General features: G+C 60.4%; 52 protein-coding genes (2 of these 52 running past the window's edge). 25 read left to right on the forward strand and 27 right to left on the reverse strand.

All coding sequences use genetic code 11. The annotated features are described in order from the left end of the window. Both JK208_RS02640 and JK208_RS02645 read left to right on the forward strand, forming a co-directional pair. Window positions 1-804, forward strand: partial view of a ribonucleoside-diphosphate reductase subunit alpha gene (locus JK208_RS02640; protein WP_211574217.1) — the end only. The gene continues 1,173 nt to the left of window position 1, outside the view; the window shows 804 of its 1,977 coding nt (coding positions 1,174-1,977); its start codon lies beyond the left edge, outside the window; the stop codon is at window positions 802-804. Window positions 805-829: 25 nt separating this feature from the next. Then, entirely contained in the window at window positions 830-1,849 is a 1,020-nt protein-coding gene (locus JK208_RS02645) for a ribonucleotide-diphosphate reductase subunit beta (RefSeq protein ID WP_211574218.1), read from the forward strand. Here the strand turns inward: JK208_RS02645 and JK208_RS02650 are convergent. Further along, window positions 1,846-2,712: a tRNA1(Val) (adenine(37)-N6)-methyltransferase gene (locus JK208_RS02650; protein WP_211574219.1), complete on the reverse strand. Its 867-nt coding sequence runs from the start codon at window positions 2,710-2,712 to the stop codon at window positions 1,846-1,848. The genes JK208_RS02645 and JK208_RS02650 overlap by 4 nt on opposite strands. Before the next feature lie 149 nt (window positions 2,713-2,861). Between JK208_RS02650 and JK208_RS02655 the strand changes: the two genes are divergently transcribed. Beyond that, window positions 2,862-3,917, forward strand: a complete 1,056-nt coding sequence (locus tag JK208_RS02655) for a polyprenyl synthetase family protein (protein WP_241009276.1) — start codon at window positions 2,862-2,864, stop codon at window positions 3,915-3,917. A 36-nt stretch (window positions 3,918-3,953) separates the two neighbouring features. Here JK208_RS02655 and murI read toward each other — a convergent pair whose 3' ends face one another. Both murI and JK208_RS02665 read right to left on the reverse strand, forming a co-directional pair. Continuing rightward, window positions 3,954-4,805, reverse strand: coding sequence for a glutamate racemase (gene murI, locus JK208_RS02660; protein WP_211574220.1), 852 nt, complete (start codon window positions 4,803-4,805; stop codon window positions 3,954-3,956). Further along, window positions 4,805-5,551 carry an orotate phosphoribosyltransferase gene (locus JK208_RS02665; protein WP_194261437.1) on the reverse strand — a complete coding sequence of 249 codons (747 nt, stop codon included), beginning with the start codon at window positions 5,549-5,551 and terminating at the stop codon, window positions 4,805-4,807. Before JK208_RS02665 ends, murI begins: the two co-directional genes overlap by 1 nt. A gap of 208 nt (window positions 5,552-5,759) precedes the next feature. Here JK208_RS02665 and JK208_RS02670 point away from each other — a divergent pair, with 208 nt between their 5' ends. Then, window positions 5,760-5,996: a hypothetical protein gene (locus JK208_RS02670; protein WP_024716776.1), complete on the forward strand. Its 237-nt coding sequence runs from the start codon at window positions 5,760-5,762 to the stop codon at window positions 5,994-5,996. A gap of 16 nt (window positions 5,997-6,012) precedes the next feature. On the opposite strand, the gene JK208_RS02675 is transcribed toward JK208_RS02670, so the two are convergent. The 12 genes from JK208_RS02675 to JK208_RS02730 form a co-directional block, all read right to left on the reverse strand. Beyond that, window positions 6,013-7,308, reverse strand: coding sequence for a citrate synthase (locus JK208_RS02675; protein ID WP_194261436.1), 1,296 nt, complete (start codon window positions 7,306-7,308; stop codon window positions 6,013-6,015). A gap of 92 nt (window positions 7,309-7,400) precedes the next feature. Next, a complete protein-coding gene (locus tag JK208_RS02680; protein ID WP_211574221.1) occupies window positions 7,401-7,916 on the reverse strand; it encodes a histidine phosphatase family protein in 516 nt (171 codons plus the stop codon). Continuing rightward, a complete protein-coding gene (locus JK208_RS02685; protein WP_211574222.1) occupies window positions 7,916-8,260 on the reverse strand; it encodes a chorismate mutase in 345 nt (114 codons plus the stop codon). Before JK208_RS02685 ends, JK208_RS02680 begins: the two co-directional genes overlap by 1 nt. Then, window positions 8,250-8,936 (reverse strand): metallophosphoesterase, encoded by a 687-nt coding sequence (locus JK208_RS02690; protein ID WP_211574223.1) that lies wholly within the window; start codon window positions 8,934-8,936, stop codon window positions 8,250-8,252. The genes JK208_RS02685 and JK208_RS02690 overlap by 11 nt, the downstream gene beginning before the upstream one ends. A gap of 112 nt (window positions 8,937-9,048) precedes the next feature. Further along, window positions 9,049-13,584 carry an AAA family ATPase gene (locus tag JK208_RS02695; protein WP_211574224.1) on the reverse strand — a complete coding sequence of 1,512 codons (4,536 nt, stop codon included), beginning with the start codon at window positions 13,582-13,584 and terminating at the stop codon, window positions 9,049-9,051. Window positions 13,585-13,618: 34 nt separating this feature from the next. Continuing rightward, window positions 13,619-14,254 (reverse strand): thioredoxin domain-containing protein, encoded by a 636-nt coding sequence (locus JK208_RS02700; RefSeq protein WP_211574225.1) that lies wholly within the window; start codon window positions 14,252-14,254, stop codon window positions 13,619-13,621. Then, complete coding sequence (locus JK208_RS02705) at window positions 14,255-14,890, reverse strand: thioredoxin domain-containing protein (RefSeq protein WP_211574337.1); 636 nt, start codon at window positions 14,888-14,890, stop codon at window positions 14,255-14,257. It abuts the gene before it with no gap. Window positions 14,891-14,946: 56 nt separating this feature from the next. Continuing rightward, a complete protein-coding gene (locus tag JK208_RS02710) occupies window positions 14,947-15,894 on the reverse strand; it encodes a hemolysin family protein (protein WP_211574226.1) in 948 nt (315 codons plus the stop codon). Continuing rightward, window positions 15,891-16,397, reverse strand: coding sequence for an rRNA maturation RNase YbeY (gene ybeY / locus JK208_RS02715; RefSeq protein WP_211574227.1), 507 nt, complete (start codon window positions 16,395-16,397; stop codon window positions 15,891-15,893). The genes JK208_RS02710 and ybeY overlap by 4 nt, the downstream gene beginning before the upstream one ends. Continuing rightward, a complete protein-coding gene (locus JK208_RS02720) occupies window positions 16,366-17,550 on the reverse strand; it encodes a PhoH family protein (RefSeq protein ID WP_211574228.1) in 1,185 nt (394 codons plus the stop codon). The genes ybeY and JK208_RS02720 overlap by 32 nt, the downstream gene beginning before the upstream one ends. Continuing rightward, complete coding sequence (gene miaB, locus JK208_RS02725; RefSeq protein WP_211574229.1) at window positions 17,544-18,944, reverse strand: tRNA (N6-isopentenyl adenosine(37)-C2)-methylthiotransferase MiaB; 1,401 nt, start codon at window positions 18,942-18,944, stop codon at window positions 17,544-17,546. Before miaB ends, JK208_RS02720 begins: the two co-directional genes overlap by 7 nt. Before the next feature lie 272 nt (window positions 18,945-19,216). Next, on the reverse strand, window positions 19,217-20,173 hold the full coding sequence (locus tag JK208_RS02730) for a 1-acyl-sn-glycerol-3-phosphate acyltransferase (RefSeq protein ID WP_211574230.1): 957 nt from the start codon (window positions 20,171-20,173) through the stop codon (window positions 19,217-19,219). A gap of 267 nt (window positions 20,174-20,440) precedes the next feature. Between JK208_RS02730 and JK208_RS02735 the strand changes: the two genes are divergently transcribed. After that, window positions 20,441-22,543 carry an autotransporter assembly complex family protein gene (locus JK208_RS02735; protein ID WP_211574231.1) on the forward strand — a complete coding sequence of 701 codons (2,103 nt, stop codon included), beginning with the start codon at window positions 20,441-20,443 and terminating at the stop codon, window positions 22,541-22,543. Continuing rightward, a complete protein-coding gene (locus tag JK208_RS02740; RefSeq protein ID WP_211574232.1) occupies window positions 22,543-26,688 on the forward strand; it encodes a translocation/assembly module TamB domain-containing protein in 4,146 nt (1,381 codons plus the stop codon). Before JK208_RS02735 ends, JK208_RS02740 begins: the two co-directional genes overlap by 1 nt. Here the strand turns inward: JK208_RS02740 and JK208_RS02745 are convergent. The 5 genes from JK208_RS02745 to JK208_RS02765 all read right to left on the reverse strand — a co-directional run bounded on the left by JK208_RS02745 (window position 26,682) and on the right by JK208_RS02765 (window position 31,245). Next, window positions 26,682-28,325: a tetratricopeptide repeat protein gene (locus tag JK208_RS02745; RefSeq protein WP_211574233.1), complete on the reverse strand. Its 1,644-nt coding sequence runs from the start codon at window positions 28,323-28,325 to the stop codon at window positions 26,682-26,684. The two genes, JK208_RS02740 and JK208_RS02745, sit on opposite strands and share 7 nt — an antisense overlap. Before the next feature lie 9 nt (window positions 28,326-28,334). Next, window positions 28,335-28,715 (reverse strand): response regulator, encoded by a 381-nt coding sequence (locus JK208_RS02750; protein WP_194261425.1) that lies wholly within the window; start codon window positions 28,713-28,715, stop codon window positions 28,335-28,337. Between the two features lie 5 nt (window positions 28,716-28,720). Beyond that, window positions 28,721-29,521, reverse strand: coding sequence for an SDR family NAD(P)-dependent oxidoreductase (locus JK208_RS02755; RefSeq protein WP_194261424.1), 801 nt, complete (start codon window positions 29,519-29,521; stop codon window positions 28,721-28,723). A 173-nt stretch (window positions 29,522-29,694) separates the two neighbouring features. Then, entirely contained in the window at window positions 29,695-30,282 is a 588-nt protein-coding gene (locus JK208_RS02760) for a CarD family transcriptional regulator (protein WP_194261423.1), read from the reverse strand. Between the two features lie 87 nt (window positions 30,283-30,369). Then, window positions 30,370-31,245 (reverse strand): bestrophin family protein, encoded by an 876-nt coding sequence (locus tag JK208_RS02765; RefSeq protein WP_211574234.1) that lies wholly within the window; start codon window positions 31,243-31,245, stop codon window positions 30,370-30,372. Window positions 31,246-31,428: 183 nt separating this feature from the next. On the opposite strand from JK208_RS02765, the gene JK208_RS02770 reads away from it, so the two are divergent. From JK208_RS02770 to JK208_RS02780, 3 genes are read left to right on the forward strand one after another with little or no spacing between them, the layout of a single operon-like run. Continuing rightward, window positions 31,429-32,544, forward strand: coding sequence for an S-(hydroxymethyl)glutathione dehydrogenase/class III alcohol dehydrogenase (locus tag JK208_RS02770; protein ID WP_194261421.1), 1,116 nt, complete (start codon window positions 31,429-31,431; stop codon window positions 32,542-32,544). A gap of 2 nt (window positions 32,545-32,546) precedes the next feature. Further along, window positions 32,547-33,395 carry an S-formylglutathione hydrolase gene (fghA, locus tag JK208_RS02775; protein ID WP_211574235.1) on the forward strand — a complete coding sequence of 283 codons (849 nt, stop codon included), beginning with the start codon at window positions 32,547-32,549 and terminating at the stop codon, window positions 33,393-33,395. Then, window positions 33,392-34,156, forward strand: a complete 765-nt coding sequence (locus JK208_RS02780) for a ribonuclease T2 family protein (RefSeq protein ID WP_211574236.1) — start codon at window positions 33,392-33,394, stop codon at window positions 34,154-34,156. The genes fghA and JK208_RS02780 overlap by 4 nt, the downstream gene beginning before the upstream one ends. Here the strand turns inward: JK208_RS02780 and hisI are convergent. Together hisI and JK208_RS02790 are read right to left on the reverse strand one after the other, a co-directional pair. Further along, window positions 34,144-34,554, reverse strand: coding sequence for a phosphoribosyl-AMP cyclohydrolase (hisI, locus tag JK208_RS02785; RefSeq protein WP_194266440.1), 411 nt, complete (start codon window positions 34,552-34,554; stop codon window positions 34,144-34,146). The genes JK208_RS02780 and hisI overlap by 13 nt on opposite strands. A 12-nt stretch (window positions 34,555-34,566) precedes the next feature. Then, on the reverse strand, window positions 34,567-35,376 hold the full coding sequence (locus tag JK208_RS02790) for a folate-binding protein YgfZ (RefSeq protein ID WP_211574237.1): 810 nt from the start codon (window positions 35,374-35,376) through the stop codon (window positions 34,567-34,569). Window positions 35,377-35,610: 234 nt separating this feature from the next. Between JK208_RS02790 and JK208_RS02795 the strand changes: the two genes are divergently transcribed. Genes JK208_RS02795 through JK208_RS02815 form a run of 5 tightly spaced genes read left to right on the forward strand, consistent with a single transcriptional unit; the run spans window position 35,611 to window position 41,218 of the window. Then, window positions 35,611-37,926, forward strand: a complete 2,316-nt coding sequence (locus tag JK208_RS02795) for a cache domain-containing protein (protein WP_211574238.1) — start codon at window positions 35,611-35,613, stop codon at window positions 37,924-37,926. After that, window positions 37,923-38,747 (forward strand): ABC transporter permease, encoded by an 825-nt coding sequence (locus tag JK208_RS02800; RefSeq protein ID WP_099285103.1) that lies wholly within the window; start codon window positions 37,923-37,925, stop codon window positions 38,745-38,747. Before JK208_RS02795 ends, JK208_RS02800 begins: the two co-directional genes overlap by 4 nt. Then, window positions 38,740-39,459 carry an ABC transporter ATP-binding protein gene (locus JK208_RS02805; RefSeq protein WP_194261415.1) on the forward strand — a complete coding sequence of 240 codons (720 nt, stop codon included), beginning with the start codon at window positions 38,740-38,742 and terminating at the stop codon, window positions 39,457-39,459. The genes JK208_RS02800 and JK208_RS02805 overlap by 8 nt, the downstream gene beginning before the upstream one ends. Further along, window positions 39,459-40,415, forward strand: a complete 957-nt coding sequence (locus JK208_RS02810; protein WP_211574239.1) for an MlaD family protein — start codon at window positions 39,459-39,461, stop codon at window positions 40,413-40,415. The genes JK208_RS02805 and JK208_RS02810 overlap by 1 nt, the downstream gene beginning before the upstream one ends. Beyond that, entirely contained in the window at window positions 40,412-41,218 is an 807-nt protein-coding gene (locus tag JK208_RS02815; protein WP_211574240.1) for a hypothetical protein, read from the forward strand. The genes JK208_RS02810 and JK208_RS02815 overlap by 4 nt, the downstream gene beginning before the upstream one ends. Window positions 41,219-41,223: 5 nt before the next feature. Here JK208_RS02815 and JK208_RS02820 read toward each other — a convergent pair whose 3' ends face one another. The 4 genes from JK208_RS02820 to bioB all read right to left on the reverse strand — a co-directional run bounded on the left by JK208_RS02820 (window position 41,224) and on the right by bioB (window position 45,937). Then, entirely contained in the window at window positions 41,224-41,514 is a 291-nt protein-coding gene (locus tag JK208_RS02820) for a hypothetical protein (RefSeq protein WP_211574241.1), read from the reverse strand. Window positions 41,515-41,662: 148 nt separating this feature from the next. Then, window positions 41,663-43,213, reverse strand: a complete 1,551-nt coding sequence (locus tag JK208_RS02825; RefSeq protein WP_235993227.1) for a carbohydrate porin — start codon at window positions 43,211-43,213, stop codon at window positions 41,663-41,665. A gap of 259 nt (window positions 43,214-43,472) precedes the next feature. Next, on the reverse strand, window positions 43,473-44,774 hold the full coding sequence (locus tag JK208_RS02830) for an Hsp70 family protein (RefSeq protein WP_211574242.1): 1,302 nt from the start codon (window positions 44,772-44,774) through the stop codon (window positions 43,473-43,475). 122 nt (window positions 44,775-44,896) lie between these two features. Beyond that, a complete protein-coding gene (gene bioB / locus JK208_RS02835) occupies window positions 44,897-45,937 on the reverse strand; it encodes a biotin synthase BioB (protein ID WP_211569637.1) in 1,041 nt (346 codons plus the stop codon). Window positions 45,938-46,040: 103 nt separating this feature from the next. Between bioB and JK208_RS02840 the strand changes: the two genes are divergently transcribed. From JK208_RS02840 to JK208_RS02855, 4 genes are all read left to right on the forward strand, one after another. Further along, window positions 46,041-46,862, forward strand: coding sequence for an acyl-ACP desaturase (locus tag JK208_RS02840; protein ID WP_099285091.1), 822 nt, complete (start codon window positions 46,041-46,043; stop codon window positions 46,860-46,862). A gap of 101 nt (window positions 46,863-46,963) precedes the next feature. After that, window positions 46,964-47,599: a Dabb family protein gene (locus tag JK208_RS02845; protein ID WP_211574243.1), complete on the forward strand. Its 636-nt coding sequence runs from the start codon at window positions 46,964-46,966 to the stop codon at window positions 47,597-47,599. Window positions 47,600-47,670: 71 nt separating this feature from the next. After that, window positions 47,671-49,767, forward strand: a complete 2,097-nt coding sequence (locus JK208_RS02850; RefSeq protein WP_211574244.1) for a M13 family metallopeptidase — start codon at window positions 47,671-47,673, stop codon at window positions 49,765-49,767. A 74-nt stretch (window positions 49,768-49,841) separates the two neighbouring features. Continuing rightward, window positions 49,842-50,567 carry a glycine betaine ABC transporter substrate-binding protein gene (locus JK208_RS02855; RefSeq protein WP_211574245.1) on the forward strand — a complete coding sequence of 242 codons (726 nt, stop codon included), beginning with the start codon at window positions 49,842-49,844 and terminating at the stop codon, window positions 50,565-50,567. A 42-nt stretch (window positions 50,568-50,609) separates the two neighbouring features. Here the strand turns inward: JK208_RS02855 and JK208_RS02860 are convergent, their stop codons facing one another. Continuing rightward, a complete protein-coding gene (locus JK208_RS02860) occupies window positions 50,610-51,389 on the reverse strand; it encodes an acetoin reductase (protein ID WP_194261406.1) in 780 nt (259 codons plus the stop codon). A 255-nt stretch (window positions 51,390-51,644) separates the two neighbouring features. On the opposite strand from JK208_RS02860, the gene JK208_RS02865 reads away from it, so the two are divergent. From JK208_RS02865 to mltG, 7 genes are all read left to right on the forward strand, one after another. Continuing rightward, window positions 51,645-52,523, forward strand: coding sequence for a bifunctional 2-polyprenyl-6-hydroxyphenol methylase/3-demethylubiquinol 3-O-methyltransferase UbiG (locus JK208_RS02865; RefSeq protein ID WP_211574246.1), 879 nt, complete (start codon window positions 51,645-51,647; stop codon window positions 52,521-52,523). Between the two features lie 44 nt (window positions 52,524-52,567). Next, window positions 52,568-53,314, forward strand: coding sequence for a hypothetical protein (locus tag JK208_RS02870; protein ID WP_211574247.1), 747 nt, complete (start codon window positions 52,568-52,570; stop codon window positions 53,312-53,314). A gap of 72 nt (window positions 53,315-53,386) precedes the next feature. After that, window positions 53,387-54,331, forward strand: a complete 945-nt coding sequence (gene fabD, locus JK208_RS02875; RefSeq protein WP_211574248.1) for an ACP S-malonyltransferase — start codon at window positions 53,387-53,389, stop codon at window positions 54,329-54,331. Window positions 54,332-54,343: 12 nt separating this feature from the next. Beyond that, window positions 54,344-55,084 (forward strand): 3-oxoacyl-[acyl-carrier-protein] reductase, encoded by a 741-nt coding sequence (gene fabG, locus JK208_RS02880; RefSeq protein WP_062030220.1) that lies wholly within the window; start codon window positions 54,344-54,346, stop codon window positions 55,082-55,084. 222 nt (window positions 55,085-55,306) lie between these two features. Continuing rightward, entirely contained in the window at window positions 55,307-55,546 is a 240-nt protein-coding gene (locus JK208_RS02885) for an acyl carrier protein (RefSeq protein WP_011253554.1), read from the forward strand. A gap of 134 nt (window positions 55,547-55,680) precedes the next feature. Further along, a complete protein-coding gene (fabF, locus tag JK208_RS02890) occupies window positions 55,681-56,967 on the forward strand; it encodes a beta-ketoacyl-ACP synthase II (protein ID WP_211574249.1) in 1,287 nt (428 codons plus the stop codon). A 17-nt stretch (window positions 56,968-56,984) separates the two neighbouring features. Then, window positions 56,985-57,671, forward strand: the 5' portion of a protein-coding gene (gene mltG / locus JK208_RS02895) for an endolytic transglycosylase MltG (RefSeq protein ID WP_211574250.1). The gene runs 363 nt beyond the window's last position; 687 of the gene's 1,050 nt are visible here — the first part of the coding sequence; it begins with the start codon at window positions 56,985-56,987; its stop codon lies beyond the right edge, outside the window.

Genomic DNA, 57,671 nt, shown 5'->3' on the forward strand with positions numbered 1-57,671 from the left:
GCGGCTGCCCGTGAGCGTTCGGTCGGTCTGGGGGTGATGGGGTTCCATTCCTTCTTGCAGGCCCGGATGATCCCGTTCGAGTCCGTGATGGCGAAGGTCTGGAACCGGAAGATTTTCGAATATATTCGCAAGCAGGCCGATGCTGCGTCCAAGCACCTGGCGGAAGTGCGTGGCCCGTGCCCGGATGCCGAGGAATACGGCTTTATGGAGCGCTTCTCGCACAAGCTCGCCATCGCGCCGACGGCCTCGATTTCGATCATCACGGGCAATGCCAGCCCCGGCATTGAGCCGATCAGCGCCAATGTGTTCCTGCAGAAAACGCTTTCGGGCTCGTTCTCGGTGCGCAACCGCCACCTGAAGAAAATTCTGGAAGAGCGTGGGCAGGATACGGATGAAGTCTGGTCGGCGATCACGCTGAACAAGGGCTCGGTGCAAAACCTCGACTTCCTGACGCAGGACGAGAAAGACGTGTTCAAAACGGCGTTCGAGCTCGACCAGCGCTGGGTCGTGGAACATGCCGCAGACCGTGCACCGTTCATCTGTCAGGCGCAGTCGGTCAATCTGTTCTTGCCCGCTGACGTGCACAAGCGTGACCTGCATCAGATCCATTTCCAAGCTTGGAAAAAGGGCCTGAAGTCTCTCTATTACTGCCGTTCCCTGTCCGTGCAGCGCGCCGATGCGGTGTCCACGCTGGCGGTAAAGAGCGACATTCTGGAAGACGAAAAATACGAAGCCACGGCTCAGGCCGCCCCGCGCGGCGAGATGAGCAGCGGCGATTACGAAGAGTGCCTGTCCTGCCAGTAATGGCGGGATGTGAAAGGACGCGATCATGAGCGACACCACCCCGATCTCCGGCACGCCGGACGAGCAGCATTTCGACCTGATGACCGCCAACCCGGTCTACAAGCCTTTCCGCTACCCTTGGGCCTATGACGCCTGGCTGACCCAGCAGCGCGTTCACTGGCTGCCCGAGGAAGTGCCGCTGGCTGATGACGTGAAGGACTGGCACCGGACGTTGACGGCGGCCGAGCAGCATCTCGTCACGCAGATTTTCCGCTTCTTCACGCAGGCGGACGTGGAAGTGAATTCCGCGTACATGAAGTATTACAGTCAGGTTTTCAAACCGACTGAAGTGCTGATGATGCTGTCGTCGTTCTCGAATATCGAGACGATCCACATCGCCGCGTATTCCCATCTTCTTGATACCATCGGGATGCCCGAGACCGAGTATTCGGCTTTCCTGAAATACAAGGAGATGAAGGACAAATACGATTTCATGCAGTCGTTCAACATCGACAGCAAGCGTGAAATCGCCAAGACCATGGCGGCGTTCGGGGCGTTTATGGAAGGCCTCCAGCTTTTCGCGTCCTTCGCGATCCTGCTGAACTTCCCGCGTTTCAACAAGCTCAAGGGCATGGGGCAGATCGTGTCCTGGTCGGTGCGTGACGAGACGCTGCACTGCCTGTCCATGATCCGCCTGTTTCGCACATTCATACGCGAGAACCCGGAACTGTGGACAGCCGATTTCCGCGAGGAACTCACGCAGGTCTGCCGCACGACGGTCGAGCATGAGGATGCGTTCATCGATCTGGCGTTCGAAATGGGCCCGGTCGAGGGCATGTCGTCCGATGACGTGAAGGCCTATATCCGATTCATCGCTGATCGCCGCCTGACGCAGCTTGGTCTGGATCCGGTCTATGGGCAGGAAAGCAATCCGCTGCCGTGGATCGACGACATGCTGAACGCCGTTGAACACGCCAATTTCTTCGAGAACCGTTCGACCGAATATTCCCGTGCCTCCACCTCCGGCACATGGGAAGAAGCGTTTGAAGGCAACGTTTTTAGCTAAAAACAGGGTCTGGAGAGGTCCTGACTTTCAGGCAGGGCTTCTCCGTCTCTCAGAACACGCTCTGCGGCGGCGGTGAAACGCCCGTCCGCTTCATGCAGAACCAGTCCGGCCCGAAGCCGGAAAATTCCCCGTCCGCCATAGACGGCGCGGACCAGAACCAGCTTTGCTTCGCGGCCCGCTCGTGGCCAGAAGGGATAGAACTGGATCGAACCACACCCATTTTCCAGTAAAGTCCGGCAGATCCTGTCCGCGCTGGCGGCTGACAGGACGAATGTCAGCGTTCCGCCCGGCAGAACCCATTTTGTCAGGGCGCGCGCCCAGTCTTCCGGTGCGGTCGTCTCCGCACTCAGGGCGAGGCGGCGTCGGCTGTCGGGAGAGGGCGTGCCGTGCGGGCTGTGCCAAGGTGGGTTGGCCATCACATGATGAAAACGACCATTGGCGGTTGGTGTGAGGGCGCGCAGGTTTTTGGGGATGTCGGGCAGATGGGCGTGGACCACCTGAATCCGCGTTTTACCGTCGGGATCAGCATTGGCGCGGATATTGCGCTCGGCCAGTGCCAGAGTTTCCGGATCGGCTTCCAGCCCGACTCCACGAACCCCCGGAAGGCGTGCGGTGAGGCACAGCAGGGCTGCTCCAGCCCCGCAACCGGCTTCCAGAACCGTTTCGCCAGTTTTTGTAGGAATGGAAGCTGCCATGAGAACAGGTTCCAGACCCGTCCTGTAACCTTCGGTGAACTGATCGTAGCGCACGCGCCCTCCCAACAGCGATCCTTCTTCGCGGGTGGGGCCGGGAGCGGAAAATGCATGGCCGGAGAAGATGTTCGGAGGGGGCAATGGGTTGACCGTCTTCCTGCTGCCGCTCATATGGTCTTTCCAACCTGTCGTCCGGCGTTACATGGTCCGTTCGTTCTTGTCGCGACAGGAGAGAAAGAACGGGCTACGCCACATCATATCGTGCCCGTGCGCTCCTGGGCCAGCCCCCGGAGCCGTTGCGGGAACTGGAGTAATGACCCTTGGATTCTGCCGCACCGGACGTTTCTGCGACCGTTGATAAAGCTGTGCTCAGGGATGCAGGGAGCGAGAGCGCCCTTTCCGCTCTGTCCGCCTATCTGGAACAGGACATGCAGGCCTGCAACCGCGCCATTATCGCGCGGATGGAGAGCCCGGTTCCGCTTATTCCGCAGCTTGGCGCCCATCTTGTTGCAGCGGGTGGCAAGCGCCTGCGGCCACTGCTGACGCTCGCCGCCTCCCGCCTGTGTGGCTATCAGTCGACTCCTGAAAATCAGCGTCATGTCGGACTGGCAGCCTGTGTGGAGTTCATCCACACCGCAACGCTGCTTCACGATGACGTGGTCGATGAAAGCAATCTGCGTCGTGGGCTGGCGTCGGCCAATGCGGTTTTTGGCAACAAGGCGTCCGTTCTGGTGGGCGACTTCCTGTTCGCACGCTCCTTCCAGCTGATGACGGCCGATGGCTCGCTCAAGGTCATGGCGATCCTGTCCGATGCTTCGGCGACGATTGCCGAGGGCGAAGTCCTTCAGATGGTGACGCAGAACGATCTCTCCACACCGGTTGAGCGTTATCTGGAAGTCATTCACGGCAAAACGGCGGCTCTGTTCGCGGCAGCCTGCCGCGTCGGGGCAGTCGTGGCTGATCGCCCCGAAGCGGAAGAAGTGGCGCTGGACCGTTTCGGGACCAATCTGGGCATGGCGTTCCAGTTGGTGGACGATGCGCTCGACTATGCTGCCGATCAGCAGGTTCTGGGCAAGACCGTTGGCGACGACATGCGCGAGGGCAAAATCACGCTGCCGGTTCTGGCCGCCTACGAAGCGGGTTCGCCCGAAGACCGTGCCTTCTGGGAGCGTGTCATTGAAAAGGGCGAGCAGACGGACGCTGACCTGCCACATGCGCTGGCCCTGATCGAGAAGACAGGTGCCATTGCCACGACTATTGCCCGTGCACGGGTTTACGCCGCCGAAGCCGTCGAAGCGCTGTCCATTTTCCCGGACAGTGAACTGCGGCGTCTGATGGCAGAGACGGTCCAGTATACCGTTGATCGCGCCCGCTGAGGGGTGTTGGCCCCTGCCTGATCGGGCGGGGGCTTTTCAGCTTTCCGTTATTGTCATGAGCGGAGCGGGGACGGTGAGCAGCTCCCACCTCTTGAAGCCGAGCCTTGCGGCGGCGGCTTCAAGCCCCGGCGCTGTATGTGGCAGCCGGGTCATCAGGAAACGGCCTTTCTGCGCTGCTTCTGCGCCGTAGGACACTGTCTGAAGGACGGTTCCGACCTGTCGCGCGACGGCGGAAGCAGGGTCCAGCCAGCGGACGTCCTTCGGTGAGAGACGCTGGAAAGCATCCATCAGAAAGGTGTAGTGGGTACAGCCCAGCCCGACCGTATCAAGTTCGCTGCCATAAGGCTGCCCGAACAGGCAGTCCAGTTCGTGCTGAATGTCCGCATCCGCAATAACCTCACCCAGAAAAGCACGTTCCGCCAGATCAGCCAGCCTGCGCGCGCCATGAGTAATCAGACGGCAATCCGCAGCAAATTCCTGATGGAGCCGAAGGGTGTAGGGGCGTCGTGCAGTGGCGGAGGTCGAAAGCAAGCCGATCACGCGGGTTTCCGAAACCCGCCCGGCCCAGCGGATGGGAGGGACGCATCCGACCACCGGGATGCTGAGACGTTCACGCAATGCAGGGAGGGCGATCGTGCTGGCGGTATTGCACGCAATAACCAGCACATCGGGCTGGAGATCGTCACAGGCCGCGACCAGCAGGTTGACGATACGCGCTGTCAGCAGGTCATCCGGCTGTTCGCCGTAGGGAAAGAGCGCTGTATCGGCGAGGTAGTCGATATGAAGAGCGGGAAGTAGATCGCGCAGGGCCTGCACGACGCCCATCCCCCCAATGCCGGAGTCAAAAACCAGACTCCGGCCTGCCGGCACGGATGCGCCAGTCTCCATCAGGCTTCAGCTTTGGCCTTGAGAGCCAGTGCCTCTTCCGCGCTGCTCACGCCGCCATGCTTCTTCGACCAGCCACACGGATCTTCGAGGAAGCGGCGGACCTCGGCGCTGTCTTTTTCAGAGAAGTAGTTCGCCCCCGCACAAGCTTCCAGCACGTCCCACCAGGTGCACAGCGCATGGAGCGAAATGTCCATGTCCGCCAGCGTTTTGTGAGCGCCGGGGAAGACGCCGTAGAAGAAGACAACGAAGGTGTGGTTCACGATGGCGCCCGCATCACGCAGGGCATTTGCGAATCGGATCTTGGACGCGCCGTCCGTCGTCAGGTCTTCGACCAGCAGGGTGCGCATGCCTTCGGGCACATCGCCTTCGATCTGTGCGTTGCGGCCAAAACCCTTGGGCTTTTTGCGGACATAGGCCATCGGCGTCATCATCCGGTCCGCGATCCAGGCGGCGAACGGAATACCAGCGGTTTCGCCACCCACGACGGCGTCAATGCTTTCATAGCCGATATGGCGGCCGATCTTTTCAACGGCCAGTTCCATGATCTTCGTACGCGCACGCGGAAAGAAAATGATCTTGCGGCAGTCAATATAGACCGGGGACTTCCAGCCTGACGTCAGGGTGTAGGGGTCTTCCGGGCGGAAGTTGATGGCCTTGATCTCAAGCAGGATACGGGCCGTGGTGAGGGCCGCGTCGCGGTCCCACTGGGTGCGGCCCGCCATCGGGCTCTCGGCGAACTGGGTCATGCTTGTCTCCGCTGACGTCGTTTTCTCGTGGTTTACCGGGCTGTCGCCGGGAAGGGTAGGGGCAATATCGCCCCCTTTTGGACTGTGTGAATTTTATCCGCTGCCTGTCAGTGTCACAGGCTGTTCCGATCTTCCTGCTTGCATGGGAGGCCGGGGAGTTCTAGGGAGGGGATATCGATATTCATTCTCATTTACGGCAGGATCAGAAGTGAGCATAGAGACCAGCCGGATCGGCCGGAAATGCGAACGCGCTGTTGTCACGGCCTATCAGGAACTGCGAGAGGTCGGCCAGCCGGACATGCAGGCCTTCGCCGCATGCACGACGCTGTACCGCATCCATCACCCCGAATCATCCGTTAAGGAAGCCCGCCGCCTTGTCGCGGAGTGGATCGACCATCACGTCGTCCGTCAGGCCAGAGGCCAGACGCCGGGCTGCGACTGCTGAATTTTGGAGAGGAGCCTCAGCTCCTCTCGCTCATCGGGACGAAACTCCGCTCCGCCGCACCGATATAGAGCTGTCGGGGGCGGCTGATTCGGACGGACGGTTCCTCGATCATTTCCTTCCACTGACTGACCCAGCCGACCGTCCGCGCGACAGCGAACAGGACGGTGAACATGCTTTTGGGAATGCCCAGAGCCTTGAGGATCAGTCCGGAATAGAAATCCACATTCGGATAGAGACGGCGGCTGACGAAATAGTCGTCCTCGGTTGCTACGCGCTCCAGCTCCATCGCCAGATCCAGCAGCGGGTCGCGCTTGAGGCCCAGCTCTTCAATGACTTCATGGCAAGTCGCCTGAAGGATTTTCGCCCGCGGGTCGAAATTCTTGTAGACGCGATGGCCGAAGCCCATCAGGCGTACCCCGGAATTGCGGTTCTTGACTTCATTGAGGAAGGCCGGAATACCATCGCGGCTTCCAATGGATTCCAGCATACCCAGAGCCGCCTCATTGGCCCCTCCGTGCGCAGGGCCCCAGAGGGCTGCAATACCTGCCGCGATGCAGGCATAGGGGTTCGCCCCGGTGGAACCGACGAGCCGCACAGTGGTGGTGGAGGCGTTCTGCTCATGATCGGCATGCAGGAGCAGAATGCGATCCATCGCGCGCGCCAGAACCGGATTGACGCGGTAATGGTTACCGGGCCGGGCAAACAGCATGTGCAGGAAGTTCTCAGAGAAGGACATCTCCTCATCGGGATAGATGAACGGCTCGCCGATGGAGTATTTATAGGCCCAGGCTGCGATGGTCGGAACTTTGGCGATCAGACGCCGGGCGGAAAGATCCCGCGCCTCGGGCTGGGAGATGTCCAGTCCGTCATGATGAAATGCGGATAGAGCGCCGACGGTCCCGCACAGGATCGCCATGGGATGCGCGTCGCGGCGGAAGCCGTTGAAGAAGTTCCGGATCTGCTCGTTCAGCAGCCGGTGGGTGTTCATGTCCTTACTGAAAGCCTGATACTGCGCGGCCGTCGGCAGTTCGCCGTAAAGCAGCAGATAGGCCGTTTCCGTGAAGCTCGCATTCAGGGCCAGATCTTCGATCGGATAGCCACGATGCAGCAGAACGCCCTTGTCGCCGTCAATATAGCTGATGGCGCTGGTGCAGGTGGCGGTGCTGCCTAGCCCGGGGTCGAAGGAAAACACCCCCGTTTTCTGGGACAGGGCACGCATGTCCATGACGTCCGGGCCGATCGTTCCTTCCAGCAGCGGAAACTGGCGGCTGAGGCCATCGAGGCAAAGGGTCGCGGAACGATTTTCGGACATGCAGAAGATAACCCGCCTAAGATGTAAGAATGTTATTCCATTTTATCTCTGAAAGGTTTTTTGTGTCTAGAGAGCCTCTCTGAACAGACCTTTCAGGGCAAAAGAAGGGTGGCCGGCTGGATGGTCGACGGACGGACATCCAGCCAGTTTCCCGGAACGTCAAGAATCGTCAGTCCCGCAAGCGGATACCCCCGGGAGAGAGCCGAGAAACGCATATTCTGAAGCGCCGGGCCAAGGAGGTCGCAGGCAAACTCACCGATGGTCGGATTATGCCCGACGATCAAAAGCGTTCGTACAGTCTCGGATGTGGCGTGTACGAGGCCGTAGAGGGTATCCGGAGTTGCGGAATAGAGACTGTCTTCGATTGAGACTGAAGCCGCCTGATCCAGCGCGTCCAGTACGCCCTGAGCCGTTTGTCGGGTGCGGATGGCAGGGCTGCACAGAATTTGTATTGGATCGAGCAGATTGAGTGCGTCAAGCTGTCTGCCGATGCTTACGGCCTGTTCGCGCCCTCTGGACGTCAGCACGCGACTGCGGTCGCCGTCTTCCGTCAGGACGTGCGGGATGGCCTCCGCATGGCGCAGCAGCAGGAGGCGGTGCAGGGACATCAGGTTTCCGAAGCCTTGCGCGCATTGGCGGCGATGGCTTCGTGATGGCGGATGACTTCGTGAATGACGAAGGCCAGAAACTTTTCGGCGAAATCCGGATCGAGATGCGCATCGCGGGCGAGCTGGCGCAGGCGTTCGATCTGCCGTGTTTCGCGAGACGGGTCCGCAGGGGGAAGATGGGCGCGGGCCTTGAGCTGTCCGACTTCCTGCGTACAGCGGAACCGTTCCGCAAGCATGTGGATCAGGGCGGCATCAATATTGTCGATGCTGCCGCGCAGGCGTTCGAGTTCAGCTAGAGCGGGATCGGGAGTGCGGGAAGGAGAAGACACAGGCTCAGGGCTCATTCAGATCAATCCATGCAAGATGGCCGCCTTTTCCGGCACCAAGATCGGTAAAGACGGCCGTGCCCCCCAGACGTCCCGTCCGGCGCCAAGGGCGTCCGTCGGTCGAACGGCGGTCATGGCCGACATAGACCGTCATCCCTTCGGGGATGCGGTTGATCCAGGTCAGGCGGCGTTCGGGATAGCCATCCGACTGCATACGGCCGGTGGTTTCTCCAAAAAGAGCACGGGACAGGGGTGCGGACATCTCGCCCAGACCCGGCACGGGGGAGTGGGACAGCATGGCGGTATGAAACCCTCCATGCACGAACAGCGAGCGCCCGATCCGCAGCCATGTCGGCGCCTGATCGATCGCCCGGTAGATTCGTTCGGGAAGGCCGTCATATTCCGGCAGCGAGATCTGACGCAGCGTTTCCTCAAGCGGAGGATCGCGTCTCAAGCGGCGGCCTTCAAGGGCGCGACCGAGTTTGCGGTCATGATTGCCCAGAATGAAAAGTCCGCGTTGCTGCTCCAGAAGATCGAGCATCAGCTCCATCACGCCCGCGCTATCCGGCCCGTGATCGACGAGGTCTCCGAGCTGGATAACGAAGCGTTCCGTCGCCGTTGCATGCCGAAAAGCATTCAGATCGCCATGCACGTCCCCCACCACGCGAATGCCGTGTTCACGGATTCGCGTCATGACAGGGTCGGGAAGGGGAGGATCAACGAAGATGGCGCGTGCTTTCTGATTTTCCTTCTATCAAAGGGCCAGAACGGTCCAAGGTCAATTTATCTGTTTGAGAAAATTGACCTTAGCCGTCCATCAACGCAGCTGCGCGCCCCAGATCGACTGACAGAACCCGGCTTACACCACGCTCCTGCATCGTGACACCATAAAGACGATCCATATGCGCCATCGTCAGTTGATGATGCGTCACGACCAGAAACCGCGTTCCGGCTTCCTTGGTCATGTCGGACAGGAGCGAACAGAACCGCTCCACATTGGCGTCATCGAGCGGCGCGTCCACTTCATCGAGCACGCAGATCGGGGCCGGATTGCAGCGGAAGGTCGCAAAGATCAGCGACAGTGCGGTCAGGGCCTGTTCGCCACCCGATAGCAGGGACAGCGTGGAGAGCTTCTTGCCCGGAGGCTGCGCGAAGATTTCCAACCCGGCTTCCAGCGGGTCATCGCTTCCGACCATACCCAGATGGGCGCGTCCGCCGCCAAACATCCGGGCGAACAGGGACTGGAAATGCCGGTCCACTTCCGAAAAGACGGCCAGAAGGCGCTCACGTCCTTCGCGGTTGATCGTGCCAATCCCGCCGCGCAGCCTGTTGATGGCAGCCGTCAGTTCAGCGTGCTCGCGGGCGATGGTTTCCGCCGTCTCGCGGGCTTCCTCGAATTCGGCTTCGGCGCGCAGATTGACCGCACCAAGGTCTTCGCGCTCGCGTGTCAGGCGGGAGAGGCGCCGGCGGGTCGCGGTCTCGGCCTGTTCGGAGAGGTCGGACGGATAGGCCGCCCCCTGAGCGCCGCCTTCCGGGGGTTCGCTGTCGGCCAGCAGGCGCTCTCGGGCGGCAACAGCCTGTTCCGCGCGTTCCGTCAGACGTGCGATCGCCTCACGCCCCGCCGCCAGCGCCAGATCGGCGTTGCGGCGCTGTTCCTGTGCTTCAAGCCCGGCTGCGCCCGCTGCCTCATCAGCAGCCCGTGCCGCATCGTAAGCGCTCTGGGCGTCCATCAGAATCTGGTCGTGTCCGGAGAGTTTGCGCTCCAGTTCGGCAGGAACTGCGCTGACTGTCTGGAAGCTGGTGTGCAGTTCGTCCCGTCGCTCCCGCAGATGCGTAAGGCTGGCTTCTCCGGCGGCGATCTGGCTGCCCAGCACCTCAAGTCTGGCACGGATCGCAGTCAAGGCGCCCGTCAGGCGAACATCTTCAAGGGAAAGACGCGCGCTTTCGGTGCGGGCCGCTTCCAGAAGATACCGCGTTTCATGGAGCGGGGCCGTGGCGTCCTGAACCGCCTGTTCCAGCAGCGTGGGTTCGGGACGCTCCGCCAGTTCGCCCATACGTTTCGCATGCTCGTCCCGCAGGCGGGTGACGAGCGCCTGAAGCTCCGTCTGGCGCGGTTGCAGTGCGGAGCGGCGGGCGAGTGCGGTTGCGGCGCTCTGGTTCAGAGTCTGGAGTTCGCGCGTCAGGCGCTGGGTTTCTTCACGGCTGTTTCGTGCGGTTTGTGTCGCCGCATCCGCCACAGATCGTGCCAGATCGAAAACCTGCTGCGAGGTTTCGGCGGCGGTCCTCAGGGCGGAAATGTCAGGACGGTTTTCCTGCTGTTGAAGAGAGGCACGCTGTTCTGCAAGACGGGCCTGTTCCAATTCCAGCCGCGCTACGGCTTCATCCAGATCCCGCAGACGCGCCAGCGTGGTGTCGTGGCGCAGAAGAGCCTGATCCAGAGTCCGGGCGGCGGTATCGGCGGCATTTCGGGCGTCCTGAAGTCTCGTTCCCGCCACCCGGAGCGTTTCGCGGGCGGCTTCGGCATCCTTTGTGCTGTTTCGGGCCTGCGCCTGAAGGTTCTCGGGATCGGGATGGGCGGCCAGTTCGGCTTCTGCCTGTGCGACGCTGGTCTGCGCGGCTGTCAGCGCGCCTTCCGCGTCTTTCAGCCGTTCGCTGGCCTGCTCCCAATGCGTGAGAGCAAGCGCCGCTTTCTGCTCCATCCGGGACGAGACGGTCCGCGCTTCGGCCAGTTGGGGTTCGAGTGCCGCGCGTTCCTGTCGTAGAGTGGTCAGGGCAGCTTCGGCCTGCTCGCGGGCCTGCAAGGCTGCGGCACAACTTTCTTCCAGTGCGGGCTGTGAGGCAAGATGGGACTGAAGAAGCGCGCGGGCGTCCGTCAGACGGCGACGCTGCTCCAGTCGGGCCGCACCGGCATCCGGCGCGTCTGCCGAGCGCGTAAAGCCGTCCCAGCGCCAGAGCGCCCCGCTGCGGCAGACCAGAACCTGTCCCGGCTGGAGAGTTTTTTGCAGATCAGGCCCTGCCGCGTCGTCATCCAGCAGGAATGCGGCGTCCAGACAGCGTTGCAATGCTTCAGGAGCCTGAACCAATATCGAAAGCCGGACGCAATTCTGCAGTTCCGCAGGCGCAAGCCGCTCCAGCGGCCGCCAACGCCGATCGGCAGGAACATGGTCCGGAGCGAGAGAGGCATCCAGCCCGTCCGCCAGAACTGCCGCGACAGCCCGCGCCATGTCTGCGGGAAGGTCCAGCACATCTTCGAGCGGGTCGGGCTGTGCGGCCACGGCATTGAGGCTCTGCTCCAGCCCTTCACATTCGCCCTGCGCGCGCAGGAGCAGCGTCTCCAGTGCGGAAAGTGCCTGCCGGGCCTGTGCTTCCCGCTCACGGGCGGTCGTGAGGGTGGCGTCCGCGTCCGCAAGAGACTGCTGAAGGGTTGTCAGGCGGTCTTCAGCCTGCGTCACGGTATCGCGGACGTCCTGAACCTTCTGTTCGGGGATGAGAGCGGTTCGGGCCGTAGCCTCCGCCGTTGCGGCGATCTGCACTTTCTGGCGCGCCTGATCGCGTGTCTGGCGGCTCTGTTCGACGACCCGCAGCAGCGTTTTATGACGCTGCATGCCTTCCTCGGCTGCCGCACGGGCTTCCAGCCAGATTGTGCCGAGGCGTTCCTGCTCCTGCCTTGCCTGCGTTTCCTGAGCGTGGGCGTCGCTCTGGGCCTGTGTCGTGACGTCGCGGGTTTTTTCAAGATCCGTTCGGGCTACTTCGGTCAGGAGCCCGGCCTGAGCAGTCTCACGCGTTGTCCGATCCTGCGTGATCTGGGTCTGCGTCGTCTGCAAACGTTTGTCCAGATCGGCTTCCGTGGCTTCCAGCGCCTGAAGGCGATTTTTGCCGTCTGTCAGCGCCCGTCCGTCCAGTTCGGCTTTTAAACGCGCGTCCTGCAAAGCCGTTATACAGTTCTGCTCTTTGCGGCTGTCGGCTTCGGAGTGTTCCTGCATCGAGGCGGCATTCCGGCGCAGCGCGTTCAGCGTTGCATCATCGGGCGTGGTTGCGTCCAGCGCAGCGATTTCCACCTGAATTGCGTCGAGTGCGGTGGCTTCCGTATCGAGCCGCAGCGTCAGGGCCTCAAGTCCTTCCACCATCACATCCCTGCGAATGGCTTCGGCGTCCCGCAAACGGGTTGCGTCTTCCAGCGTGAGTGCCTGCTCCTTTTCGAGCGCATCAAGGCGCTCGCATTCGGCGCTGCAGGCCGAGCGGAGTTGCGGGAGCGCATCCATTTCGGCTTCAAGCGCCTCACAGTCTGCGGCAGTCGTTTCCTGTGTCGCCCGGTCCGCCGTCAGACTGGCATGGCTTCGGGCCAGATCCCCCTCCGCCTGTTCAAGGCGCAGGCGTATTTCGGATTCAGCCTGTCGGGCGCGGTCGAGATCCTGTTTCAGGGTCTCAGATTGTACTTTCAGCCGTTCAAGCGTGCTGCGGAGGCGGTCGGTTTCTTCGCGCGCCTGTGGGGCGGCCTTGCGGGCTTCGAACTCGGCGATGGCAGCGGTTTCAGCAGCCAGTTCGGCTTTCTTTAGGGCCTCGCGTGCCTTGGCCAGATCGTCCCGGCTGCGCTGTACGGCCAGATTGGCGCGGGCATGAAGCAGGGCATGAAGCGCGGTTTCCGTTTCGCGGATCTTTTCGGAAAGCTCACGGTATTTCCGGGCCTGAACAGTCTGGCCTTCGAGGCTCGCAAGCCGCTCCTCAAGTTGAAGACGCAGGTCTTCGGCGCGGGAGAGATTGGTTTCGGTCTGGCGGAGTTTGAGTTCGGCGTCGTGGCGTCTGGCGTGCAGACCTGTGATGCCGGCGGCTTCCTCCAGCAGCAGGCGCCGTTCCTCGGGCTTGGCAGCGATGAGCTGGCCGACGCGATTCTGGCTTATGATGGCGGAACTGCGTGCGCCGGACGCCAGATCGGCGAACAGGGTCTGAACGTCACGCGCGCGCATGACGCGGCCGTTGATGCGGTATTCGCTACCCGATCCGCGTTCGGCCCGGCGGCTGATTTCCAGCTCCTCCGCGTCCTGAAACGGCGAGGGCGCCAGTCCTGCCGCATTGCTGAGATGCAGCGTGACCTGTGCGATGTTTCGGGCCGAGCGGGCGCCCGTCCCCGCGAAAATCAGATCATCAAGCTCTCCACCCCGCAGCGCACGGGCGGAGGTTTCGCCCATCGCCCATCGCAGACCTTCGACGACATTGGATTTGCCGCAGCCGTTCGGCCCGATAATCCCCGTCAGGCCCGGAAGGATATCGAGACGCACCTCATCGGCGAAACTCTTGAAACCGCCGATGCTCAGGCGGTCGATCGTCGTGGTACGGCTCGACATCAGGGGAGGGAAATACCGGTCCTAGAGAGGTGGATTAGGACGCCTTGGCGACAAGATCGGCGAATTTTTCGTAGGTTTCCGGGTCCTGGTCGTAATGCGTATTGTTGAAGCGGAAATACGGCGTACCCTGGATGTTGTAGGTGTCCGCGTCCTTCTTGACCTGATCGAACAGCGCCTCGGCGAAGGCATTGTCCTTGCTGATGGCGTCGAACTGGGCTGCCGAGACGCCGGCGAGGGCAGACATCTGCTGAAGGCGCTGCATCGGGTCGCCACCTGCGGCGAAAGCCCACTGCATCTGGCTGGAGAACAGGGCCTCAATGAACGGAACGTAGCGTTCTTCCGGCAGAGAGCGGGCCACCATGGCCGCTGTCAGGCCAACACGATCACCGCAGAAATCATGAAACTGATAGCGGATCTTTCCCGTATCGATCAGCTTTTCCTTAATTTTGGGGAACTCTTCCGTCGCGAAATGCGCACAATGCGTGCAGGTCAGCGAGAACCATTCCTGCACCAGAACCTTGGCATTCGGGTTGCCGAGAATGCGCGGGCTCAGCCGGGCGTCAGTGGAGCTTGCATCGGCGGCGTGGGCCGTACCAACAGCGGTCCCCGCAACAGCAAGAACCGGAGCGGCGGACACGAAAAAGCGGCGGGAAAGGGAAAGACGGGTCATTCAGGAAGCCTTTGCGACTGCTTTTGCGAAATCATCATAGCTCCCGACCACGTCGGGCGCGGGAACATCATTGATGCGGAAATATGGCGTGCCCTGGATCTGGAGGAAAGCGCCGTCGTGATCCTGCTTGTTGATAATGGCCTCGCGCAGGGCATTATCTGCGTTGATCCGGTCAAATTCCGCAGAATTCACCCCGAACAGGGCAGTGCGTTTCTTCAGTTCGGCAACTGGATCGATATTCTGTGCGAACGCCCATTCGTCCAGATGGTCCAGCAGATCCGTCACAAAGGCTTCGTAGCGGTCCGCTGGCAGGGAGCGGGCTACCATGGCAGCCAGCAGGGCGACCTGATCGATCGGGAAATCATGAAAGCGGTAACGGATCTTTCCTGTGTCGATCAGGTTCTTGCGGATCTGCGGAAAGATCTCTTTCGAAAAATGGGCGCAGTGCGAGCATGTCAGGGAGAACCACTCGTCCACGATGATCTTCGCATCCGGCGAGCCGATAACGCGCGGTCCCATGCGCGGGTCGCTGGCGGGCACATCGTCCGCCCGTGCGAACGGTGCCGCCGCAATGGCCGCGAGAGCCATTCCGGAGGCGAGGAGGGTACGGCGGCCGAGAAGCTGGGCGGCAGGCATGAACGGGGCTCCGCTGGAATCGATGGAAATACTCGAACGACGAACACGCGGCTCCGTCAAGAGCCCCGGTCGTCTTCCTGTGTCTTGATGGTAGGAAGAGGTTTGTTCTCCCAGCCTTCCGGAACCCGCATCCGCAGGGCACGGATATGCCGGGCATCCGCATCCAGAACGCGGAATTCGAGGCCGCTTTCATGGGTCAGAACCTCGTCCCGGGCCGGGACATGTTCGGCCAGACGGAACACCAGCCCGCCAACCGTCTCGATTTCGGCTTCGCGTTCGGCATCCGTCAGGACAGCGCCGAGCCGCTCCTCAAGCTGCCGGACGGGAAGGCGGGCGTCGATATCGAAGGACCCGTCCGGACGCTCAACCCACATTGTCGTCACCGGGTCATCATGTTCGTCCGAAATGTCGCCAACGATGGTTTCGATCAGATCCTCGATCGTCACGAGTCCGTCGATGCTGCCATATTCGTCAATGACGAGGGCCATGTGCATCTGGCGCTGGCGCATCTGGAGCAGCAGGTCCAGCACCGGGATCGTGGGTGCAATCATCAATGGTTGACGCAGAAGCGGGCGGATGTCGAAGGCGTCCGGCTCGCCCACATAGGCGATCAGGTCCTTCACATGGATCATGCCCGCAATGTCGTCGAGCTGGTCGCGATAGACTGGAAGGCGGGAGTGGTTTTCCCGGCGCATCAGGTCCAGAGCTTCTTGAAACGGCAGGGCCTCGGGCATGGCAATGATGTCTGCGCGCGGGATCATGACGTCATCCGCGGTGATGTCGCGCAGACGTAGCACGTTCATGATGAGGGAACGTTCCTGCCGGTCGAGTTCCGGCTCGTCACTGGCGTCCTCAGTCGGCTGGCTGGCTTCATGAACAAGCGTCGCGATGGATTCGCGCAGGCCCTGATCGCGGTTGCGACGGTTGAAAAGTCCAAAAAGCCCGCGCGAAGAGCGGCTTTTTCCCGACTCTTCCGATGAGCGGTCGTTTGTATCGTCACTCATATCCGGACACTCCCCGCCATCTGCCCGTTGCCCTGCTGCCATGGATCGCCAAAGCCGAGGGACCGAAGCGTCCGGGTCTCGATCCCCTCCATTTCCCTAGCTTCACCGGGGTGGTGATGATCATAACCGGCAAGATGCAGCGCGCCATGCACTACAAGATGCGACAGATGCGCCTTCAGTGAGCGTCGTGCGGCATCTGCTTCCCTGCGGACAGTTTCGTAGCCCAGAACGATATCTCCGCCATGCTCCGGCGAAAGTGGCTCGAACGTCAGGACGTTCGTGGGCTTGTTCTTGTCCCGGAAGCGCGCATTGAAGCGCTTGACGACCCTGTCCGTTGCCAGAAGGATCGAAGGGGCCGGAGACTGTGTGAAATCGGGGCCACCCTGACGGGCGACCGCGACGAGAGCGCGCCGGATTGCGCGCTCCGTTCCCGGCACCGAGGCGCGCCAGCGCGCGTCCTCGATGATGATGTCAGTGCCGGCGTGTCGACTTGGAGGTTCCATTGTTTTCCCGGCGCAGCCTGTTCCGGAAGACGTCCCGGGGGGCTGGCGCTTTCTGTTCATAGGCATCGACGATACGGGCAACCAGCGGATGGCGCACCACATCTTCGGAAGAAAAACGCGTTATGCCGATTCCCTTGATGCCTTCGAGGGTCTCGACCGCTTCGCGCAGACCGGATGATACACCATTTGGCAGGTCGATCTGACTCAGATCGCCCGTAATGGCCATGCGTGTGCCTTCGCCCATGCGGGTGAGGAACATCTTCATCTGGGCTGCAGTCGTATTCTGGGCTTCGTCCAGAATGACGTAGGAATGAGCAAGCGTGCGTCCGCGCATGAAAGCGAGCGGCGCCACTTCGATCTCACCCGTCCCCATACGGCGCACCACCTGATCGCCCGGCATCATGTCATGCAGGGCGTCATAGAGCGGGCGCAGATAGGGATCGATCTTTTCGCGCATATCGCCGGGCAGGAAGCCGAGGCGCTCACCGGCTTCCACGGCCGGGCGTGACAGCACGATCCGGTCCACCTGTCCGGCGAGCAGCATGCCGACGGCCTGTGCGACTGCGAGATAGGTCTTGCCCGTGCCAGCCGGACCGATACCGAACACCATGTCGGTATTGGCCAGCATTTCCATATAGGCGGCCTGACCGTGCGAGCGCGGCGCGATGACGCCGCGTTTGGTCCGGATGGCGGGCAGATCCCCGAACGGAGTGGCGGGCAGGGGCTGCGGTTTGCCATGGCCCTTTTCCGGACGGCGCTGGCCATTGCCGCGCGGAGGAGGCTCCTGCGCAGCAGCCGGGCGGGCCTGTCGTGTATCGACTGAACGCTCCGGACGGCTGGGGAGGGCCGTCAGACGAATGACGCCATCGACCTGCGAGGCATCGATCGTACCGCCTTGTTCGAGCTGGTTGTACAGCGCGATGATGGCCGCCTGTGCGCGCCCGACCGTGTCCGTTTCGCCAGAGATGGCAATCTTGTTGCCCCGACAGGACAGCTTGACGTTGAATCCTTCCTCCAGACGGACAAGATGCCGGTCATGGTCTCCCAGCAGGCGCTGGAGCAGGATGTTGTCGTTAAAACGCAGGGCAACGGTGCGGTTGCCTTCGGAGCCACTGCTGGTGGCGACGGGACGGGTCGGGTGCGTTGTCAGCAAGCGGAGGCTGTCTCCCGGATCAGGGTACCGCCCAGGGAATTGGTGCGGCGTGTGGTGATGGCGACCTTCACGGTGGAGCCGATCAGATGGTCGGGGCCGTCGAAGTGAACGGGTTGCAGATAAGGCGAACGCCCGGCGATCTGCCCGGGCTTGCGGCCCCGGTTCGTCACCAGGATTTCCTGCACCGTCCCGACCATGTCGGCATTGAAAGCGTCCTGCTGTTCGCGCAGAAGCGCCTGCAACTCGGCCAGACGGCGATCCTTCACGTCCTCGGGCACCTGCATCGGCTGACCGGCGGCGGGTGTGCCCGGACGGGGAGAATATTTGAAGCTGTAGGCCATGGCGAAACCGATATCGCGCACGAGCTGCATGGTTGCTTCGAAATCCTCTTCCGTCTCGCCGGGATGACCGACGATGAAATCGGACGACAGGGCCAGATCCGGGCGGGCTTCGCGCAGCTTGCGGACGCTCTCGCGGTATTCGTCTGCCGTGTGGCCACGGTTCATGGCCTTGAGAATGCGGTCCGAACCGCTCTGCACCGGCAGATGCAGGAACGGCATCAGTGCCGGATTGTCCCGATGCGCGTCGATCAGGCTCTGATCCACGTCGCGCGGATGGGACGTCATGTAGCGGATACGGCCCAGACCGGGAATCTGTGCTAGCTGCTCGACCAGCCCGGCCAGCGTTGCACTTCCGCCGTTGCCGTCATCGCCGTGATAGGCGTTCACGTTCTGCCCGAGCAGCGTGATTTCACGAACGCCACTTTCGGCCATCCGCCGCGCTTCCGCCAGAACTGAAGCAACCGGACGGCTCGTCTCCGCGCCACGGGTATAGGGCACCACGCAGAAGGAGCAGAACTTGTCGCAGCCTTCCTGAATGGTGAGGAACGCCGTGAGATTGCCCTGTGTCTGTGGGGCGGCATCCGTGGGCAGGAAATCGAATTTCTGCTCGACCGGAAAGTCCGTCTCGATCACGGCGCCACCGGCACGGGCGGCGCGGGCCACCATTTCGGGCAGCTTGTGATAGGTCTGCGGACCGAGCACCAGATCCACGTAAGGCGCGCGGGAGAGGATGACCTCTCCCTCGGCTTGCGCCACGCACCCGGCAACAGCGATGATGGTGCGATCCTGACCGTTTCCGATGCGCTCGTCGCGGATCTTGCGAAGGCGTCCGAGTTCGGAAAAAACCTTCTCCGTCGCCCGCTCGCGGATGTGACAGGTGTTGAGAATGACCATGTCCGCGTCTTCGGGACGCTCGACCGGACTGTATCCCAGCGGACGCAGGACATCGGCCATGCGCGCGCTGTCATACACATTCATCTGGCAGCCCCATGTGATGACATGAAGGCCGCGCGGAGGCTGCACGGCAGACGCGGGATCGGAAGAAGCGGGCATGGCTGGGGAAGTCGGCGTGGCGGTCAAGGTCTCGGTCCGGGAATGGCAGAATCAGGCACACACATCGGGGCAGACATCCTCGGGGTCAAGCCTGTTCCGGAGAACGGCTGGCCGAGCGCAACGGGCCGACGGATGATCAGACGGGCCTGAATGGGTAATACCACCTCCGGACACGAAAGCCGGGTTGCCGCCGTGTCATAATCCGAAAGTGGCGTGGAGGCAGGCTTCAAGTCAAGATAAACCTGATGGCAGACCGGATTGCAGCCTGCATTTCAGGCTCCGGCCGCTTTGGGCTGGCCGCGGCGGAGGTCTGCTGCGCCGGTATTGACGGCCTCGTACGTCGCGCGGGACAGGTCCTTGCGGGAGAGGAACTCATCCGGCGTGATCGGTTCATGTAGCATCAGAGATGCTCCCATGGTCCGCCATTGGCCGAAAGACCAGAGATGCGGCGCAAGGTCCATGTCGCCATACCATGAAAACACATTCCGGCGGCTTCGTCCGACCGGCAGGCCTTCCAGACTGTCATAAACGACGGAAACAGGCTGGATCAGCACGGGCGGGGCCTTGGGCAGGCCAACTTTTTCCAGACGTCCGGGTTTCGCGACCGCGAAAAACGACGACAGGAAAGGCAGAACGCGCGAGCCGTCCGAGGACGTGCCTTCGGGGAACAGGACAATATCGTCCCCGTCCCACAGATGTGCGGCCATTTCCTGAAGCTCGCGGCCGGTATCCTGACGGTTGCGGCTGACGAAAATCGTGCGGCCCAGACGGGATGCCGTGCCGATGAGGGGCCATTTGCCGACCTCACCCTTGGCGACGAACACGACAGGAAGCTCGCTGCCGATAATGGCGATATCCAACCAAGAGCAGTGATTGGCCACGAAGACCACCGGGCGCTTGCCGTTACGGACGTCCTTTGCAGTCCGCACGCCGCCCGCGCTGCTGCCGATGACTTTTGTTTTGATGCCCAGAATCCGACACACGCCTCTCCAGTAAATGCGCGGCATCATGATTTTTAACCGCCCGGGCAGACGTACCAGAACGGCCTGAAGACTGCATGTCCAGAACGTCCAGATCAGGACAAGGGACAGGCGCAGCGTACAGCGCAGACGGCTGTAGAGCGATGTGGATGTTGTCGGCTGAAAAGCCGGAAAGGCGGCATTTTCATCCACGACGGGACGGTTGTGACCGCGTCGGCTCTTCGGGGTCTTGGCATCACGATGGGACATGGGTGCTGAGTGATACGGTTTTCGCAGGGACGACACAATCTTGTTTGTTTCCATGCCTTCAAACAGAGCATTTTTCCGGGCTGTCTCCGTCGTGAAGGGCTTGACAGGGAGCGCCGTGCAAGGTTCCTCGGATTATGCAGTCCTGTCGTTCGGTCTGCGCGCCCGTATCCGGCTTTTACAGGCCGGAAATACCCTCAAGACAGATTTTCAGGACGCACGGTGAAGTCAGGCCGCCGCTCAGTTTCTTATTCTGTATCAGTCGTTTCGATGTCCTGCATGCTGGGTGTCGTAACGGTGTTCTGTGCGCCGTTGCCCCTGTATGCGAAGGCACCCAAAACGGCTGCGACCGCTCAGCCGGTTTCAGATGGCACTTCCGAGCCCGCCATCCCTTACACCGTGACACTGACCCCCACGAAGCATCCGGAACTGGATGCCGCGATCAGCGCATCATCCCAGCTTGAGTCCCTTCAAGCATCCCATGCCGTCGGGGCCTATGCGCTCGCCGGGCGGATCCGCAGCGATTATGACCGGGTGAATATCGCGCTGGAATCGCAAGGCTATTATGCGGGTTCCGTGCAGATCAGCGTCAAGGTCGGGACGCGGGTCGTGGACGGCAAGGACCCGTCTTTGCCGGACATTCTCAAGGCACTGGAAAAAAACCAGAAAGTCGCCATCACGATTTCCAGCACGCTCGGACCACGTTTCAGTCTTGGAAGCATCGCGCTCCTTGCGCCCCTCGAAAAGGTTGCCGCACCGGCACCCGTAGCAGGGTCTCAAACCGTGAAAACGCCCGTCGCGAAGGCGCCTGCGTCCAAAGCCAAAACCCCGCCGGAAGCAGCCCCTGCCGACGCAGCTCCGGTGACCTTCGCGCAGGCCGTTGCACAGTCTCAGTCCGTCACGCTCGCACCAGATGAGCGTAAGGCATTCAACCTGTCCTCCGGCCAGCCCGCAGTGGCCGAGACCGTTTTGGCCGCTCAGAACACCCTGCTCAACCAGCTCCAGGAAGACGGCTACGCGACCGCAAGTGTCTCGACGCCCGTGGCCTATCTGGAGCCTCAGACCCAAAAGCTCGACATCGTGTTCCGCGTCCAGCGCGGGCCAAGGGTGGTGATTGGTCCCATAGGAATGGAGGGGCTGGTCCATACCAACCAGAGTTTCCTGCGTAACCGGCTGGAGTTGAAGGAGGGCGAACTGTATCGCCCCTCCCGGATCGAGGCCGCGCGTCAGGATCTGGTGAGTACGGGTGTGTTCGCGTCCGTGCAGGTTCGCAATGCCCCGCCCATCATTACCCTGCCGCCCAGCCGCACCCTGATGCCGGGAATTCTTCAGGCTATGCCCATAGAATTCAGCTTCAAGGAAGCCAAGCGGCGTACGCTGTCCGCTGAAGTTGGCTATTCGACCGATCTCGGTGGCCGTCTGGGCGCAAGCTGGACGCATCACAATCTGTTCGGCAATGCCGAGCAGCTAAAACTGACAGCTCTGGTCACGGGGCTTGGCGGCTCCGCACAGCAGGGGCTGGGCTATGATGTCTATGCAGATTTCATGAAGCCGGACTTCCTGTCTAAAGGACAGAATCTCAGCGTGCGCCTCGAAGGCGTCCGCCAGCTTCTTTATTCCTATCATCAGACCGCCATCATCGCCCGTGCAGGGCTGAACCGTCATGTGGGGAAATACTGGAATCTCTCGGGCAGCCTGATGGGCGAGCAGGAGCAGATCAAGCAGTTCGGCGACACACGGAGCTATTTCATCGTCGCAGCCCCCCTGAATGCGACATTCGACAACACGCGTCTGACCAACCCGATTGACCCGGCCACCCATGGCGTGCGGGCATCACTGTCCATCACGCCATCGGAATCGCTGGAAAGCGGCTCGACGTTCTTCACGCTTCTCTCTGCACAAGCCTCGACCTATTTCGATCTGCACCATCTCGGGATTTCTAGGCCCGGTCGCAGTGTGATCGCGGTCAGAGGCATCGTCGGCTCCGTGCAGGGCGCGTCGACCTATCAGATCCCGCCCGATCAGCGGCTTTATGCCGGTGGTCCGGCAACAGTGCGCGGCTTCCGCTATCAGGGCGTGGGGCCGCAATACGGCCGCACAAAATATGCGATCGGCGGGACGTCCATGGATGCGGGGAGTGTCGAGTTTCGCCAGCGTCTGCCAATGAATCTGGGTGTTGCCGGGTTCGTGGATGCCGGGCAGGTCGGGACAGGATCAAGGCCGGGGCAGGGAACGCTCCGGGTCGGATATGGCGGTGGGGTGCGATATTTCACGCCGATCGGCCCGATCCGTGTGGACGTGGCGCTCCCGATGAACCGGCCGCCGCAGGGCGATAAATGGGAATTGTATTTCGGCCTTGGGGAGACGTTCTGATGCGGGTTCGCAAGGTTCTTCTCCGTGTCGCGGCCGGTCTGGTCATCGTCCCTGCGGGGCTGGTTGCCGTGGCAGTCACGGGCGTTCTGGTCGGGATCAACCTGTCTGCTGGCCAGCGGCTGATCGAGCGGAAGATTGGCCCGCTGACAGGCGGTATGGTCGAGATTTCGGGGCTTTCGGGCTTTCTGCCGCAACATCTCTCGGTGACGAAACTCCTTATCAAGGATGAGAAAGGCCCCTGGATCGAACTGGACAACGCGGACCTGCGCTGGTCGCCGCTGTCGCTGCTGCATCTGGATGCGAAGATTAACAATCTGAGCGCATCGCGTGTGGCCGTTCTGCGCAAGATGGTGTCGGCCCCCGACACCACGCCTGCGCAGCCGACACCTGCCAGTACTGCGCCGTCAAAGCTGCATCTGCGGGTCGATCTGGCATCGCTGCATGTCGGACGGCTGGAAGTCAGCCGGGATTATACCGTCACTCCGACTGTCTTTTCGGCGGACGGACACGCCCATATCCACAGCATCGCGCCGTTTCTGGATGGCGTGACGATGCGTACGCTCCCGGTCATGGACATCGCTCTGGCCCTGAAGCGGCTGGATCAGCCGGGTAATCTGTCGCTTGGTGTCCAGACGCCTAAAAGCCGCATCGCGGTGGGCATGCGATATCAGGAAGGCGAAAATGGCTTTGCCACCACGCTGGGCCAGATGCCGCAGCTTGACCCGCTGGATCTACATCTGAATCTCAACGGGCCTCGCACGGCGGCTGTGCTGGATTTCGGTCTGGGTGCGGGGCCGGTGAAGGCCGTCGCCAGCGGAACGATAAACCTGCTGAGCATGGTTGCGGACCTGCATGTGAAGGCGGATGCGCCGTCCATGACGCTGCGTCCGGGCATTGCGTGGAGCAGTATTGCGCTGGACACGGATCTACATGGCCCGCTCATGGCGCCGAACGGTCAGGGCGTGCTGGATATCGATGCCCTGACCGCAGCAGGCGCCGGAATCGGGCATCTGCATGCGCGGTTTGACGGTGTGGAAGGCGCACGGGCTGAGGACACGACCGCCCATCTGGCGGCTGTGCTGGATGGCCTGCGCATTCCGGGGTCTCAACCCACGCTTCTGGCGTCCGCACCGCTGACGCTGGACGTTCTGGCGCATCCGCTGGCGGCCTCTGTCCCGGTCGTGGCGAAGCTGGATCATCCGCTCCTGCACGCCGCGGCAACGGCGGATCTGAAGCCTGCGCCGAAAGGTCAGCTGGACCTCGCTCTGCCGGATCTGCATCCGCTGGCGGCAATGGGCAGCACGGATCTCAGCGGCACAGCCGGACTGCATGCCGATTTTGCCATGCCGGTCACGAAACAGGATGACCTGACGCTGAAAAGCACAGGAACGCTTGCAATCACGGGCGGCCAGCCGCAGGCCCTGAATCTGGTCGGGAAAAACGGTACATTCTCGCTCGACCTAGCCAAATCTCCAGCCAATGTCCTGACGCTGAAAAGTTTCGTGCTGGATGGGGCGGCTTTGCACATGCTGGTGTCGTCCGTGATCGACATGGCGCATGGCAACCGGATGCAGACGAAGGCTTCCGTTCAGCTTCCGGATCTTGCAAAAGCCAGCCCCGCCATTCTTGGCAACACGACGCTGACCGCCACGGCCGATGGTCCGACCGACGATCTGGCGGTCAAAGCCGATCTGAGCGGAGAGTTCGGCACGAAAGACGTGGCGAAAGGCCCTGTGGCGCTCCATGCCGATGTCCAGCATCTGCCGTCTCATCCGGCAGGCGTGCTGACGGCCAAGGGGACGCTCGATCATGCGCCACTGGTGCTTGATACCGCGTTCCAGCAGGACGACGCAGGAGCCTATCATCTGGATCTCAACACGCTGGACTGGAACAGCCTGAGCGGCAAAGGCAAGCTGCGCCTCCCCAAAGGGGCGAAGGTGCCGCTCGGGGATCTGGACGTCTCGATCCGCAATCTGGGTGATTTCCGCCGTCTGATTGGACAGGCGATTTCCGGCCATCTGACGCTGGGACTGCACACGACGGAGACCGAGGGCGCGCCGCCTGTCGTCAAGGTCGGGCTGGACGGCATGCTGGGGATGGCGCAGGCCGCCGTCCAGTCTCTGAAGGTCAGCGGAACCATCGCGAACCCGATTGATGCGCCAGAACCCTCTCTGGTGCTGGATCTCGCCGGACTGCGCTATCAGGCCATGACGGGCAGGGCACACGCCACGATCAAGGGACCTCAGACCGCAATGGCCGTCGCGCTGAATGCGGCTTTCCAGAACGTGATGGATGCCCCGGCCAATATCGACACCGCCCTTGTTTTGAACGTCCCCGAAAAGACGGTGCGCCTCGGCCGACTGGCGGCTCTGGTCAAGGGAGAGAGCCTGCGTCTGAGCCGCCCTGCGGTGGTATCGTTTGGCGATACGATGGGTGTGGATCATCTTCTGGCGACTCTTGCGCCGCAGGGTGTAGCGCCCGCAACGGTTGATATTGCCGGAACGTTCAAACCCGCACTCGCGCTCACCGCGCGGCTGGATCACCTCACACCCGCCATCGCAAAGCCTTTTGCGCCGGATCTTTCCGCAACGGGTGCGATCTCGCTTGCAGCAAAACTGGGCGGTACGCTGGACGCGCCAACCGGAACGGTCTCGCTGAACGGGCGTGATCTGCGGATGAAGACCGGCCCGGCGGCGTCCCTCCCGGCGGCGCAAATTCTGGCAAATATCGGCCTTGCGGGCCATTCCGCGAAGGTGGATGCAACATTTGGTGCAGGCCCGTCCGTCGCGCTGGCCGTCCACGGAACCGCGCCGCTTTCCAAAACGGGTGCGATCGCCCTTGCAACCACGGGGCATGTCGATCTGTCGGTTGGAAATGCCGTTCTGGGCGCGAACGGCATGGCTGTGGCCGGGAAAATCGGCATCAACCTCAATGTCGCGGGGACAGCCGCGCAGCCGCGGGCATCGGGCCAGATCGGGCTGGAGAACGCCTCTTTCGACAACTACGCGCAGGGCGTGCATCTCAGCCGGATCAACGGGGCGCTCGTTGCCGCGGGGGATACGATCAACGTCAACCACATCATCGCCCATGCAGGGCCCGGCACGATCACGCTCGACGGCACTGTCGGAGCTTTCCGGCCCGATCTTCCCGTTGATCTGCACATTACGTCCGACAAGGCCCGTCCCGTATCCAGCGAACTGCTGACCGCCACGATCAATACCGATCTGCACATTCACGGTCAGGCCACGACACGGCTGGATGTGGACGGGAAGGTCAATATTCCCAATGCGACCGTCAATATTCCGAATTCCATGCCCGCCTCCGTGCCGCAGTTGGACGTGATCCGTCCGGGGCAGAAGCCAGCCTCCGAAACGGGATCGAGCCTGATTATCGGACTGGGCGTGGATGTGATTTCGCCCGGCGAGTTTTTCGTGCGCGGGCACGGTGTGTTCGCTGAAATGCAGGGGCGTCTGCGGATTCGCGGGACGAGTGCGGCGCCTCTGATCAATGGAGGCTTTGATCTCAAGCGCGGCAATTTCAATCTGGGTGGGATCAATCTCAACTTCACGAACGGGCGCGTGGCGTTCAACGGCTCGGGCGTGAACCATAAACTCGATCCGACGCTGGATTTCCGGGCGGACCGCAATGCCAGCGGCACGCTCGCAAGCCTTCTGGTGACGGGTTATGCCAGCGCGCCGAAGCTCGATTTCGTCTCCTCGCCCAGCCTGCCGCGCGATCAGGTCCTGTCCATCCTGCTGTTCGGAACAGACACGCATTCGCTGTCCACCACGCAGCTTGCGGAACTGGGTGCGGCGGTGGTGCAGCTTGCAGGCGGTTCGGCGTTTGATCCGTTGGCCAAGGTTCAGAACCTGCTAGGGCTGGACCGTCTGGCTGTTGGCGGGGGCAGCGGTGTCGATAACGGGGGCACCAGTGTCGAGGCCGGAAAATACGTCATGAAGGGCGTCTATGTCGGCGCCAAACAGGCGACATCCGGCTCGGGCACACAGGCTCAGGTGCAGATCGACCTGACGAAGCGCCTGAAGTTCAACACGACGGTGGGAACGGGTGGTCAGGTCACGGGCTTCACGACGCCGGAGAACGATCCGGGGTCGAGCATCGGCCTGTCCTATGGCTACAGTTACTGAGATTTGTGGCGGCGGGCAGCAACGGCGTCTTCGAGAAGCTGCTTGACCCGCGCCACAACGTCCGACCATTCCTGAAACCGTGTCTGGCGGACGATCCGCATTTGTGGATACCAAGGCGTGTCGTCCCGCCCGTGCAGCCAGCGCCAGCAGTTGTTAATGCGGTCCATCATGATGACGGGTTTGCCGAGACCCCCGGCCAGATGAACGGCTGATGTATCGACCGAGACGATGATGTCGAGATTCACCATCAGGGCTGCCGTGTCATCCATCGTGTGACATTCCGGCATGACATTCACCAGCGCAGCCGGAAAATCCGGGATCTGTTCGGCAGGGGTATCTTTCTGAAGGGAATAAAAGCTCACACCTTCGATCCCGGCCAGAGGTGCAAGTTCCGAGAGCGGCATGGAGCGCTGACGATCCACCATAAGAGCCGCCGTATCCTCGGGGCGCGCCGCACCGGCCCAGACCAGCCCAACCCTCAGCTTGTGGTCGTCCTGAAACCGCTGGCGCCATGCTTCGGCCTTCCGGCGATCGGCACTGAGATACGGGACGGGTGCTCCCATGGCATCCGGCGTTCCCGAAAAAGCTCGGGGCAGGCTGATGAACGGGCAGTGATAGTCATAATCGGGCGTCTCACCACCGAACTGCACTTCCAAAACCCCGGCCACGCGTTCGCAGATCGCAGCCAGCGTTTCCGTACCCCAGATATGAATAATGGCACCCGTACGGGCGAGGGGCGGGATGTAGCGCAGATACATAAGCGTATCGCCCAGACCTTCCTCCTGCGTGATGAGAACACGCTTGCCCCTCAGGTCCAGTGATGGAGAAATGTTGGGCAGGAGGCGATCCAGCGGTATGCTGGTATGGCCGGGAAGGCCGAAGCGCCATTCATGCTCCGTCCAGCCCTGCGCCATGCGGCCGCTTTTGAGCATGGTGATGGAATGGTTCAGGCGCAGGCGGGCATTCTGGGGCGCCATCGGAACGGCCTGCCGGTACAGATTGGCGGCTTCTTCCATCCGGCCCATATTGCTGAGAATGCAGGCCATATTGCAGAGCGGCTCCCAATCCTGCGGGTCCGCGTCCCGCAAACGGGCCATGACTGATAGCGCGCTGTCGAAGCGACCGGTTTCTGTCAGGAGCAAAGCGAGCAGATTAAGGGTGGCCGGATCTTCGGGGCGTCGTTGCAGGCTCAGGCGCAGGAGCAGTTCGGCCTCATCAAACCGTGCAAGCTGGATCAGGACGGCGGCTCCGGCATTCATCAGGCGAAAATCGTCAGGTTTGCGCTTGCGGCAGATTTTCAGAAGCGGGAGAAGATCTTCCCGCCGCCGCATGGCAACTGCTTCATCCAGCAGCAGGGAAATCGCATGAGGCCCTGTATTCGTACTGGCCTCTTCAAGCTCCACCGCGCAGTCCTGATAGCGGCGAAGATGAAAATATGCCCGCGCCCTGACGTAATGCAGGGCCGGGATTTCAGGCGTTCCATCAAGAGGCGCGCGCGCTATGGCGAGGGCTTCTTCCGGAGCGCCACGGGTCATGGCGTTTTGTGCGCGGTTCAGAACGTCCGATGGGTCAGGCTGGTTGTCCTCGATCGTGGGGACCGGAGTATCGAGGGCGGATTTGTCCAGACTGTCGGACATGCGGATCTCCTAGTCCGAGGCCGCTGATGTCATATCCTCAAGAGCCTCCAGAATACTGGCTAGCGTATAAGGCTTTGAGATGAAACGGTCTCGGGCCGGGTCACCGGATGTTTCCCCCCGGCGCAAATCCCCATGACCGCTGATATAAATGACCGGAAGGTCCGGCCAGCGTTCCCGGGCAGGCTGGACAAGCGTCATGCCATCCCCGTCCGGAAGGGTCATGTCCGCCACGAGGGCGTCGAGTTTAGGCTCCGCGCCGATGATGGCGCGGGCTTCGGCGCAATGATCCGCCTCCCTGACTGTCAGGCCATTATCCAGCAGAAATTCCGCCAGACATGTCCGGATGAGGAAATCGTCTTCGATCAGCAGGACAGTCAGGGAAGAGGGCATTTGGATTACGAGGACCAGTTCTTTTCAAAATCGCCATAGAGGGTCAGACCACCATCGACATACAGGGTCTGGCCCGTGATGTAGGTGCTGTCCTCCGCGGCGAGGAAGGTAATGGCGTCTGCGATCTCGCGGCTTTCACCGGGACGCTTCATCGGAATATGGCTTGAAACGGCCTTGTACTGCTCCGGATCGTTGATCCACGACATGTTGATCGGCGTTACGATGGCGCCCGGTGCCACGGCATTCACCCGGATACCACGCCCTGCATATTCTAGCGCCAGCGTCCGGACGATGTTGCCAACCGCACCTTTGGAGGCGGAATAGCCGAGATAATGCGGTTTAGGGATGATCTGGTGAACGGAGGAGTTCACGATGATCGCGCCCTCGATGCCATTCTCCAGCCAGTAGCGAATGACTTCCCGGCATGGCAGCATCACGCCCGTGACGTTGACGGCCATCACGCCTTCGAAATCTTCGAGCTTGATGTCTTCGGAAGGGGACGGGATCTGATAGCCCGCATTGCAGACCAGAACGTCCAGACCACCCATGGCCTTGATGCTGTCGGCCACCAGACGCTTGACGTCGTCTTCCTTGGAAATATCACCCGTGGCGATCGGGTGTTCTCCGCCAGAGACTTTGGGCAGCTTGTCGCGGACGGCGATCAGCTTGTCTTCCTTGCGGCCGTTGAGGGCGACCTGCGCGCCTTCTTCGGCAAAACGAAGCGCGGTGGCCTCGCCAATTCCCTGGGATGCCCCGGTAACGAGGACTTTCTTGCCGGCGAAACGGTTTTTGTAAGGGGCAGGCATATGGCCTCACCTCTCCTTTGGAATGCAGGTTTGAAACCGTGACTGAAAACACATCACGGAAAAGGTTTCTCGTGTCGCCAACGCGAGAAACCCCGTCCGGGATGCGAAGAAAACCACACCCTGATCCATATTGAAGAAATGCAGGCTTTTCAAACCGCATCCCAGGCCGCGTTTCAGGCGGCCTTCATCGTCTTGGTCAGGTTTTCAAGAACCTGTGCCGGATCGGCATTTTCCAGAACCGCAACCTCGGCCACGAAGCGTTCCTGCGCGGCTTCGAACAGCTTACGTTCCGAGAAGCTGCCATCAAGACTATCCACATTGCGACGCAGGTCGCGCAGCACTTCTGCAATCTGGATCAGATCGCCGGAGTTGATTTTTTCCTGATAGGCCACTGCGCGACGGGCCCACATGCCCTTGCTGACATGCGGCTTGCCCTTGATGACGGTCATCGCCTTGTCGACGATATCGCGCGTGACGATCTTGCGCAGACCGGCCTTGCGGGCTTTGGCGAGGGGGATCCGCAGCATCATCTGGTTGCCGGGGAAAGAGATCTGGATCATCTCGATCACGGTATCGGCGACTTCGACCATGCCGATCTTTTCCACGCGGCCAACGCCATGAGCGGCGTAGACAATGGAGTCACCTTCGTGGAAAGGGTCAGCATCCTGCTCGGGATCGGTCTGACGGGCCGTATTGTTGGCTGCGACACGAGCCATTTCATCGGTCATGCCGCCCTTCTGGGGGCTTTTGAACGTGTTCATAGGCTCGGTTCATAGCAGAAAAACCCCTTGCTGTCTTGTCTGATCGCAAGAGGTATTTTCGGCCCCGGAGTGCTTTTTACTACTGCCTCAGGGCTGGACGCCGTTGCTGGCCTGAATGGCCGGGGGCGGTGTATCGCCGATTGGCTGGAGCAGGTCGCGCTCGATCGTGCGCGCCATGGTGAGCATGGGCAGGGCGTGAACACTCTTTATAAACGGCTCCTGAAGATCGCGGCCGCTGCGGTCGAGCATCTGGAACAGCATCCCGATGATGCTGGATCCAAGCGGCGTGATCCAGCCGAGGGTCTGTACGGCGGAGAGCGGCAGGATGATGCAGAACAGATGCGTCGCGATTTCGGGCAGCATGGAATACTGCGCAGGAAGGGGCGTGTTCTTGATGCGCTCAAGACCGCCCTGTGCGTTGGCGATATCTGACAGGATGCGGTCTACCGTACCGTGAACGGCGCCGTCGATTCCGCGTAGCTCAACTTCCTCACGGACACCAAGCCCGATCTGATAAAGCAGCATGTTGGCGGTGTTCGAGCAGGAAAAAATCTTCTCATACATTTCTGGCGCCAGGAGCCTTTTGGCGTCTTCATTGGGCGGATCTCCTCTGAGAGCAGCGCGCAGGACGTGCGGATACGCAGCCATGGCGCGGGCCAGATCCGGCCGACCTCCCAGCAGTGTTGCGGCTTCACGTCCGAAAGAGCGGCAGTTATTGGTGATCGCGCCCCACAGGGTTCGGCCTTCCCACCAGCGGTTATAGGCGGCGTTGTTGCGCATGCTCAGGAAGATGGCCAGCGCGGTACCCATGAGCGGCACCGGCAGGGAGGGCTGCTCCATCCAGTCCTGATGATAGATCTGGAACAGGATGACCACCACGAAATCCCACAGCGTCAGGATGAACAACGGGGGCAGGGATTCCCGGAAAAGAATGGCCAGTCCATGTGGACGGTTGACGATCAAACGGCTGTCTCCTCGGATGGGCGGAATACGCAGACAAGTCCGTGTCGAGCGTAGCGGCGAACAGTCTGTCCGGCCAACAGCAAAGGGTGTCTGTCTTTTTACTTTCTTTTGCAGCCGCACCTCTTGCCGCCATGCCCTCCGATACGACACCCTGTTCTCACCGTTTCAGAGGAGAGTGATGTTATGGACGTGACCGCAGCCATTGCGTTCGAGGCCGGTCGGCCGCTGGAAATCGATACGGTTCAGCTTGAAGGCCCACGCGACGGGGAAGTTCTGGTCGAGATCATGGCCACAGGGCTATGCCATACCGACAAATACACGCTGTCCGGTCAGGACCCTGAAGGTCTGTTTCCGGCCATTCTGGGCCATGAAGGAGCGGGCATCGTTCGGGAGGTCGGGGCCGGGGTGAAGCATCTCAGACCCGGCGATCATGTCATTCCGCTCTATACACCTGAATGTCGGGAATGTCCGTCCTGTCTGTCGCGCAAGACCAATCTGTGTACGGCCATTCGCAGTACGCAGGGTAAGGGGCTGATGCCGGATGGCACGTCGCGTTTCTCTTACAAAGGCCAGCCGATCCATCATTATATGGGCTGTTCGACCTTCGCGAATTTCACGGTGCTGCCGGAAATTGCACTGGCGAAAATCCGATCCGACGCACCGTTCGATAAGGTCTGCTACATCGGCTGCGGCGTGACGACGGGCATCGGGGCTGTGCTGTTTACGGCGCAGGTTGAAGCCGGTTCGACGGTTGCGGTGTTCGGGCTGGGCGGCATTGGGCTCAATGTCATTCAGGGTGCGAAAATGGTCGGGGCGAACCGGATCATCGGCATCGACATCAATCCCGAGCGCGAGGCGATTGCGCGCCAGTTCGGCATGACGGATTTTGTGAACCCGAAGGAACTGGGACCGAATGGAGACCTTGTTGGGCATCTGATCGAGATGACGGGGGGCGGTCTAGACTACACATTCGAGTGTGTCGGCAATCCGACCCTGATGCGTCAGGCGCTGGAGAGCGCGCATCGCGGCTGGGGCGTGTCGTGCGTCATTGGTGTCGCTGGTGCCGGACAGGAAATCAGCACGCGGCCGTTCCAGCTCGTGACGGGACGCCGCTGGATCGGATCGGCCTTCGGTGGCGCACGCGGCCGGACTGATGTGCCGAAAATCGTGGACTGGTACATGGAGGGCCGGATCGATATCGACTCCCTGATTACGCACAAGCTGAAGCTGGCGGACATCAATCTGGGCTTTGACATGATGAGCCGCGGCGAAAGCATCCGGACTGTCGTGGAGTACTGAGCATGTCGGATCTTGAAGTTCTGGCCCATCACGCCTGTTTCGACGGCTCACTGCGGTTCGTACGACACCACTCAGAGGCGCTCGGCGTGCCCGCGACTTTCGGCGTGTTTCTGCCGAAAGAGGCGCTGGCGGGGCAGAAGGTTCCGGTCATTCATGTGCTCGCCGGGCTGACGGCGACACAGGAGACGTTCCTCATCAAGGCCAATGCCCTGCGTTTTGCCGCCGAACACGGCATCGCTTTGGTCGCGCCCGACACGTCCCCGCGTCATACGGGGATCGAGGGCGAGGATGACGCCTATGATCTGGGATCAGGGGCCGGCTTCTATATCGACGCCACCTCCGCGCCTTGGAGCCGTCATTACCGCATGGAAACCTACGTCGGGGAGGAACTTCCGGCCCTGACAGAGCGGCTGTATCCGCTGGATGGTACCCGACGCGGCATCATGGGACATTCCATGGGCGGTATGGGCGCGCTGATACAGGCGCTGAAATATCCCGACCGCTGGAAGACGGTCTCGGCCTTTGCGCCGATCTGCCATCCGAGTACGGTTCCTTGGGGTCAGAAAGCGTTCGATGCGTATTTCGGTGGCGATCCGGCGAAATGGCAGAGCTGCGATCCCACGCTGCTTCTGCGCTCAGGGCGCACGCATCCCTCAACCATTCTCGTGGATCAGGGGCTGATGGATCAATATCTGGCAGATCTGTGCCCCGACGCGCTGGAGGCGGCGGCAAAAGAGGGTAAACAGGCGCTCGAACTGCGTCGCCATACCGCCTATGACCATTCCTATTGGTTTGTGCAGAGCTTTATTGCCGACCATTTGACCCATCATGCCAAAGGGCTTTCTGCGTGAAGCGTTCCGTTCTTGCTGCTTTCTTTTTGATGGCAGGCTGTGTTTCTCAAGCGCCAACCGGGCCTTCGCTTACGCCCATGGCCCATACCGATTTCCGGCATGACACTCTGGCGCTGACCTGGCAGCCGGGGTTCTGCGCCACGGGCGGCGGGTGCGAATGGGACCAGACGCATCGGATCTCGATTGGTCTGCATGGGCTGTGGGCCTCGGAACCGCATGCTCTGGAGGCGCAGGGCGTGCCGGTGCAGGAATGGTGGTCGAAGGGTTGCGATATTTACGATCATGACAACACCCCGCCCCAGCTCCTGCCTACGACGGTCGAGGCGCTGCGCGGTGTCGTGCCGCATCTGAAAAAGCCGCTTTATGTTCATGAATACACCAAGCATGCCCGCTGCTTCGGCTATGACGCGGACAGCTTTTTCGTCACATCCATGCAACTGCGGGACCGGTTCGCGGCGTCGGCTTTCGGAGTGTGGCTGTCGCAGCAGGAGAGTTTTCAGGTCAAGCGCGACGATCTTCTCGCCATGTTCTCGCGCCTGATGAACGTGCATGACGACCGGGCGCTGCAGGTCCGCTGCGAGCCCGCGCATAACGGACAGATGGTCCTGACGCAGCTCTGGTTCACGCTGGACCCGAAGAAGCTGTCGCGCTTCCCCTATGAGGGCGCTTATCTGTCTTCACCGGACGACCAGAATGGTTGCCCGGCTACGTTCCTCGTACCGGGCTGGAGCCTGTCGGGTCAGGCTGCTCAGCGTCCGTAAAGCTCTTCGGCGCTGATTTCGGGCTGTGCGGTATCGCGCAGTCCGTCCGGCGTCACGCCATGATAGAAACAGCTCCGGCGGCCCGTATGGCAGGCCACACCGGTCTGATCCACGATCATGAGAATAGCGTCCATGTCACAGTCGAGCCGCGCTTCGATCAGTTTCTGCTGCTGGCCCGAGGTCTCCCCCTTGCGCCACAGTTTCTGGCGGCTGCGGGACCAGTAACAGACACGACCGGTCAGAAGCGTCTCGCGCAGGGCATCCGCATTCATCCACGCCAGCATCAGCACCATGCCGTCCGGCGCCTGCGCGAGGGCTGAAATCAGGCCGTTCGCATCGAATTTCACCTGCGCGATGATGTCATCGACAATCGCTGGAGAAGGGGGGGTATAGGTCACGAACGCATCTCCTCAACGCATTTCCGGTAGGAACCAGGCGGGCCAGACGACAGAAAGCGGTTGTCCGTTGCAGGTCAGTTCGGGGGAAGACCATGCGTCCCGTCGCAGCATTGCGAGTGCTCGATTGCCGCTGCGGGAGCGGATGTCTCCAACCTCGCGGTCTCCCGCGATAATGATGCCGCCTTCATCGGGAAACGTCCCGTCCGAAAGCATAACGGGCAGCAGGCGGCGTTTGACGAGGCCGCGGTAATGGGTGCGGGCGGTCAGTTCCTGCCCCATGTAGCAGCCTTTTTTCCATGAGACGCCATTCAGAAGGTCCATGTCTGCTTCCAGAGCTAGTGTCTGCTCGCTCTCGAAATCCATGACGTCTGGCAGGCCCAGCGTGAGGCGGCGTGCCAGAAATTCTTCAGGCGTCTCGCCACCTTGCCCGGTTCCGATCACGATGGCCCGCCAGCCCGCGCCATCACAGCGTGGGTCCGGGGCATGTGTGATCGTATCGGGCGGAACGGGGCGGCTCTCTGCGCCAGTGATGACGTGCAGGTCTGTTTTTTTGATCTGCACATCCGCGCGAAGGCGAAAACGGGAGAGGCGTTTGGCCAGCATGTCGGCATGATCGACCGCGCAATCCATCAGGATACGGTCGGATGCTTCATACAGGAAAAATTCGCTCAGCCAGCGGCCCTGCGGCGTCAGAAGTGCGCTCCAGACAGAGGTCGCGGGCGCGAGATTCAGGGCATCATTCGTGATGAGGCCCTGAAGAAAGCTGCTCCGGTCCGCACCTGTGAAGGACAGGACGGCGCGGTGGGAAAGATGTTGATTCATGGGAGAGACCGCAGTTCCGACAGCGTCCAGCAAAACCATCCTGCCGGAAAAACGTCTGACCATAACGAGGAACCCTGCAAACCGCCAGTTCGGGAACATGAGAGTATTTTCAAACGCAGGGTTGTTTCAGTCCGTGACGGCGGGTTGCAGTCTCGCAATACTCGGAGGATATTAACCTATCGCGGCAGTATGGCCCTGTTCCGCGACCCCGTGCCTGTCCGGAGAGAAAAGACGTTGTCAGCCGCAGAGATCGTGGACCCTACACAGAGCCCCGCCAGCGACCGTCGTCGGATCTTTCAGATTCTGGGGCCGTTCGTGGGTGTGCTGCTGGTCATCGCGGCGATCACGGGCATCAGTCTTCATAATTATCAGACAACCCGGAGAGGCGCGATTGCGCTATCCAACGATCTTCTGCGTAGCCAGCAGCGCTATGTGACGCAGGAAGTGAGCGACTATCTGGCCCCGGCTTCTGTCGGCGCCATGATCGCGCGGGACATGTTCCGCGATCCGCTGACCAACGCCACCCCCACGACGTTCATGCTCTACGGACGCTCCATTCTGGCCCACGCGCCTCAGGTGGACAGCTTCTATATCGCGAACGATCAGGGACAGTTCTGGATGATCACGCGCCATGGAAAGGATGGTTTCGAGCAAACCCATTTCCAGACCGACGATGGCAAGCAGGTCTATCATCACGTTTATACAGATCGTGATGGCAATATTACGGGAGAAGCGGCGGATCCGGCTGAGGGCTATAATGTTGTGGTGCGCCCTTGGTTCGCCAAGGCTATCAAGCATCAGAACGACCCGGGCCGTCAGCTCCACTGGACCGATCCTTATGCCTTTGTGTCAACGCGCCAGTTCATCATCACGGCGTCTCTCGCCTATGATGGGCATGACGGGCATAAATCGGTGTTTGCGATCAATGTTTCGCTGAACCAGCTGACGTCGTTTCTCAATAAACTTCAGGTCGGACGCAGTGGTCAGGCCGTAATCGTGAACATGCACGGCCAGATAATTGCCGGTCATAATATGGCTCCCGGACAGGACCCGAAAACTTTCGATCCGGGAAATGTCTTTCTCGATCCCAAGACGCAGCCTGTCTTCACGCAGGCGCTCAACCGGTATCGCATCGAGGGGCCCGGGACAGGGACGGTGCGGGCGCGGGGGAAGAACTACGTTACGATTGCCTCCGAACTGCCCTTCGTACACCGGCAGTGGGTTTTGCTGCTGAATGCGCCTGAAAGCGATTTTGCCGATTTCGCACAGACGGCGCGGCGACAGAATATCGGGTTTTCGCTCCTGATCGTCATGCTGGCGTCCGTTCTGGCGTTCGCGCTGGTGGCGCAGGGGCGGCATGTGGAGCGTCTGCGAAAGCGGATCCTGCGCGGACGGGAGCAGATCAGGGCGGAAAATGCCTCGTTGCTGGAGATCGCCAGCACGCCGGATCTGTTCGACCCTGCCCATGAAGCGCCTATTCTGACTGAAGCTCTGACCGCGCGAACCAGCGCACGTCGCGCCAGCCTGTGGCGACTGTTGCCGGATGGCGACCGCCTGTTATGTGAAGATGCGTTCGATCCGTCGCGCGATGTTCACAGTACGGGCGTTGAGATCAGCCGTCGTGAAAACGGCAAGCTGTTCGAGGCTCTGGACGAAGGACATACACTCTCGATCGCGGATGCCTCGCAGGACGAGCGGACGCAGAACTTCCAGCGCGTCATCATGAGGGCTGTGGGTGCCAGCACGCTTCTGTTCCAGCCGGTTCGCAATGCCCATCGGACGGTTGGCGCCATTGTTCTGGAAGATCCGGGGCAGGTCGAAACGATGGAGCATATTATTGCCATCGTGGGATCGGTCGTCGCCCTGCGCTTTGCCAAGCCGTTCGATGCGGCGGGTGACGGCACGTCCGGATTTGCGGTTCCGGCCGAGAAATACGAGACGCGTTTTGGCGAAGGCTTTCTGCTGGAGCCATCGCCCACAGCGGGAGAGCCGGTTGCGGCGGGGTTCTACCCGCAGGTTCCGGTCATGGTCATTTCCTTCGTGGACCCTTATGCGCCGGATCGTGACAGCATCACGCGCGCTATGACTGTCATCCGTACGCTTAGTCTGGAAATCCAGAAAATCGCTCGCGACAGCGGGCTGTTCTCCGTGCAGGTGGTGAGCAACAGGCTCGTTCTCGTGGGCGGCTGCTCGCAGACGCCAGACCCGTCCGCCGCCGTGCGCCTTGCGGATGCGGCGGTATCGATCCGTGAAGCCTGCCTGTCGTCTCTGGCGGCGGCGGATCTCGACCCCGTGTTCCGGATCGGGATGGATGTGGGATCTGTCATGGCCTCCGAGCTGGGAGAGGCTCCCTCCGTCTTCAACATCTGGGGTGATGCGCTCAACGGGGCCGAACTCCTGACCGGGAGCGCACCGGATGCCGGGACGATCCAGGTGTCCGAACAGGCCTATCTGATCCTGCGCGAGCATTTCCTCTTCCGGGCACGGGGGATGTTCTATCTTCCCAATAGCGGCATTACCCGCAGCTTCGTTTTGGCTGGCCGCCGATGAAAGGTCTGCGCAACCTCGACCGGATCACGATGGTCCGGACCATGCTGGTCCATCTGGGATATTTTTCCCGCACGCAGATGCGTTTTACGCTGATGATGATCGGGGCCGGATGGGGCATCATGCGCGAAGCGACCCGCCTGACGACATGGCGGCGGACGGTACGGATCGAATTCTGGGCATCCCTGCATCAGGCTGTGGGCGGAGGCCTGCTGAGTACTCTGGTGACCGCTGCGCTGACGGGGTTCGGGATCGTGGCGCAGACGGTGTACTGGCTCGGCTTTGCAGGCATGGCGCAGATGACGGGTTCCATCCTGTCAACGGTCCTGGTGCGTGAAATCGCGCCAGTTTTGGTAGGCGTGATCCTGCTGGGACGTTCGGGGATGCTGATGCTGACCGAACTTGGAACGCTTACGACCGGCGGCCAGATGCGCGCCATGACCGGAATGGGGGTCGATCCCTTTATTTCGTTTCTCGTGCCGCGCAGTCTCGCCATGACGATCAGCGGCTTTACGCTGGGCATCATCTTCAGTCTGACGGCGCTTGTCGTGGGCTATGCGGTCTGTCGTGTGGAAGATGCGATCACGATGCCGATCTGGGCGTTCATGGATCAGGTCGCGGGGAGCGTAAAGCCGATCGATTATTTCGTGATCCCGGCCAAATTCGTGTTCAGCGGCTATGCGGTTGGGGTTTGTTCGTGCCTCTCCGGCATGGATGTGACGACCGAAGACGATCTGGCGAGCATGCTTCCGCGCGGGTTTGCGCGCGGAATGTTGTCGATCATGATCATCAATGTCGTGTTCAGCGTGTGCTTCGATGGCTGAAAACGACGACGTCCTGTCCGATGCGTTGGAAGCCCGGCTCGAACTGGTGGATGCGCGTCCGCGGTTTGATGAAAGCGGGCTGGTGTCGAGCCGCTATAATCTGCGTCTCAATCCCGGAGAGTGCGCGCTGATCGAGTGTCGGGACATGGGGCAGGCGGCACTGTTCGCCGATATGTGCGTGGGCCTTATTCCGCTTGATGACGGCCATGTGCGTTGCATGGGCATGGACTGGGCCGATCTGGATGAGCGGCGCGCCAACGCCTTGCGGGGGCGGATCGGACGGATCGTGGTTACGGGGGGCTGGGTGGACCTGTATGGGACGCATATGAACATCCTGTGGCCGCAGCTTCACCATACACGCACGCCCATTGAAAAACTTCAGGCACAGGCCGTGCATCTGGCGGTCACGCTGGGTCTGCCGGGCCTGCCGGTGGTGCCACCGGGACGCCTGTCGGCGATGGACCGGCAGCGCGCGGCCTGTGTGCGGGCCATGCTGGGGGAACCGGCGCTCCTGCTGCTGGAACACCCGATGGAAGGGGCTTCCGCCAGCCTGATGAATGCGTTCCTGTCTCTTGTGACCGATCTGCGGGACCGGGGCTGCGCGGTGGTGTGGATGGCTCCGGATGAAAGCGGGTGGGGGGATTATGCGTCCGATGCCACGATCCGCCTGAGACTGTACGATGATGGACTGTTTTCGATGCGAGGTTCCTGATGTTCCGCCTGCGCCAGACCGAGGCCGCCCGTCCGCTCTTTCAGAACCGCTATGCGGATGAATGGGTCGGACTGCTTGTCCTTGCCGCAATCGTCATGTTCGCGGTTGCGGTCGTGGAGGCCGGATTCCTGCGTCAGTGGCTGACACCGGAAAAGAAGCTGCATTTCATTCTGCCCGAAAGCGGCGTGGCAGGGCTTGCGATCGGCAATGACATCGAGGTCATGGGCGTCCATGCTGGCGAAATCCGGCGCCTCAAGCTCAACGAAACGGGACGGATGTATGCGGAAGGGGATCTGGACCCGCAATTCGCAAATTTCATCCGTCAGGACAGTACGGCCGTCATCCGCCATCGCCTGATCGTGGCCGGGGCGAGCTATATCGAACTCGGGCGCGGCAAGGGCAAGCCGCTGGACTGGGACTATGCGGTCCTTCAGGCCACGGTGGAGGCCAACCCGGCGGATGTGATTACCCAGACCGTCATGGATCTACGCAGCAAGCTGGTGCCGGCGATGAATAACGTCCAGCTCATCACGGCGCAGGTGAACAACATGATGACTGATATGCGCAAAGGGCAGGGCACGATCGGCGGTCTGCTGGTGAAGGATGACGTTCTGGACAAGGCCAATGCGGCTCTGGCGCATCTTGATGCTGTCATTGCGGATCTACGGCCCATTGAAAAACAGGTCGGGGGGATTATGACCAAGGCTGACGGAACGATGGACAACGCGCGGGCCGCGACTGCGGGTCTGCGTCAGAGCATACCCCAGATCCAGCAGACCATCAGCCATGCCAACACCGCTACGGCTCAGCTTCCAGCCCTGCTTGCGCAGGCCGAAGCAAGTGCGAGCAGTCTACGGAAGCTGACCGATCAGCTCCGGGGCCTGTGGCTTTTGGGAGGCGGAGGTGCAAAACAGGAGCCTTCCCGTCGTCTTCCGGCTGAGGCGGTGCGGCCATGAGGTACGGTTTTCTGGCCTGCACGGCTTTGGTCGTTCTGACGTTGGGCGGTTGCTCGTCTTCAACTGCGATGAAGGGGGCCAAGCCCGATCAGCCTTATGAAGATGCCATGGATACGGGCAAAGCCGTTTATGGGATCGGTCAGGCGTCTCAGGCCGAGGCGCAGTATCGAACGGCCATGGATCGGGCACTGATGCGGGACGATGCAGTCGCCATTCATGAAGCCGGGTTCAATCTTGCGACGGTGCTTCTGGCGCAGGACAAGCCTCAGAAGGCTCTTGAGAGTCTGGGCGAAACCGAGACCGCGCTGAGCCTGCGCAATGTCTCCGACACGTCTGATATGGCGGTGATCCGCGCGGCTGCCCTGTACAGGCTGCATGATACGGTGTTCGCGTCGCAGGCTGTACAGCGCGCGCTGCAATCCTCCGATAGGGGTATTCGGGAGAGAGCGCTTTATTTGTCTGGCCTGATTGCCGCAGATCAGAAGCAGTCCGCTGCTCTGAGGCAGCGCGCAAACGATCTGGCGACCTTCCATGACAATGGGGCTACGATAGACCGGCAGGAACTTCTGGCTCGTCTGCATCTGTTGCAGGGGCAGCCCGAACTCGCTTCCAACGAGGCGCTTTCAGTCGTGAAAAGTCGCCGTGATACGCTGGACTATCGCGGGATGCGTCAGGCGCTCACTCTGGCAGCCGATGCTGCGGAGGCCGCGGGACATTCACGTCAGGCGGAAGCCCTGCGGCAACAGGAAAGTGCCAGCCGGGAGGTGGAAGCAAAACAAGCGGGTGCTGCAAAAACCCCCTGACAGGCTCAGAACTGGCCGCGTGTATTCCCCGCCCGCTTGGCGTCGTCTTCGCACATATAGGTTCCATGCGCGGTCGCGCCGTACCAGAAGCTGCCCGGTACATGATAAACATGGGTCACCGTGTTGACCCAGACCTGAGTGCAGATCTCGCTGTTCTTTGTGTCCGCGACCTGCGTGACAGGGGCCTTCGCGTCTGAAGAGGCGCTGGCCACCGCGTTTTCGACTTTCGGATCCTGTGCGAGTGCGGTTCCGCCCAGAAGTCCAAGAACCAGAAAAGAAGCGAACATCGTTTTCATTCGGAAAATCCTTTGTCAGGTGTCCTTATCTGTGTCCAGGGTATGTAAATAAATATTTATACTCCAATCACGAACGGGTAATGTCAGTGTTGAAGAATAACAATGCTGTTAACTCACAAATAACGGATCGCTTACCTGTGATGTTGTCTTACAGGTTTCCAAGAACCTTGAGACCGATCAGCGTTGCATTCGGAATGATGGACGTTTCGCCGGGGCGCATCATGTATTCGAACTCAGGCTGCACCACGAGACCGGGGTGAATGGGAATACCGTAATATGCCTCTAGAATGGCGGAATGGGTCTGCGGACCGTTGACGAACGCTCCCATGGACATGCCTGCAAGCTGTCTCAGACGCTGCCCGAGCGTAATGGCGGGACTCATCTGGTAGTAGGAATACATTACGCCAAAACGGTCGAACGGTCTGCGCGGAATGATGCCCAGAAGTGATGCGCCGACATAGACCTGATCGGAAAATGTCGAGACGCTGGGCGTATTGTGGACATAGCCCGCAAGAATGTATCCGCCCGCCATCTGGTGCTGGCCACCTTTGCGATAAACCATCTGGTCGGCTTCGATATAGAACGTATCCCGCGGTTTGTTGGCATCATGGAAAACGTCATGCGCGAACATCGCCGGGATCGTTCCCAGACGATCAGCATAAGGGGAGGTATCGTGGCCGAAGCCGAGTTTGTAATGACCCGGCAGATTGTCTTTACCGATAAAGGGTTCCCAGGTCAGCTCGATGGGAAGCATGACTCCCGTGGAGGTTTCACTGCCCCAGGCCCAGCCGCTCGGATTTTCCGTCAGTGGGCCGACTTTGTAGACGCCGGTTCGTAGCGTAAGGTCGCGGGTAGGCTTGATTCGCAGCGTGCCCCCCCATGTGGCTTTCGGATAGACGCTCCAGCCTTCGTCAGCCTTGATCGCAGGAGGGGCGGAACACTGCACCATGAAGGTGCAGAGCAACACCGACGTCGCATAGGTATGCGTCAGCGTAATGCGCCCGATATTGATATTGACGCGATTGTTGAAGAACGACTTCTCAACATAGATATCTGCCAGATGCGCAGCCGCATGGCCCGAAAGGCTGTAGACCTCGCTCAGCAGGATGCGATGCTCCCCGACATGGTCGTAAGAGATCTGACGACCCGCACGTTCCATCATCACGGCATGTAGAATCCAGCCATCCAGCCCCAGCAGTCGTCCGAGATCCCAGCGCGTGTTGAAGGTCAGTTCGTGGGCGTAGGACATACCCTTGCTGATGCCGCCGCCAACATTCGCCATGGCTTCTCCCTTGTAGGAGAACTCAAAGCTGAAGCCGCGTTCCGACAACCAGTTTCGATAAGGCGAAAGCTGGGGCACGAGATGGCCGAAGGCTTCGGCTGGCACATAATAACCGGCTGTCAGATCGCTGCGGCGCAGGGCGTCATTGTTGCGGTTCAGGAGCGAGGAAATGCTCTCCGTATCAAAAATCGCGCCCAGATGGTCTGCCGAAGGGGCGGGGGGATGCTTATGCTGCGCCGCGCTGGCTGGATGTGAAATCCCGGGTGCGGTCGAGGGCAGCACCCGGGCCGTTGGCTGGCGCGCGCGCTCTTGAAGACCTGGCTCCGTACCTTGCGCATGAACAGTCAGGGGAAGGATGCTGAATACTGAAAAAATGTTGATCTGCAGGAATATTTTCAAAAAACGCGGGCGAGACATGTCTGCTGTTCTTTCCTGCGATCATGGCTTGCATGATGCATGACTGTAAATCTGGTCTGTAAAAGCAGAACGCTTAGGGATTCCTACGGTGCGTTTCTGGTTCTCCAAGGAAAGATAAAATCCTTATTGAAGAAAATTCCCAATCACATAATCCGGAACCTTCTTCACTAAATAAAAAAGTACAATATAGTGTTCTTTAAGTAATCGTTTTGTGTATCGTCCTGAATGGGATGGTGATTTTGATTGTATAGGTGTCGGTTCAGGCCAAATGGCGCTCACGTTCAATCAAGGCCAACCCTTCGGCAACCGATACAAACTCTGACCCGCCATCCACGCGCTCTGCCCCGAAGCGCCGGTCGAACAGGTTGCGGACTGCCGGGACGAAAGATGTGCCCCCTGTCAGGAAGACCCGGTCAATATCACTCGGACGCAAACCAGTCTGACGCATGGCGTCTTCGATGGCGTCGTCCAGACGGCTCAGATCAGGGGCAATCCAGCTTTCAAAATCCGCGCGGGTGATGGTTTCTTCGATTTTCAGATCCCGATGGATGAAGCGCAGAACGGTACTGTCCTGACGCGACAGATCGCTTTTGGCCTGTCCAACCGCACGATAAAGATTCTGGCCTTCCTGATCTTCGATCAGACGCAACAGGCTGCGGAGCTTCTCCGGCTCTGACGATGTTTTGGCGACGTCCGCAATGTCCCGCAGCGTCTGGGGAGTCCGCATCAGCGACAGCCGATGCCAGCGGCCGAGGCTTGCGAACCATTCCGCCGGGACGGGCAGGGGTTGTCCACCCATGACGCGATAGGTTGCGTCCCGGCCCAGCGCCGGGGCTACGGCATGGCTGATGATACGGTAGTCGAACTGGTCGCCCGCGATGCCCACACCCGAATGACCCAGCGTCGTGACACGCTGACGGGCCTGCGGATCAAAGCGCATGATCGAGAAATCGCTGGTGCCGCCGCCAAAATCGCCGACCAGAACAGTTGCTGGACGGTCGAGGCGCTGCATGAAGCGCCAGCCCGCGCCCTCGGGTTCAAGAACGATATTAGGTTCGGGAAAGCCGGCTTCCAGAAAACTGTCGCGCAGACGGGTCACACCAAGCGAATCATCAGCCAGCTCGCCTGCAAAACGGACAGGACGGCCGATCGTGGCGCTCACATCAGACGGGTTCAGCCCGGCTTTGTCCATGAGGGATGTCAGAAAGCGTGCAATCAGGGCTTCGAGCGTCATGACATTGCTGAAAACCCGCGTTTCGCGAAAAGACCCCTGCGCAAGGTAGGTTTTCATGGACATGATGAGACGGCTCTCGGCCGGATCGTCGAGATAGGCCTCGATGGCGTCCAGCCCGATCGCGTCTTTCATGACGCGGCGTCGTCCGTCCTGATCCATCCACAGGCAAAGCAGCGTACGGCAGGTCTCGCTGGTGGCGTGATCCGTGAAGACGAAGCGGGCAGGGTGTGTATTGCCGTTTTCATCCGCAATCACGACCACGCTGTTGGTGGTGCCGAAGTCAATTCCGACGCGGATTTTGGTCTGGTTGTGTCCGGGCGTCGTCATTGGTTCTGCTTTCTTCCGGTATGGGCAAAGGGCGTGGGTTTAGGGAAGAAGCGGCCGCACGCCAAGCATAAAAAAAGGGAAGCGCCCTTTCGAACGCTTCCCCATAGTCGTGGGCCTGACGGTCAGGATGCGGCCATCTCGCAGACGGCTTCTTCCGCCACAGCCGGGCGCATCGTGCCCATTTCGGCTTCGGACTGCACCATGGGTGACATTCCGAGCGCGGAGAGGAGTTGGCGGTCGCGATGTTCAGCCGGGTTCGGCGTGGTCAGGAGCTTCTCGCCGCAGAAGATCGAGTTCGCACCGGCGAGGAAGCACAGCGCATGGGCTTCGTCGGTCATGTTTTCGCGCCCTGCGGCAAGGCGGACATGACTTTCCGGCATCATGATACGCGCCGTGGCAATGATGCGGACGAAGGTGATCGGGTCGACGGCTTCGGCCTCGCCCAGCGGCGTACCCTCAACGCGGACGAGCAGGTTGATGGGCACGCTCTCGGGGTGTTTGGGCAGGTTGGCGAGCGTCATGAGCAGACCGGCACGGTCGGACAGGTCTTCACCCATGCCCACGATTCCACCACAGCAGACATTGATGCCTGCGTCGCGCACGTTCGAAAGTGTGTCGAGACGCTGCTGATAGGTGCGGGTGGAAATGATGGAGCCGTAAAATTCTTCGGACGTGTCGAGGTTGTGGTTGTAATAATCCAGCCCCGCCGTCTTCAGGCGCTCCGTCTGCTGGGCGTCGAGCATGCCGAGCGTCACGCAGGTTTCCAGCCCCAGCGACTTCACGCCTTCGATCATCTCGCAGACGGTGTCGAGGTCATGATCCTTCGGCGTGCGCCAGGCGGCGCCCATGCAGAATCGGCCCGCACCGGCTTTCTTGGCAGCGCGGGCTTCCTTCAGAACGGATTCCACGGCCATCAGGCGCTCGGCCTTGACGCTTTTTTCGTGAAGCGCGCTCTGCGGACAATAGGCGCAGTCTTCCGGGCAGCCGCCCGTCTTGATCGAAAGAAGCGTGGAAATCTGCACTTTTGTGGGGTCGAAGTAGCGGCGGTGCAGGGTTTGTGCGCGGTACATCAGCTCGGGGAAAGGCAGGCTGATAAGGGCTTCGACTTCGTCGCGGGTCCAGTCGTGGCGGACGTCTGGGTGGGGCGTATGGGTGGCCGTCACGGATCAATCTCCAAGGGTTGCTGCATCACACCTACCCAAAATTGTCCCACCGTGTCATCTGATCGTCACTATTGGTGAGCCGGAAAACGGACGAGGTTGCAGAATGAAACACTGGCATATCGATCAGATGGACTGGAACTCCTTTGATCCGTCCCGCGTGGACCCCGAGATCATCCCCCTCGTGAAGGCCGCTTCCGTGGTGGAAAAGAACGGTCTTGATTATGCCGAATATCTGCGTCGCGTTTTCGTGGGAGACCCGGATTTCAGTGCGGCTGCCGCGAACTGGGCGGTCGAGGAAGTGCAGCATGGTGATGCTCTTGGCCGCTGGGCCATGCTGGCCGATCCGTCCTGGAACTATGAAAAGGCATTCGACCGCTATCGCGCATCGTACAAGATCGACGCCGATGTGGACGCCTCGATCCGCGGCTCCCGCACGGGCGAACTGATTGCGCGATGTATGGTCGAAACCGGCACGTCATCCTTTTATACCGCACTGGCCGACGCAACGGACGAGCCATTGCTCAAGGCCATCTGCAAGCAGATCGCAGCCGACGAATACCGGCATTTCAAGCTGTTCTACGATCACATGCACCGGTATCTGAAGCGCGAAAAGCTTGGCGTCTGGGCACGGACGCGCATTGCGCTGGGCCGTGTGACGGAGAGCGAGGACGACGAACTCGCCTCGGCCTATCACACCACCAACGAGCCACCGGGCATGGCCTATGACCATCAGCGCTGCATTGCGGCCTATATGTCCAAGGCGATGGGCTTCTATCAGCCCAAACATATCGACCGCGTGACGGCGATGATTTTCAAGACCATCGGCTTTACGCCACATTCGCGCTGGCAGAAACTGGCATCTTCGCTGGTCTATCGCCTGATCCAGTGGCGCCGGAAAGTTTTCAGGAAGCAGGTTCAGGCCTGAGGACTTCCACGCAACATCCGGAAACTGGAAAACAGAAGACGAAACCGGGCGTCTGTGCCATGAAAGACGCCTGATTCTTTCGCCTGCGTCCGGAGATTTCGATGACCGTTTCCGCCATTTTCTCCCGTCGTGCCGTCTACGGCGCAACCCTGTCCCTCTGTGCCGCCGGACTGTATCAGTTTCCGACAGCGAAAGCGGATCCTTATTCCCTGCCGATCGCATCGTCCGGTCCGGTCAAAACCGATACGGTGAGCCCCGCCACCCTGTCTGCCCAGCAGTTGGCCAAACAGGTCGGCTATGCGCAGTTCACTGCTCCAGACTGGCGTGTTGGTCCGGTCCGGCACATGGTCATGTTTCGCTACACCAAGGATTCCACAACGGCCCAGCGTGCTGAAGTGTCGGGCCGTTTCCTGCATCTCGCGCAGGACAGCCGTCGTTCTGATGGCAAGCCGGTTGTCGTCAGCATCGAAACCGGCTTTCAGAATAGTGGCGAAGGAGCGGATGCCGGTTTGCAACAGGCATTTCTGGTGACGTTCCGCTCTGAAGGAGACCGGAATTATTATGTCGGCAAACCTGTCGTAACGGACGTGGCGTTCATTGATCCCGCCCATGAGGCCTTCAAGGAATTCGCCGGGCCGTATCTCGAAAAGGTGGTCGCTTTCGATTACCCGGTCGCAGCTGTCGTGACGCCGGAAGGTACGGGCGCAAAATCCAAAAAAGTCCACAAAACCCGCTGAGCGGAGCGGAGGCGTTTTGTCCTTTTGACGAAATGATACTTTATACCTCATTCTAAAGGCACCACTCTGGAATGAGGTACATTGTGAAACGATTCCTTACATCACGACATACTCTGAAATATGGGGCCAGCCTTCTCGCCCTCGCTGGAGGCCTGATGGTTTCCGGTGCACAGGCTGCTGGCTACAATGCGGGCTGGGGCTTTGATGAAGCCGGGATGAACCGCGCCGTTGAGCCGGGCAACAATTTCTTCGAATATGCCAACGGTACCTATCTCAAAAACCTCAAAATCCCCGGGGATATGAGCAGCTACGGCCCGTTCCGTATCCTGTATGAACTCTCCCTGTCGCGTCAGAAGACCATTCTCGACGAAGCCGCAAAGAAGGTTACTGAACAGCCCACGGACGACATGGGCAAAATCGGAACCTATTACGCCAGCTTCCTTGACCAGAAGGCCGTGGACCGCCTTGGGGGCAAGCCTCTCGCAGCTGATCTTGAAACAATTCGTAACGTCAACGATGGCAAGTCTCTTGCCGCGGCGTTCGGTGCGTCCCTGAAATCCATGATGTTCTCCACGTTCCAGATCGGCGTAGAACAGGACCAGAAGGACCCGGAACGGTATATGCTGATGCTCGATCAGGGCATGAGCATCGGCGTGAGCGGTGGCCTCGGTCTGCCGGACACGAGCTACTACACAAACCCCAAGCTGGCGGACAAAAAGAAGGCCTATCAGGCCTATATCGCCAAGATGCTGACGCTTGAGGGCTGGCCGGACGCTGCAAAGAACGCGCAGGCCGTGGTTGATCTCGAAACGGCTCTGGCCAAGGTCGAAGTGCCGCGCGACCAGACCCGTGATCCGCTCAAAATTTACAACCCGATGCCGGTGTCCGAGCTTCAGAAGCTCGCGCCGGACTTCGACTGGGTCACGTTCCTGACCAGCGCCGGCCTTCCGGCAGAAGGGCTCGAAAGCCGCAAGATCGACGTGCGTGAACCCGCAGGAATCAAGGCGATGACGGCCGTTCTCAAGGCTGCTGACCCTGCGACGCTGCGCGCCTGGCTGGCGTTCCATCTCGGAGACAATGCTGCCGGTTATCTGTCCAGCAACTTCTATGATGCGTCGTTCGACTTCAACAGCCATACGCTGTCGGGCGTGGCGCAGCAGTCTCCGCGCTGGAAGCGTGCCGTGCGCGTGACGAATGGTGCACTGGGTTGGGCACTGGGCCGCGAATATGTTGCGCGCTATTTCCCGCCTTCCGCACAGGCGCAGATCACGGATCTGGTGCAGAAGGTCAAAGCGTCGTTCCATGACCGTCTGGAGCACAACAGCTGGATGGACGAGCCGACCCGTAAGGCCGCTCTGAACAAGCTGGATCATTTTGCCATTCAGGTCGGTTATCCGAAAAAATGGTGGGATTACAGCAAGCTCGACATCCGCAAGAGCGACGTCTACGGCAATGCCGTGCGTGGTGCGGCGTTCAGCTGGCAGCACGATCTGGACAAGCTTGACAAGCCGGTTGATCGTGACGAATGGGGCATGACGCCGCAGACGGTGAACGCTTATAACGATCCGACCATGAACGAGATCGTGTTCCCGGCTGCGATCCTTCAGCCCCCGTTCTTCGATCCGAAGGGCGATACAGCCGTCAATTACGGTGGTATCGGTGGCGTGATCGGCCATGAAATGAGCCACGGCTTCGACGATCAGGGCCGTCATTATGACGAACATGGACGTCTGAACGACTGGTGGAGCAAGGCGTCTACAGAGGCCTTCCAGAAGCTGGCCGACCGTCTGGCCGCGCAGTACGATGCACAGGAAGTCCTGCCGGGCCTGTATGTGAACGGCAAGATGACCATGGGCGAGAACATCGCGGATTCCGGTGGTCTGAACCTCGGCCTTCAGGCTTATCATGACTCGCTGCACGGTCAGCCCGCGCCGGTCCTACATGGTCTGACGGGCGATCAGCGCGTGTTCCTTGGCTGGGCGCAGGTCTGGCGGGAGAAGGACCGTCCGGATGCGCTGCGTCAGCAGGTTCTCTCTAACGAACACGCCCCGGCCATCACCCGCGTTAACATCCCGGCTCATAACATTGATGCCTGGTATGGTGCGTTTGACGTAAAACCCGGCCAGAAGCTCTATCTGGCACCGGATCAGCGCGTAAAGATCTGGTAAGGTCGTGACAAACTGGAACGTGGGGCCTAATCACGGTCTCACGTTTCAATTTTCTGCCTGACGGACCCATTCTCATGACACAAATGACGATCGGCCATCTGTACACCTCGTTGCATGCGGGATGTGCCAGCGCGGTCGCGCGCGTGCTTGAGGCCTATGAGGTCGAGGTCGAGTATGTCGATCTTGATCCCGATGATGTCGAAGATGCGCTGGAACATGGAGAGGTCGACCTTCTGGTTTCCGCTTGGTTCCTGCGTGACGACCGTCTCGCCGGCCCGGGCCTTCGGGTTCTGGGAGACCTCTATCAGCCGGTGGTCAGCTTCGCTGCTCTGACACCGCTGGGCGCTGTCGGAACCCTGACTGCAACTGATGTGGATCGGATCATCGTGGCCGATGACAGCCGTCAGGCATTGGAAGAGGCGCTCAAGCAGCTTCCGGCGCTTTCGGTTCTGTCTATTGAAAGCATTGGCGAGGGTGCTCTGATCGAGCGTCTGGAGAAGGCTCGCGATGCTGGTGAAAAGCCGCTTGTGGTCGCAACACAGCCGCACGCCGTGTTCCATACCGATCTGCTGACCGTGCTCGAAGACCCGTCGCGTCTGCTTGGTGGCGAGATGTCCGCGCGGATGATCCTGCGTGAAGATGTCGCGCGTCAGGCGGACAGCGATCTGCTGGACGAACTTTCGGAAATGATGCTGGGCAACAAGGTCATGAGTGCCCTTGATTACGTCATTTCCGTTGACGGGCAGGACCCTGAAGGGGCGGCTGAAGCCTGGCAGCGCGGCCGTCTGATCGGACGTTGAGACATCAGGGGGCGCGGGAAACCGGCCCCCTTTTTTCTGGTCTCAGCGGAAGACGAGGCCACCGTCGATCAGCACAGACTGACCCGTCATGTAATCGGCGTCGCTGCTGGAGAGATAGGCCACGAAACCTGCAACGTCATCGGCAGTTTCCACGCGGCCCAGAGCAATTCCCTCCACATATTTCTTGTAGGTCGCGCCTACTTCCGTGCCAGTAATTTCGGCCATGCGCTGGTCGATTGTGACCCACATATCGGTTCCGACAATGCCGGGGCAGTAGGAATTGACCGTGATCCCCGAGGACGCCAGTTCCTTGGCTGCTGACTGTGTCAGGGCACGAACGGCGAATTTAGTGGCGGAATAGGCGCCCAGCAGCGGGTAGCCTTCATGTCCGGCAATCGAACAGGCATTGATGATTTTGCCTTTCGTGCCCTTTTCCTGAAAAATCTTCGCAGCGGCCTGAATGCCCCACAACACGCCCTGCACGTTGATGCTGAAGATCTTTTCGATCTCCGCAGGCTCGATCTCTAGAACCGGTTTGACCTGGCAGATACCAGCATTGTTGACCATGATATCCAGCCCGCCCAGCGTATCCGCGGCTTCGCGCAGGGTCGTGGCGAACTGGTCGCGGTTGCTGATATCGGCCGTAAGCGCGACGGCACGCCGTCCGAGGGCTTCAACCTCCTTGGCGGTCTGGGCGAGAATGTCCTGTTTGACGTCCAGCAGAATGACGTCCGCGCCATCTTTGGCCAGACGAAGTGCGATGGCCTTGCCGATACCCTGGGCGGCACCCGTGACGGCAGCTACTTTTCCAGAAAGGGACATTGAAAAAAGATCCTTCGATTGTCCGTCATCCGCATGTGAATGCCATGACAGCCCAAACCATCGGTTCTTTATTTTTGGGATTCCACAAAAAATCGCCTGTTTTCTAAATGTTACACGGAATTGTGTCGGTCTGGAGAAGCTCTGCCCGCAGAGCGAGAGAAGGACGTAATTTTCATAATCCAGCTCTGGTCATGGAAGGCAGGGACTGCAAGAATGCGTTAAATAAACGTTACGACACGGCTTCGGCGGGAATTAATGAGCCATTCTGAAAGTATTAGCGCCGTCTTTGAAACTTTCGGTGGCATCAGCGATGAGGAATGGCTTCAGGTTTTGGTGTCGTCCGTGCACATTCCTGAAATTCAGGGTGTGAAGATGCCGTCCTTCCCCCCCGATGACCTGCAACGGGAAATCCATGGGCATCATGGAGAAATTTCCATCCACGAAGCGCATGTCTTCTTCCGGGAAATCAAGGCGTACTGTGCTTATGCCGGGCGGCCGGTTCGTCCCGAGACACGTCTTTTGGACTTCGGTTGCGGCTGGGGGCGTATTGCCCGGCTGTTCATGAAAGATATCCGGCCTTCCAATCTGTATGGCGCGGAAACCACGGACCGTTTTCTCATGGCGGCGCGACTGAGCAATCCGGCGCTAAATTTTCTGGGCTGCGATCTGGTGCCGCCTATGCTTCTGACGTCGGAGAGCTTTGATCTGATTACGTCATGGTCGGTGTTCTCGCATCTGGACGAGTTTCTCGCGGGGCACTGGGTCCGGGAGTTTCACCGTCTGCTCAGACCGGGCGGGATTCTGGTCATGACGACGCAGAGCCGCCGGTTCATCGCCTTCTGCGCCGAACAGCGGCTCAAACGCGCTTCCGGCATCCGCCTGGAGCATCCGTGGCATGAAGCCTGTGCTGATAGTTTCACGGATGAAGCACGTGCGAATGCGGAATTCGAGGCTGGACGTTTCCTTCACGCGGCGACTTCGAAACCGCCTCAGCCCCAGTCGCATTATGGTGAGGCGATCATTCCGCGAAATTATATCATCAAAGCATGGGGCGGTCTGTTTCGTCTGATCGAATACATGGACAATCCCGTCCGGTTGCCACAGGTCCTGATTGTGATGCAGAAGATCGGATAGTCATCGTTTGTCACGAAGATGTGGCAGAGCGGGAGGAGAGAGGCTTGAAAAAAACCGGCATCGGCATGGGATTGCTCGCAGTTCTTCTGGTCGCACCGTTTTCCAGCGTTTCTGCCGAACCGGAAGAAACTGTCACCGTTACCGGCCAGCACGCTATGCGGGTCGGGAGCTACAAGGGCATTTACCGAGTGTATGACCGGTTTGACCGCCTGCCGGACAAGGCAGGGAAAAATCTGTCTCTGCACTTTTTGGGGGATATCCTGCCTGACCATGCCGCACCGTCTGAGGCGCGGGTCGTCCTCCATACTAAAGAAGGCGATATTCCGCTTTTCGTTGGTCAGGACCGGGAGATGCATTTTCCCCGTACCGAGGCCCTTCTGGCAGAAAATCCTCCAGTTCTGCTGACCTTGCCGTCCAACCGGAAGGTTCAGCTTGAACTGGCGATTGAGGTTGATCCTCTTCCGGTGCCGTCTTTTACAAAAGAGCAGGCCGTGGGCTGGATGGGGGAGATCAATGCCGCCATCCGCGATTTCTTTGGCGTAATCCTTGCTTTTCTGGCGCCTGATGCGCATCGGCTGAAGATTGATGTCGCTCCCGGCGCGCGTTTTGAAGCCGTGGAAAACGGAACGGCGCGGCTTCTGGTCGATAATCAAGGTGCGGTGCCTTACACATTCATTCTCCGCCCGCAGGATTATCAGAATGGCACCGTATTCCGCTCCGACAGGCCGTTTTCCATGATCCGTGTGAAAATTCCGACTGATGAATTCTTTACGCTCAAGCGTAAAAACTGATGCCGGATTTGACAGATGGAGCGTGAGGACGCATCACGCGGAACCTTAAATTCACTGCCAGCAGGGGGATCCATGTCGGTTCACGCGTTCGTCTTTCCGGGACAGGGGAGCCAGTCCGTCGGGATGGGACAGGCCCTTCACGAGGCTTTTGCATCCTCCCGCGCCGTTTTTCAGGAAGTGGATGAGGCGCTTGGCGATCATCTGTCGCGCCTGATGTTCACTGGTGATGCGGAAGACCTGACACGGACGGAAAATGCCCAGCCCGCGCTGTTCGCGGTTTCGCTGGCCGCCGTGCGTGCTTTGGAAAGCGAAGGCGGTTTCAAACTGGCGGATAAGGCAGCCCTGCTGGCCGGGCATTCGCTGGGTGAGTATTCCGCTCTGGCCGCTGCTGGCACGCTTGGGATTGCGGAAGGTGCGCGTCTGCTGCGTCTGCGTGGTCAGGCCATGCAACGCGCCGTTCCGGCCGGGGAGGGCGGCATGGCAGCTCTTCTCGGTGTGGATGCGTCTCAGGCCCGTGCGATCTGCGATGAAGCCTCTCAGGGCGAGACGCTGGAGATCGCCAACGATAATGGCGGTGGCCAGATCGTGCTATCCGGTGTGATGAGCGCCATCGACCGCGCCATCGTTGTCGCCAAAGAGCATGGCATCAAGCGCGCCGTGAAGCTGCCGGTCTCCGCACCTTTCCATTCGTCACTGATGGCGCCTGCCGCCCGCGAGATGGAAGATGCACTGGCGACCGCGACACTGAACGCACCGTCTGTTCCCGTTATCGCCAATGTCACGGCTGCCAAGGTGACCGATCCTGCTGTTATCCGCGACCTGCTCGTCAAGCAGGTGACGGGCACGGTGCGCTGGCGTGAGAGCGTGCAGGCGATGGTGGCAATGGGTGTGACGAACATGCACGAGCTTGGCGCAGGCAAGGTCCTGTGCGGTCTGGCACGTCGTATCGCCCCCGAACTGGCCACCAGCAATGCCGGGACGCCCGCCGAAATCGAAGCCCTGCTCAAGACCCTTTAAGGACAACCGATCATGTTCTCTCTTACCGGCAAGACGGCCCTCGTGACGGGCGCATCGGGCGGCATTGGCGCTGCCATTGCCCGCCAGCTTCACGCGCAGGGCGCAACGGTCGTGCTCAGCGGCACGCGCGAAGCGGCCCTTCAGGAACTGGCCGACAGCCTTGGCGAGCGCGCCCATATCGCTGTCGCCAACCTGTCCGACCCCGCCGAGGCTGACGGCCTCGTGGCCAAGGCCGAAGCCGCTGCGGGCGCTCCGCTGGACATTCTGGTCAACAATGCCGGTCTGACGCGCGATACGCTGGCCATCCGCATGAAGGACAGCGACTGGTCGCAGGTTCTGACCGTCGATTTGGAAAGCCCGTTCCGTCTGGCCCGCGCTGCGCTCAAGGGCATGCTGCGCCGTCGTGCGGGGCGGATCATCTCGATCGCCTCCGTGGTGGGAACGACGGGCAATGCCGGTCAGGCCAACTACGCCGCCGCCAAGGCCGGTATCGTAGGCATGAGCAAATCTCTGGCGCAGGAAGCCGGTCCGCGTGGTGTCACGGTCAATGTCGTGGCACCCGGTTTCATCGAAACGCCGATGACGGATGTGCTGCCGGAAGCAGTCCGCGAAAAGCTGGTTGGCTCTATTCCGCTCGGTCGGATGGGGAATACTGGTGACGTGGCGTCCGCAGTGGTATATCTGGCTTCCGAAGAGGCAGCATGGGTCACGGGTACGACCCTGCATGTCAATGGTGGCATGGCGATGGTGTGAATGCTTGGCCTTTTTGGTTAAAGCATGCTAATCGCGCGCTGCTTTGCCCGGCCTGCTGAAGGCTGATGTCCGGTTCTTCCGGTGGCAACGCCTCCCCTTCAACGGGGGCGGCCCTGCTCTGGAGGAACCACTGGGCTTCCGGACTGGCAGGCGGCAGTACGAGTTTTGATGTAACGCACCGGACGGGCAACAGGGTCCCGGATGGGCATAAGGAACGAACAGATGAGCGACATTGCTGACAAGGTAAAGAAGATCGTTGTCGAGCACCTCGGTGTGGACGAAAGCAAGGTAACGCCGGACGCGTCGTTCATCGACGATCTGGGCGCAGACAGCCTCGACACGGTCGAGCTGGTCATGGCTTTCGAAGAAGCCTTCTCCGTCGAGATCCCGGAAGATGCAGCCGAGAAGATCGCAACCGTCAAGGATGCCATCGACTACATCGAAAAGCAGAAAGCAGCCTGAGGCCAGTCCTCAGACTGACCGGGGCTGCTTTTCCGGCCCCGGATTCCTGCCCCGTTCAGGGGTGGAAGATCAGCCGGGCCTTGTCATGAGGTCCGGCTGCAAGACCCGGACATAACGTGAGACAAGAGGCATCGATGAGCGGGACTGCAACTAACGGGCGGCGTGTCGTCGTAACCGGTATCGGTGTTGTCAGCCCACTGGCTGTGGGCGCGGAACTGACCTGGAAGCGGCTGATCGAAGGACAGTCCGGCATTGGCCGGATCACGCATTTCGACCCCTCCGAACTTCCTGCCCAGGTCGCCGGACAGGTTCCGGACGGCCCGACGGCGGAAGGTGGTCTCACGTTGTCCGACTGGGTGCCGGTCAAGGACCAGAAGAAGATGGATCGCTTCATCCATCTGGGCCTTGCCGCAGCCATTCAGGCTGTCGAGGATTCAGGCTGGAAGCCTGAGGACGAAGACGATCGCTGCGCCACTGGCGTCATGATCGGCTCGGGGATCGGCGGTCTTCAGACGATTTATGACGGCTCTCTGACGGTTTCGAGCGGCAAAGCCCGCCGTCTGTCGCCGTTCTTCATTCCTTCGGCCCTGATCAATCTGATTTCCGGTCACCTTTCGATCCGCTACGGCTTCAAAGGACCGAACCATGCTGTCGTGACGGCCTGCGCAACGGGCGTTCACGCCATTGGCGATGCCTCGCGTCTGATTCAGTATGGCGATGCGGAGGTGATGATTGCCGGTGGTGCGGAAGCTGCGATCTGCTCGCTCGGCATTGCCGGGTTCTGCTCGGCACGTGCGCTGTCCACCGCTTCCAACGACGATCCAACCAAGGCTTCGCGCCCCTGGGACAAGGACCGTGACGGCTTCATCATGGGTGAAGGTGCCGGTGTAGTCGTGCTTGAGGAACTTGAGCACGCCAAGCGCCGTGGTGCGAAGATCTACGGTGAAATCGGCGGCTACGGCATGTCCGGCGATGCCCATCACATCACGGCCCCGGCTGAAGGCCATGAGGGTGCGTTCCGTGCCATGAAAGCCGCGCTGCGCAACAGCGGTGGCCTGACCACGGCCGATATCGACTATGTTAACGCCCACGGAACTTCCACCATGGCGGATGACCTTGAGCTTGATGCAGTCGAGCGCTTCTTCGGCGAGGACGCCAAGCGTCTGGTCATGTCCTCCACGAAGTCGGCCATTGGCCATCTTCTGGGCGCGGCCGGTGCGGTTGAGGCGATTTTCTGCCTTCAGGCCATCCGTGACGGCATCGTGCCGCCGACCCTGAACCTCGACAATCCGGCGCGTGAAAGCGTGATCGACCGCGTGGCGCATGTCGCCCAGCAGCGCAAGATCGACGTCGCCCTGTCCAACAGCTTCGGCTTTGGCGGCACGAATGCGAGCATCATCCTCAAGCGCTTCAAGGACTGAGGAAGGGTTCGTTTCCCATGTCTGAAGGCCAGTCTGACAGCGAAGAACCGCGGAAGCTCGTTCTTCCTCCAAAGGCTGGCCGCAAGCTGGCGTTCTTCGGAGCGCCGCTGCTTCTCGCGGCCGGATTGGCCGCAGGATATGGTCATTACACTGATCCCGGTCCGCTACAGGACCAAAAGACTTTCGTTATCCCTCACGGCAACAATGCCCGGGTGACAAAAGCCCTGCAGGACGATGGCATTCTATCGCCGACTTGGGCTTCCGGCACTTTTTTCCGAATTGCCGCTTTCCTGACGCATCGCGACGGCCAGATCCATGCGGCGGAACTCCAGTTTCCCTCTCGCGTGTCGGTCGCGCATGTTCTTGAGATCCTGCGTCACGGCAAGCCTGTCTCCCATCAGGTGACGGTGCCTGAGGGACTGACGGTGCTTAAAATCAAAGCCATTCTCGATAAGGCTCCGGCCCTGAATGGTGATTTGCCGACATTGGTGGAGGGGACGGTTTTTCCGCAGACGGTGTCTTATGTCTGGGGAACGTCGCGTCAGGCTTTGGCCGAAAAATTGCAGAAAATGATGTCGACAAGACTGGCCGCAGCCTGGGACGGGCGCAACGTCGAGGCCTTGGACGGACTGATTCAGTCTCCGCAGGAGTTGCTGGTTCTGGCGTCCCTGATCGAGCGCGAAACGGCGGTGCCGTCGGAACGC

The organism is Gluconobacter sp. Dm-74 (assembly GCF_018256135.1).
In the GTDB taxonomy this organism is placed as follows: domain Bacteria; phylum Pseudomonadota; class Alphaproteobacteria; order Acetobacterales; family Acetobacteraceae; genus Gluconobacter; species Gluconobacter cadivus.

Coding starts and splice junctions, on each gene's coding strand:
- JK208_RS02745 (WP_211574233.1), bottom strand. CDS start 28,325: ATGTCCGACAGTCTGGACAAATCCGCCCTCGATACTCCGGTCCCCACG.
- JK208_RS02810 (WP_211574239.1), top strand. CDS start 39,459: ATGTTCCGCCTGCGCCAGACCGAGGCCGCCCGTCCGCTCTTTCAGAAC.
- JK208_RS02770 (WP_194261421.1), top strand. CDS start 31,429: ATGGACGTGACCGCAGCCATTGCGTTCGAGGCCGGTCGGCCGCTGGAA.
- JK208_RS02800 (WP_099285103.1), top strand. CDS start 37,923: ATGAAAGGTCTGCGCAACCTCGACCGGATCACGATGGTCCGGACCATG.
- JK208_RS02700 (WP_211574225.1), bottom strand. CDS start 14,254: ATGACCCGTCTTTCCCTTTCCCGCCGCTTTTTCGTGTCCGCCGCTCCG.
- ybeY (WP_211574227.1), bottom strand. CDS start 16,397: ATGGAACCTCCAAGTCGACACGCCGGCACTGACATCATCATCGAGGAC.
- JK208_RS02705 (WP_211574337.1), bottom strand. CDS start 14,890: ATGCCTGCCGCCCAGCTTCTCGGCCGCCGTACCCTCCTCGCCTCCGGA.
- JK208_RS02695 (WP_211574224.1), bottom strand. CDS start 13,584: ATGTCGAGCCGTACCACGACGATCGACCGCCTGAGCATCGGCGGTTTC.
- JK208_RS02755 (WP_194261424.1), bottom strand. CDS start 29,521: ATGCCTGCCCCTTACAAAAACCGTTTCGCCGGCAAGAAAGTCCTCGTT.
- JK208_RS02790 (WP_211574237.1), bottom strand. CDS start 35,376: ATGAATCAACATCTTTCCCACCGCGCCGTCCTGTCCTTCACAGGTGCG.
- JK208_RS02825 (WP_235993227.1), bottom strand. CDS start 43,213: ATGTCTCGCCCGCGTTTTTTGAAAATATTCCTGCAGATCAACATTTTT.
- JK208_RS02865 (WP_211574246.1), top strand. CDS start 51,645: ATGAGCCATTCTGAAAGTATTAGCGCCGTCTTTGAAACTTTCGGTGGC.
- JK208_RS02830 (WP_211574242.1), bottom strand. CDS start 44,774: ATGACGACGCCCGGACACAACCAGACCAAAATCCGCGTCGGAATTGAC.
- fabD (WP_211574248.1), top strand. CDS start 53,387: ATGTCGGTTCACGCGTTCGTCTTTCCGGGACAGGGGAGCCAGTCCGTC.
- fghA (WP_211574235.1), top strand. CDS start 32,547: ATGTCGGATCTTGAAGTTCTGGCCCATCACGCCTGTTTCGACGGCTCA.
- JK208_RS02665 (WP_194261437.1), bottom strand. CDS start 5,551: ATGACCCAGTTCGCCGAGAGCCCGATGGCGGGCCGCACCCAGTGGGAC.
- JK208_RS02885 (WP_011253554.1), top strand. CDS start 55,307: ATGAGCGACATTGCTGACAAGGTAAAGAAGATCGTTGTCGAGCACCTC.
- JK208_RS02685 (WP_211574222.1), bottom strand. CDS start 8,260: ATGAGCCCTGAGCCTGTGTCTTCTCCTTCCCGCACTCCCGATCCCGCT.
- murI (WP_211574220.1), bottom strand. CDS start 4,805: ATGGAGACTGGCGCATCCGTGCCGGCAGGCCGGAGTCTGGTTTTTGAC.
- JK208_RS02815 (WP_211574240.1), top strand. CDS start 40,412: ATGAGGTACGGTTTTCTGGCCTGCACGGCTTTGGTCGTTCTGACGTTG.
- fabG (WP_062030220.1), top strand. CDS start 54,344: ATGTTCTCTCTTACCGGCAAGACGGCCCTCGTGACGGGCGCATCGGGC.
- JK208_RS02820 (WP_211574241.1), bottom strand. CDS start 41,514: ATGAAAACGATGTTCGCTTCTTTTCTGGTTCTTGGACTTCTGGGCGGA.
- JK208_RS02840 (WP_099285091.1), top strand. CDS start 46,041: ATGAAACACTGGCATATCGATCAGATGGACTGGAACTCCTTTGATCCG.
- JK208_RS02860 (WP_194261406.1), bottom strand. CDS start 51,389: ATGTCCCTTTCTGGAAAAGTAGCTGCCGTCACGGGTGCCGCCCAGGGT.
- JK208_RS02690 (WP_211574223.1), bottom strand. CDS start 8,936: ATGACGCGAATCCGTGAACACGGCATTCGCGTGGTGGGGGACGTGCAT.
- JK208_RS02645 (WP_211574218.1), top strand. CDS start 830: ATGAGCGACACCACCCCGATCTCCGGCACGCCGGACGAGCAGCATTTC.
- JK208_RS02650 (WP_211574219.1), bottom strand. CDS start 2,712: ATGAGCGGCAGCAGGAAGACGGTCAACCCATTGCCCCCTCCGAACATC.
- JK208_RS02750 (WP_194261425.1), bottom strand. CDS start 28,715: ATGCCCTCTTCCCTGACTGTCCTGCTGATCGAAGACGATTTCCTCATC.
- JK208_RS02730 (WP_211574230.1), bottom strand. CDS start 20,173: ATGTCCCATCGTGATGCCAAGACCCCGAAGAGCCGACGCGGTCACAAC.
- JK208_RS02760 (WP_194261423.1), bottom strand. CDS start 30,282: ATGAACACGTTCAAAAGCCCCCAGAAGGGCGGCATGACCGATGAAATG.
- JK208_RS02855 (WP_211574245.1), top strand. CDS start 49,842: ATGACACAAATGACGATCGGCCATCTGTACACCTCGTTGCATGCGGGA.
- JK208_RS02675 (WP_194261436.1), bottom strand. CDS start 7,308: ATGTCCGAAAATCGTTCCGCGACCCTTTGCCTCGATGGCCTCAGCCGC.
- JK208_RS02710 (WP_211574226.1), bottom strand. CDS start 15,894: ATGAGTGACGATACAAACGACCGCTCATCGGAAGAGTCGGGAAAAAGC.
- JK208_RS02735 (WP_211574231.1), top strand. CDS start 20,441: ATGTCCTGCATGCTGGGTGTCGTAACGGTGTTCTGTGCGCCGTTGCCC.
- JK208_RS02805 (WP_194261415.1), top strand. CDS start 38,740: ATGGCTGAAAACGACGACGTCCTGTCCGATGCGTTGGAAGCCCGGCTC.
- JK208_RS02850 (WP_211574244.1), top strand. CDS start 47,671: ATGAGGTACATTGTGAAACGATTCCTTACATCACGACATACTCTGAAA.
- miaB (WP_211574229.1), bottom strand. CDS start 18,944: ATGCCCGCTTCTTCCGATCCCGCGTCTGCCGTGCAGCCTCCGCGCGGC.
- fabF (WP_211574249.1), top strand. CDS start 55,681: ATGAGCGGGACTGCAACTAACGGGCGGCGTGTCGTCGTAACCGGTATC.
- JK208_RS02845 (WP_211574243.1), top strand. CDS start 46,964: ATGACCGTTTCCGCCATTTTCTCCCGTCGTGCCGTCTACGGCGCAACC.
- JK208_RS02740 (WP_211574232.1), top strand. CDS start 22,543: ATGCGGGTTCGCAAGGTTCTTCTCCGTGTCGCGGCCGGTCTGGTCATC.
- JK208_RS02680 (WP_211574221.1), bottom strand. CDS start 7,916: ATGTCCCTGCACCGCCTCCTGCTGCTGCGCCATGCGGAGGCCATCCCG.